Source organism: Chthoniobacter sp., assembly GCF_040003245.1.
GTDB lineage: Bacteria > Verrucomicrobiota > Verrucomicrobiia > Chthoniobacterales > Chthoniobacteraceae > Chthoniobacter.
This window is the reverse complement of the sequence record NZ_JBDUCX010000007.1, coordinates 1-55967: the sequence shown is the minus strand read 5'-3', so window position 1 is coordinate 55967 and position 55967 is coordinate 1. Positions and strand designations below refer to the sequence as shown.

At 62.4% G+C, this 55967-nt stretch carries 38 protein-coding genes and 1 pseudogene; 26 read left to right on the top strand and 13 right to left on the bottom strand.

What is annotated here, in order from left to right:
* Nucleotides 1-154: 154 nt before the first annotated feature.
* Nucleotides 155-1363 carry an outer membrane protein assembly factor BamD gene (bamD, locus tag ABJF10_RS01955; RefSeq protein WP_348542829.1) on the bottom strand — a complete coding sequence of 403 codons (1209 nt, stop codon included), beginning with the start codon at nt 1361-1363 and terminating at the stop codon, nt 155-157.
* Between the two features lie 108 nt (nt 1364-1471).
* The gene (locus ABJF10_RS01950; protein WP_348542828.1) at nt 1472-2323 is read right to left on the bottom strand and encodes a hypothetical protein; all 852 of its coding nucleotides are present in this window, start codon (nt 2321-2323) and stop codon (nt 1472-1474) included.
* A 181-nt stretch (nt 2324-2504) separates the two neighbouring features.
* Between ABJF10_RS01950 and ABJF10_RS01945 the strand changes: the two genes are divergently transcribed.
* Nucleotides 2505-3236 carry a TerC family protein gene (locus tag ABJF10_RS01945; protein WP_348542827.1) on the top strand — a complete coding sequence of 244 codons (732 nt, stop codon included), beginning with the start codon at nt 2505-2507 and terminating at the stop codon, nt 3234-3236.
* On the opposite strand, the gene ABJF10_RS01940 is transcribed toward ABJF10_RS01945, so the two are convergent.
* Nucleotides 3233-3979 carry a hypothetical protein gene (locus ABJF10_RS01940; protein ID WP_348542826.1) on the bottom strand — a complete coding sequence of 249 codons (747 nt, stop codon included), beginning with the start codon at nt 3977-3979 and terminating at the stop codon, nt 3233-3235. The two genes, ABJF10_RS01945 and ABJF10_RS01940, sit on opposite strands and share 4 nt — an antisense overlap.
* Nucleotides 3980-4167: 188 nt before the next feature.
* On the opposite strand from ABJF10_RS01940, the gene ABJF10_RS01935 reads away from it, so the two are divergent.
* The 3 genes from ABJF10_RS01935 to ABJF10_RS01925 all read left to right on the top strand — a co-directional run bounded on the left by ABJF10_RS01935 (nt 4168) and on the right by ABJF10_RS01925 (nt 7581).
* Entirely contained in the window at nt 4168-4566 is a 399-nt protein-coding gene (locus ABJF10_RS01935; RefSeq protein ID WP_348542825.1) for a hypothetical protein, read from the top strand.
* A gap of 277 nt (nt 4567-4843) precedes the next feature.
* Entirely contained in the window at nt 4844-5239 is a 396-nt protein-coding gene (locus ABJF10_RS01930; RefSeq protein WP_348542824.1) for a BlaI/MecI/CopY family transcriptional regulator, read from the top strand.
* Nucleotides 5240-5241: 2 nt separating this feature from the next.
* Nucleotides 5242-7581, top strand: a complete 2340-nt coding sequence (locus tag ABJF10_RS01925) for a M56 family metallopeptidase (protein WP_348542823.1) — start codon at nt 5242-5244, stop codon at nt 7579-7581.
* Between the two features lie 121 nt (nt 7582-7702).
* Here ABJF10_RS01925 and ABJF10_RS01920 read toward each other — a convergent pair whose 3' ends face one another.
* The gene (locus tag ABJF10_RS01920; RefSeq protein WP_348542822.1) at nt 7703-9766 is read right to left on the bottom strand and encodes a BamA/TamA family outer membrane protein; all 2064 of its coding nucleotides are present in this window, start codon (nt 9764-9766) and stop codon (nt 7703-7705) included.
* A gap of 6 nt (nt 9767-9772) precedes the next feature.
* The gene (locus ABJF10_RS01915; protein WP_348542821.1) at nt 9773-13747 is read right to left on the bottom strand and encodes a translocation/assembly module TamB domain-containing protein; all 3975 of its coding nucleotides are present in this window, start codon (nt 13745-13747) and stop codon (nt 9773-9775) included.
* 86 nt (nt 13748-13833) lie between these two features.
* Between ABJF10_RS01915 and ABJF10_RS01910 the strand changes: the two genes are divergently transcribed.
* The 9 genes from ABJF10_RS01910 (at nt 13834) to ABJF10_RS01870 (ending at nt 24474) form a co-directional block, all read left to right on the top strand.
* Nucleotides 13834-14763, top strand: coding sequence for a YihY/virulence factor BrkB family protein (locus tag ABJF10_RS01910; protein WP_348542820.1), 930 nt, complete (start codon nt 13834-13836; stop codon nt 14761-14763).
* Between the two features lie 2 nt (nt 14764-14765).
* Nucleotides 14766-16586, top strand: coding sequence for an ABC transporter transmembrane domain-containing protein (locus tag ABJF10_RS01905; RefSeq protein WP_348542819.1), 1821 nt, complete (start codon nt 14766-14768; stop codon nt 16584-16586).
* 70 nt (nt 16587-16656) lie between these two features.
* Complete coding sequence (locus ABJF10_RS01900; RefSeq protein ID WP_348542818.1) at nt 16657-17436, top strand: glycoside hydrolase family 16 protein; 780 nt, start codon at nt 16657-16659, stop codon at nt 17434-17436.
* A gap of 59 nt (nt 17437-17495) precedes the next feature.
* On the top strand, nt 17496-19265 hold the full coding sequence (locus ABJF10_RS01895; RefSeq protein ID WP_348542817.1) for a GMC family oxidoreductase: 1770 nt from the start codon (nt 17496-17498) through the stop codon (nt 19263-19265).
* A gap of 108 nt (nt 19266-19373) precedes the next feature.
* Complete coding sequence (locus ABJF10_RS01890) at nt 19374-19982, top strand: gluconate 2-dehydrogenase subunit 3 family protein (RefSeq protein WP_348542816.1); 609 nt, start codon at nt 19374-19376, stop codon at nt 19980-19982.
* A gap of 15 nt (nt 19983-19997) precedes the next feature.
* On the top strand, nt 19998-21383 hold the full coding sequence (locus tag ABJF10_RS01885) for an enolase C-terminal domain-like protein (protein WP_348542815.1): 1386 nt from the start codon (nt 19998-20000) through the stop codon (nt 21381-21383).
* A gap of 7 nt (nt 21384-21390) precedes the next feature.
* Complete coding sequence (locus ABJF10_RS01880) at nt 21391-22836, top strand: hypothetical protein (RefSeq protein ID WP_348542814.1); 1446 nt, start codon at nt 21391-21393, stop codon at nt 22834-22836.
* An 83-nt stretch (nt 22837-22919) separates the two neighbouring features.
* Nucleotides 22920-23387 carry a Fur family transcriptional regulator gene (locus tag ABJF10_RS01875; RefSeq protein ID WP_348542813.1) on the top strand — a complete coding sequence of 156 codons (468 nt, stop codon included), beginning with the start codon at nt 22920-22922 and terminating at the stop codon, nt 23385-23387.
* A gap of 4 nt (nt 23388-23391) precedes the next feature.
* Nucleotides 23392-24474, top strand: a complete 1083-nt coding sequence (locus ABJF10_RS01870) for a serine hydrolase domain-containing protein (protein ID WP_348542812.1) — start codon at nt 23392-23394, stop codon at nt 24472-24474.
* A 96-nt stretch (nt 24475-24570) separates the two neighbouring features.
* Here ABJF10_RS01870 and ABJF10_RS01865 read toward each other — a convergent pair whose 3' ends face one another.
* From ABJF10_RS01865 to ABJF10_RS01850, 4 genes are all read right to left on the bottom strand, one after another.
* On the bottom strand, nt 24571-25590 hold the full coding sequence (locus ABJF10_RS01865; protein ID WP_348542811.1) for a hypothetical protein: 1020 nt from the start codon (nt 25588-25590) through the stop codon (nt 24571-24573).
* A complete protein-coding gene (locus tag ABJF10_RS01860) occupies nt 25587-26714 on the bottom strand; it encodes a hypothetical protein (RefSeq protein ID WP_348542810.1) in 1128 nt (375 codons plus the stop codon). Before ABJF10_RS01860 ends, ABJF10_RS01865 begins: the two co-directional genes overlap by 4 nt.
* The gene (locus tag ABJF10_RS01855; RefSeq protein WP_348542809.1) at nt 26711-28027 is read right to left on the bottom strand and encodes an amino acid permease; all 1317 of its coding nucleotides are present in this window, start codon (nt 28025-28027) and stop codon (nt 26711-26713) included. The genes ABJF10_RS01860 and ABJF10_RS01855 overlap by 4 nt, the downstream gene beginning before the upstream one ends.
* A 143-nt stretch (nt 28028-28170) precedes the next feature.
* Nucleotides 28171-28989, bottom strand: coding sequence for a hypothetical protein (locus tag ABJF10_RS01850; protein ID WP_348542808.1), 819 nt, complete (start codon nt 28987-28989; stop codon nt 28171-28173).
* Between the two features lie 700 nt (nt 28990-29689).
* Between ABJF10_RS01850 and ABJF10_RS01845 the strand changes: the two genes are divergently transcribed.
* From ABJF10_RS01845 to ABJF10_RS01820, 6 genes are all read left to right on the top strand, one after another.
* Nucleotides 29690-30436: an IS1 family transposase gene (locus ABJF10_RS01845; protein WP_348542807.1), complete on the top strand. Its 747-nt coding sequence runs from the start codon at nt 29690-29692 to the stop codon at nt 30434-30436.
* A 29-nt stretch (nt 30437-30465) separates the two neighbouring features.
* Nucleotides 30466-30720, top strand: a complete 255-nt coding sequence (locus tag ABJF10_RS01840; RefSeq protein WP_348542806.1) for a hypothetical protein — start codon at nt 30466-30468, stop codon at nt 30718-30720.
* Nucleotides 30717-30947 (top strand): hypothetical protein, encoded by a 231-nt coding sequence (locus tag ABJF10_RS01835; protein ID WP_348542805.1) that lies wholly within the window; start codon nt 30717-30719, stop codon nt 30945-30947. Before ABJF10_RS01840 ends, ABJF10_RS01835 begins: the two co-directional genes overlap by 4 nt.
* Before the next feature lie 579 nt (nt 30948-31526).
* Complete coding sequence (locus ABJF10_RS01830) at nt 31527-32762, top strand: hypothetical protein (RefSeq protein ID WP_348542804.1); 1236 nt, start codon at nt 31527-31529, stop codon at nt 32760-32762.
* A gap of 224 nt (nt 32763-32986) precedes the next feature.
* Nucleotides 32987-36112, top strand: coding sequence for a CHASE domain-containing protein (locus ABJF10_RS01825; RefSeq protein WP_348542803.1), 3126 nt, complete (start codon nt 32987-32989; stop codon nt 36110-36112).
* A gap of 32 nt (nt 36113-36144) precedes the next feature.
* Nucleotides 36145-37278, top strand: a complete 1134-nt coding sequence (locus ABJF10_RS01820; RefSeq protein WP_348542802.1) for a response regulator — start codon at nt 36145-36147, stop codon at nt 37276-37278.
* A gap of 104 nt (nt 37279-37382) precedes the next feature.
* Here the strand turns inward: ABJF10_RS01820 and ABJF10_RS01815 are convergent, their stop codons facing one another.
* Both ABJF10_RS01815 and ABJF10_RS01810 read right to left on the bottom strand, forming a co-directional pair.
* Complete coding sequence (locus tag ABJF10_RS01815) at nt 37383-37763, bottom strand: rhodanese-like domain-containing protein (protein ID WP_348542801.1); 381 nt, start codon at nt 37761-37763, stop codon at nt 37383-37385.
* Nucleotides 37764-37931: 168 nt separating this feature from the next.
* On the bottom strand, nt 37932-38519 hold the full coding sequence (locus tag ABJF10_RS01810) for a DUF1080 domain-containing protein (RefSeq protein ID WP_348542800.1): 588 nt from the start codon (nt 38517-38519) through the stop codon (nt 37932-37934).
* Between the two features lie 113 nt (nt 38520-38632).
* On the opposite strand from ABJF10_RS01810, the gene ABJF10_RS01805 reads away from it, so the two are divergent.
* Nucleotides 38633-39637, top strand: coding sequence for a cobalamin-independent methionine synthase II family protein (locus tag ABJF10_RS01805; RefSeq protein WP_348542799.1), 1005 nt, complete (start codon nt 38633-38635; stop codon nt 39635-39637).
* Nucleotides 39638-39642: 5 nt separating this feature from the next.
* On the opposite strand, the gene ABJF10_RS01800 is transcribed toward ABJF10_RS01805, so the two are convergent.
* Nucleotides 39643-40563, bottom strand: coding sequence for a LysR family transcriptional regulator (locus tag ABJF10_RS01800; RefSeq protein WP_348542798.1), 921 nt, complete (start codon nt 40561-40563; stop codon nt 39643-39645).
* A 116-nt stretch (nt 40564-40679) separates the two neighbouring features.
* Here ABJF10_RS01800 and ABJF10_RS01795 point away from each other — a divergent pair, with 116 nt between their 5' ends.
* Together ABJF10_RS01795 and ABJF10_RS01790 are read left to right on the top strand one after the other, a co-directional pair.
* Nucleotides 40680-41426, top strand: coding sequence for an SDR family oxidoreductase (locus ABJF10_RS01795; protein ID WP_348542797.1), 747 nt, complete (start codon nt 40680-40682; stop codon nt 41424-41426).
* Between the two features lie 149 nt (nt 41427-41575).
* Nucleotides 41576-41904, top strand: a pseudogene (locus ABJF10_RS01790) (cupin domain-containing protein).
* Nucleotides 41905-41959: 55 nt separating this feature from the next.
* Here ABJF10_RS01790 and ABJF10_RS01785 read toward each other — a convergent pair.
* Nucleotides 41960-45154, bottom strand: a complete 3195-nt coding sequence (locus ABJF10_RS01785; RefSeq protein WP_348542796.1) for a DUF4838 domain-containing protein — start codon at nt 45152-45154, stop codon at nt 41960-41962.
* A 138-nt stretch (nt 45155-45292) separates the two neighbouring features.
* Here ABJF10_RS01785 and ABJF10_RS01780 point away from each other — a divergent pair, with 138 nt between their 5' ends.
* From ABJF10_RS01780 to ABJF10_RS01765, 4 genes are all read left to right on the top strand, one after another.
* Nucleotides 45293-46036: a DnaJ domain-containing protein gene (locus tag ABJF10_RS01780; protein WP_348542795.1), complete on the top strand. Its 744-nt coding sequence runs from the start codon at nt 45293-45295 to the stop codon at nt 46034-46036.
* Between the two features lie 14 nt (nt 46037-46050).
* On the top strand, nt 46051-47511 hold the full coding sequence (locus tag ABJF10_RS01775; protein WP_348542794.1) for a protein adenylyltransferase SelO: 1461 nt from the start codon (nt 46051-46053) through the stop codon (nt 47509-47511).
* Nucleotides 47512-47670: 159 nt separating this feature from the next.
* A complete protein-coding gene (locus ABJF10_RS01770; RefSeq protein ID WP_348542793.1) occupies nt 47671-49410 on the top strand; it encodes a hypothetical protein in 1740 nt (579 codons plus the stop codon).
* Nucleotides 49411-49494: 84 nt separating this feature from the next.
* A partial coding sequence (locus ABJF10_RS01765; RefSeq protein WP_348542792.1) for a sigma-70 family RNA polymerase sigma factor occupies nt 49495-55967 on the top strand: 6473 nt, incomplete at its 3' end.

The window sequence follows — 55967 nt, the reverse complement described above, 5'->3', positions numbered from 1 at the left end:
TCGACGCGCGGTTCCAGCGTGTCAGTGCGGAAAGTCGGGATGGCGATCTTGTGAATGTCCGCCATGAATTTCGGCTGCACGGGGCCGAGCTTGTAGCCGGCGCAACCGCTCAAGAGCAGGCCCAGAGCCGCGAGGGGGAGAAGAAGAGCGAATCTCATTGGAGCTTGGGTGTGTCCTGGCCGGGGAGCGGTGGTTCGACGGCGGGCACGGGTCCGAGGCTGTCCGGCGAAGTGCGGAGCTTCGGCTTGGCGGGGCCGGTCTGGATCTTTTCCTTGATCTCGGCGACGGGCGGTCCCACGTAATCCGGCCGCGACACGGTATCCACTTTGGCCTGCAACTTCCGGCGTTCCTGAGCGCGCGCGCCCGTCTCGGTGCGTTCCGGTCCGGCCCGCAAGGCGTCCTCGCCGTAGAGACCCTTCAGCGCCTCGATGCGGCCCTTGGCGTAATCGGCGTCAGGCGTCCCCGGCTGCCCGGTGATCACGTCATTATAGTAGATGACGGCCGCCTTGAACTTCTTCGTCTTGTCGTAAAATTTCGCGATCTCAAGGGTGTTCTTGTTGATGCCCCCTTCGAGGGTCTTGATGTTCTCTTTGGCTTGCGCCGCCTTCTCGCTATTCGGGTAGCGGGCCATGAAATCTTCGAACGCCTCGCGCGCCTTCTTGTTGGTCGCGGGATCGTAGGAACCTTCGCGCGCCTCCCGGGCGCGGACGTAACCCACCTGGTAGAGCGCATCGGCGGCGACGGGATCGTTCGGATATTTGGTGTAGACCAATTGATAGGCCTCGATGGCCTTGGGATAGTCGCCGAGTTTCTCCAGCGCCGAGCCGGCGTTGAACTGCGCCAGCGGCGCCAGCTTGCTGAACGGCGCATTCTTCACGATGCCCTCGAACATGGCCTGCGCCCGGGCCGGGCCGTAGGTGCCCACCGGTACGCCGAGGACCTTGTGCTTCTCGCCCTCGAGAAAAAGCTTGGCGATCTTGAACATCGAATCACAGACGGCATCGAAATCTTCGCCCTGCGGATACTTCGTCAGGTAGTAGCTGTAGGCGTCGTAGGCCTTGTTGTTGTCCCCGTGTTTTTCGAGCAACTGGCCGACCTTGCGCTGGGCCTTGGGAGCGAGAAAGGATTGCCCGTAGCGTTTGACCAGGGCCTTGTAGGCCTTGTAAGCGCCGGAATCGTCGCCGTTCTCCTGCATCTTCTCCGCCTTCTTCATCTGCTCGGCGGCGTTGCCGGCCACGGCGGTGTCGTCGCCTTCGACCGTCCAACCTTCATCGGAGCGATAAACAACGGCGGCGTCCACCCGGCTCAGCGGCACGAGCAGAGACAGCAGCGTGAGGGCAAGGATGGGCGCAGTTTTCGACATGAGGCGCGCACGCTAAGCAAGTGAGGCGGAGGCGTCAAGCGATCAGCCAGCCGCGAGCTTTGGCAGCAGGGTGTTTACTCTGTTGGGGGAAGGAGAGGTGCATGCGGGTCAGCCGAAGAAAAGGGACGTGAGGCGGCTGAGGAATGGGCGCAGCTCTGACGGACTGTTGTTTTGCCATTCGGAGAAATGCTGTGTGAGGGACTTGCCTTGCTGGTGGGTGCCGAGATTGAGATAACAGGCGGTGGCCCAACCGGCGGGGTCGGCCTCGAAGAGCGGAAGCATCTGGCGCGCGATGATCACATCCTTTTCACGCAGGCAGGCGTTCTCGCGGAGCGCGGTTTCATTTTGCCGGAACCAGGTGAGGAACGTAGTCTCGGCGGGAAGCTGGTGCTCGGGCCGGGCGAGGCGGTCGCTGGTGTACTTAGCGATCGTCGGGGCGTAGGTGCGCCAGACTTCGTAGGGCGCGTTCTGCTGCCAGGTGACGGCCAGACGACGCAGGACGAAGAGCGAACTCGCTTCGCACAGGCTCTCCTCGAACCAGAGATTGGCGTGGCGGGGTGGATGCCAGCCGCGCAGGGCGATGGTGCTGTGCTGGGCGAGCGCGTGGCAGAATTCGTGGCCGAACTGAAAGATCATCTGCGCCCAGCGCGCGTCCTCGATGTTCAGGCCGATGCGGACGCGCCCGCGCCAGTCGTGCACGAAATCGGTCTGCGGAAAATTCGGGCGATGATAGACACGGATGGGCTTGATGCGCTGGCCGGGGCAGTGCTGCCAGAGTTCGTTGGCCGTGGAGAGCAGCACGGCGCGGATGTCCGCCGGCGCCGCTTTTCCCCAGCCGCCATTTTCCACGATGATCTCGAGCGTCGCGCTGTCGGCGATGGCGTGGGCGGCGCGGGGCAGGGCGACGCTGGCGGCGGCGAGGCTGGCGAGAAAACGGCGGCGGGAAAGGGGCGAGGTCATCTTGAGCTGGGTGCAGTCTTTACCACAAAGGCACGAAGACACGAAAGGGGTTGAGAAGATGGTGTGCCGGTGTGGTGGGCGGATGCGACTTCCTCCCTTCGTGCCTTGGTGCCTTCGTGGTGAACATATCCGTGTCGATTTGGCTTTACCGTCGCGGGCGGCGCGCCTTTTTTACCGGCCGATGTCGCTTACCGACCCCAATCTCTGGATCAGTCTCGTGACGCTCACCGTGCTCGAGATCGTACTCGGCATCGATAACATCATCTTCATCTCGATCCTTGCGGGGAAGCTGCCCGCGGCGCAGCAAGGCAAGGCGCGGACGATCGGCCTGTTGCTCGCGCTGATCACGCGGGTGCTGCTCCTGTGCTCGATCTTCTGGCTCACGCGGCTGACGGCGGCGCTGTTCGCGATCGGCGGGCACGGCGTTTCGGGCAAGGACCTGGTGATGATCGCCGGCGGCGTATTCCTGCTCTGGAAGAGTGTGCATGAGATTCACAACACGGTGGAAGAGGAAGAGCACGATCCGTCCACAAAGGGACGGGCGACGCTCAGTTCGGTCGTCGCGCAGATCGTGGTGATCGATATCGTCTTCTCGCTCGACTCGGTCATCACCGCGGTGGGTCTGGCGCAGCATATCGAGGTGATGATCGCCGCGGTCGTGCTGGCCATGGGCGTGATGCTCGTGGCCGCGAAGCCGATCAGCGATTTTGTGAACCAGCACCCGACGATCAAGATGCTCGCCCTGTCGTTCCTGCTGCTCGTGGGCGTGGTGCTCATTGCCGACGGTTGCGGACAGCACGTTGAAAAGGGCTACATCTACTTCGCCATGGCGTTCTCCTTCGGCGTGGAAATGCTGAACATCCGCATGCGCAAGAAGAAGAAGAAGAAGGCGAAGACGACGACGGCTGGCTAGGCGGCGCGCTCGTGTGGTTCCATGTCTGGTGCGCAGGGCCGGATGATGCACGGGCTGGGCGTTGGTGATTTCGGGCTGCGGTGAGTCTCCGGCCGGCGTGCCCCGGCGATTTTCTCCTCAGCGCTCCAGTCCTGCCACGGGCGGGCAGACTTCGATTTGGCCTCGGGCTGGCTCCGGCCTTTCATGCTGGGGCGCTGCTTTTCGCTATGCTCGATCTCCCGGCGCTCGCGCTGGAGTTCCGCTTTGGCGCGCTGCAATTCCAGGCGTTCGCGTTCCAGTTGCAATTGCTCGTCGCGCTGCTCGGCGCGGCGCATCTTCATGAGGTCGTCGCAGAACTGGCGTTGCTTGCGCCAGGCGGCGTCGCCCTTCAGCGACTCGATTTCGCGGGTGGAGACGGCCAGGCGGGAGGTCATCCAGAGAGAGAAGACTTCGCTCATCGGCATGCGGTCCTTTTCCATGGCCTTCATATCCCCGGCTCTCTCGTGCAGGTGTTCGGCGAAGGCGACCGCCTCCTGATAGCGGAGCCAATCCTGATAACCGCCGTTTCTCCACTGGGAGAGGTTGTGCTCGCTGACGAGGTGGCCGTCAAACTCGACCTCGACGAGAGCCTGGACCTCCGGCAGGTCGTTGAGCCAGGGGACAAGGGACCTGGCGGTGGCGCCCCTTTCGAGGCGCTGGTTGATTTCTTCGCGGATCGGCTTGGGAAGCCGGGCGATTTTGCCGCAGCGGTTGGGATTACTCATGGGTGCGAATGGGTGCGATTTCTCTGTAGTGGGGAGTGCGGGGAAACCGAGAGACGAGAGCCCAGTGCGGCCCCAAATTCGGGCGGCGGCGGGCACTGCTCAATTGGACTATTGTTGAGCACTATTGATTTCATATTGATCTTATATGAACGCTCAATATAGCGGAGTCAAACAGAATTTGTCACGAGATGGCATTTCCCAGCGGCTACGAGCTGTTGCGTGAGCATTTTGGCGATTTGACGGGTTGGTCGGAGGCGACTTTTTATTTCTGCGCGCATCCGACGACGTTCGCCTCGGAGTTCACCCGCATTCTCGATGAGCGGAGACCATATATTATTCTCCGTGTCGAATACCGCGGCGCCGCGCTCTTTTCAGCTCATTCGTCAGCCGGCTTGTGTTTCACGATTTATCCCGTGCGCCGCGAGTTCAAGCGCGTTGCTCGCGGCGGGCTCGCCGCTGGCCTGCTCGATGCTATGCAACAGTTCATCCGCCTCGTGCCGACGTACCCCAATTACTACAACCGAATGGATGCGACTTTTGATTCCGCGGCAGGCTCCTGCGCCACGGAGCGGCTTTACGAACTGTAACCGATCGAAAGCCTCCGCAACACCTGACTCTGAACGGACGGCATCTTTCTCAACGCCGCTGATCTGTTTGATGCAACCCTTTCAGGGTTGGACGCGTTGTGTGGAGTGGACCCAAGGTAGCTCGTGCCTCGCAACCTTGGGCTGGATGATGAAACGCCGTTGGCGTTTTCAGCGACGTGAGTGTTTTACGAGCAGTCGCGTGAATGTTTTTCGAGATGCTGAAAAATCAGCATTTCCTGTTGATCGCCGGCAGAGATGCTGATATTTCAGCATCTCGATGAGACCGGATCCCGCTTCGTTTTCCAACCTCAGCCGCCGGGAGCGCCAGATCATGGAGGTGGTGTATGCGCAGGGGTCGATGAGTGCGCAGGAGGTGCTGGAAAAAATGCCTTCGCCGCCGAGTTATTCCGCGGTGCGTGCGGCGCTCAGTTTGCTGGAGAAGAAAGGATTGCTCCGCCATGTGCGGCGGGGGATGCGTTACTTTTTTGAGCCGACGGTTCCGGCGGACAATGCGCGCGTGCCGGCGCTGCGGCGGATGATGGAGACGTTTTTCAACAATTCGGCGGAGAGCGTGGTGGCCACGCTGATCCATAGCGAAGCACTCAAGGTGACGGATGAAGAACTGGACCGGCTGGAGAAGATGATCCGGTCCGCCAAGAAAAAACGGCAATGAACATGATGTCTTACCTGGATTCTGCGATGGGGATGCGCCTGGCGATAGCGGGCCTCCTGGCACCGGCGGTCGCCTTTTTGCTGGCGGGCCTCCTCGCGCTGCTGTGCCGACGGGCCTCGGCAGCGCTGCGGCATCTGGTCTGGCTGCTGGCTTTCGTGTCGATGGCGATCTGGCTGCCGCTGGCGCTCTTTCACGTCCAGGTAGGAGTGCCGATCTTGTCACCAACTCCGCCGCGGCCGGGTGCGGCGGCGGTGTTGCCCGTTTTGCCATGGCAGGAGGAACCGGAGCGGCCAGCGCCCGCATTCGATCACCAGATGCCGGAGTACATGGTCACGATACCGCTACCGAAACCGGCGCCGGTGGCGCGGCGGGCGACCGGGATCTCGGTGCCGCGTGTTGATGCGGCCGAACGGCGTTCGCTGCCTTGGGGAGCGCTGATGCCGGTGGTTTGGATCGGCGGAGTGGCCATTTTTACTTTCCAATGGCAGGCGGGAATCCTGCATCTGCGCCGCGTCATCGCGCATTCTCGAAAGGTGGAGGATGGATCGCTACGCGTCCTCTGGCTGGGACTGTGTTCCATGAATGGGATGCGCCGGACGGTGCGGCTGTCGAGCTCGGCGAATGTTTCCGTTCCGCTGGTGACGGGTTTGTTGCGGCCTCAGGTGATCCTGCCGGAGGCGGCGTTGACCTGGCCGTTGCCGATGCTCCGTGCGGCGCTCATCCATGAACTGGCGCACATCCGGCGGAACGATCTGTTTTCCTCCGCCTTCGCCCGGCTGGTTACGGTCCTTTATTGGTTCCATCCGCTCGCCTGGCGCGGTCTTCGCGCGCTCCAAAATGAAGCCGAGATGGCGGCGGACGATTGCGTGGTCTTGCTGGAGGCGCAGCCCGTGATATATGCCGAAAGCTTGGTCGCGCTGGTGCGCACGTTTCACGAAAGCGGGCCGTTGCCCGTCGCGGCCATTGGCATGCTACGCCGGGCCAGCATCGAGGCCCGGGTCGAACGGATACTGGATCCCAATCGACGTCGTCGGGCGCCTCGCCGAGTGATTCGCCTGGCCGCCTTGACCGGCGCTGTCTTGCTCACCGGTGGGCTCGTTATCCTTCGCCCGGTCGTCGCGGTGACCCCGTCGCCGTTGGCCGATCCGGCAGCGCTGCTGGCCGCGCCGCCTCTGCCCTTCGCTCCGGTCTCGTTTAGTCTGGAGGACGCGGGCGGTGCGCGCCTCGTCGCGAAAGCTCCGCCGCTGTTGGTGCCAGGAGAGAAGCACCGGCTCGAATTCGGAGCGCAGTTTAACTATAAAATCGAAGCGACGGAGATCGAGTATTATGGAGTGCGTCTGGATTTTCCTCTCGGCCCCGTGCGCATCGACTACGGCGTCCCGCTCCCGCAGACCGGGACGCCCGATGGGCCGTTCAATCACAATGGAGACTTCCCCGGCCCGGGCTATCGCGAGCAGAAGCCCTTGCCCACCGGCCCGGCGATCTCGGCGGCGGAAGGCGAGGAAGTGAGCAGCGATCTGCAAAAAGCGATTGTCGAGGGCTGCGTATCGTCGCTGCGCGGGGTGGCTTCGATCCGCTTCACGATGAAGACGGAGACGACCTACGCGGGAGCCTACCTCCTGCGCAACCCGCATCAGGTTCAATACGACCATCGGGTCACCGTTTACGAAGGGCTGATGGCCGGTGAACGCTTCCGCGTTTCCTCGAATATTACCCAGGCCGATGGCCAGCGCTTCCCGGAGGTGGTGCAAGCGTACGATGGGCAAGAGTCGCACTTGCTGAGCAAAGACCGGCACCCGTGGCTGTCGATCCGACGGTCCTACCGGTTCGATTCGGACACGGCCTTCGATCTCGGCACGGCGGTGTTCCTGCCCTACGCCTTTTTCTATCTCACCACCGAGGACGAATTCGTGCCGAATCTCTCCATGCGGCGGCTCACGGACCGGGCCGCGTGGGCGGCTGCTTTCCGGAAGGCGCGCGTCGTCGAGCGCAACGAAACCGCGGGCCTCATCCAACTCAAATTCGTACTCGGTGAGGGTGGCACGTATTACCTCGTCACGTTTTCGACGGACGACGGCTATTACCCGATCAGCTTCGAGAAGTATGGGCCCGGCGGCCTGGCGCAGCGCTATCTCGTGGAGCAATTCCGGGTCATCGGAGTTTCCGGCGGTCCGGGGTACCGCTATGCGCAAAAAGCGAAATTCGAAACATTCCTGCACGGCTGGCAGCGCAACATCATCACCATCGACACCACCGCGCTGACCGTGAACGAGGAGACCAAGGCGGACGAATTCTCACTGAATACCGGGCTGGCGGAGAACATCATCGACGAGGACAAATAGGCGATGATTAAGCAGCGTTACTCCCTGGTGTAGGGCGCGTGTCCCCACGCGCCGAGGGAAGAGCAAGGTTTGACTGCCAATCCGGCGCGTGGGGACACGCGCCCTACACCCACGATCGGATTTAGAACGCGAAGCCGAAGCTGAAGTTCACGGCGCCGAAAGGCTCGCCGTCGCGGCGGTTGGGGTTCACACCGTAGTCGAGACGCACCGGCCCGATGGGGAGCTTGTAACGCAGGCCGACGCCGACGCCGTAGCGCAGGTCGCTGCTGCCGGGGACGTCGTCGTTTTTCAAGCTGCCGGCATCGATAAAGGTCGCGCCGTTGAGGGCGCCGAACAGCGGGAAGGTGTACTCGATGTTGAAGACGGTGAAGATATTCCCGCCGATGGGATTGCCGTGGTCCTTCGGGCCGAGGTCGCGCTCGGAAAAGCTGCGCACGGTGTTGCTGCCGCCGTTAAAAAAGCGGGAGTCGATCGGGATGCGATCGATATCCGCCGAGATGAAGCCGCCGCGCGCACCGAACGCGAGCATGGTCTTGCCGAGGGGCAGGTAGTAGGAAAACCGGGCGATGCTTTGCGAATAGGTTTCGCCATCGACAGCGAAGACGGAAAACGAAGAATTGAAGACAAAGCCGCGCGCGGGATTGATGGGGTCGTTGCGGAAGTCGGAATTCTGGGTGAGGCCGACGCTGACGGTGGTGTATTCGAGCGGGCCGAGCAGCGTCTCGTCGATGCCGTTGGCGGTCACCGTCTTGTTGGCCGCTTCGGCGAAGACGCCGAGCTCGAGATGCGGCATGAATTTGCGGGTTACGTCGGTGCGGACGCCAAGGCCATTTTTCGAATAACCCTTTTCATCGCGGGCCTCGGAATAGATGCGGCTGCGCAAGGCGAACCGCGAATCGAGCAGCCAAGGATCGGTGTAGAGTAATTCGCCCTTGATCCCGCGCTGCGAATAATCCGCGGAGAAAGTGATGGGGCGTCCAGAGCCGAAGAGATCGCGATCCGCGAGACGCACGCCGATGGAGATGCCTTCGTAGCTGCCGGCGCCGATGGTGAAACCGACTTCCTTGGATTTGGCTTCGTTGGCGGTGAGATTGATCGTGAGGTCGTTGGCGGGGGTAGGATCGAGCGAGACGCGCAGGTTGTCGAAAAGTCCGGTGCGCAGCATTTCGCGGAAAGTCTCGTCGAGCTTCGCGGGATCGTAGACCTGGCCATTCAGGCTGGTGAAACGCTTCGGCAGGAAATCGGCGTGGAGCCGGGGGCGGTCCGTTTCATTTTTTACCGTGACGCTGCCAAAGCGGAACAGGCCCTTGGGCAAGACATGAAAGGCCATCGGCACGCGCCCGCCGTGGGCAGTGGCGGAATCGGCGCTTACAGTAACTTCCGCGTGATAGTAGCCGTGCGCCTTGTAGAAGGATTGCAGATTGCGCTGCATGACCGCGGCGAGGCCCGGCGCGAACGGCCCCGTGGTCGATTCGCCGAGCGCGGTGATGAGCTGATCGCGCGGGTAAAGCGTCTCGCCGGTGAAGGTGACTTCGCCCACGGCCAGGGCCGCTCCCTCGTTGATGCTCACGGTCACGTCGGCTTCCTTGCCATCGGGCGAGAGCTGCACTTTCGAGGAGTCGATGGCCACATTCAGGTAGCCTTTCGAAAGGTACAGGCCGCGCACGCGATCGACGCCGGCGGAGATCTCGGCGGAAGTGAAGGGAAACTTGGCGGGCTGGCGCGCCAGTTGGTCCGGCGTGGCGCCGATCATGTAGTCGTAGAGCGTGGCCTCATCCACGACGTGGTTGCCGGTGAAGATGAGCTTGTGCAGCGCGGAGTGCGGACCCTCGTTGATCTTGATGAGCAATTTGTCGCCGTGTATTTCGTAGTCGACGGCGACCTTTGAATAGCCCGCCTTGCGGTAGAAGGAGCCGATGTAGAAAGCGAGGTCGTCTGCCTTGGCCGGGGTCACGCCTTTTTCCATGATGTCACGGATTTCCTCGGTTTGCGGCGCGCGGATTTCCTGCTCGGTGAAAGCCTGCTCGCCGGTGATCTCGATCTTGTTGGTCGCCGCGTTCTGCACCGTTTCCGCCAGCAGCCCGGCTCCGGGGAGCATGTGTTGCAGGCCGCCGCCCTCCTGCGCGGAAGCGACCACCGCCCCGCAGGCGAGGAGCAAAGCTGGGAGGCGGGTACGAAGTTTCACGGTGGGTCAGCGGAAACGAATGAGGTATTTCAGCCGTCCTGTGAAGCCTTCATCGGTGGCCAGGTCGCCGATGAGATAGAATTGATTGGTGAGCCGGACGCGGCTGGTGATCTGCTGGCCGCCGGTGCGGTTGTCGAGCGCGCCCATTTCCATGGAGAAGCGATCGAGGAAATTGCCGGTGTCCTGTTTCTTGTCGACCGCGGGTGCTTTGCCCCGGAGGAAGATTTTCCGATAGAGCTCCTGGACGGCGAGCATGGCCGCCTTGCTGGCGAGGACATCGGCGTTGCCGGCCAGTTCGCCGGTGGTGACGCCGGTGGCGAGGAGCGAGACGATGTCGGAATACTGCAGTGGCGGCTCGCTGCTGAGCTGCATCTGCGGGTCGGACGCCTTGCCGTAAATATAGGCGTGCACAAGGTAGTCGCGCGCCTGGGAATCGGCCTGGATATCCAGGGAGGGCTGGAACGGTGCGTCTTTGTTGAAATAGACGAAGCCGCGGGAAATACTGAGCGTGCTGAAGGGGAGCGAGGCCTTGAATTCCTCGATGTGAACGGCGCCCTCGAGGTAGGGCGCGAGGCCGGTGCCGGCGAGCTTGAGATCGATGGCGGCCGCGCCGTCGGCGAGGTTGCCGCGGATGAGGAAGGAGTCGCCCGGTTTCGTCTTGATCGCGAGGTCGAACTTCCAGTCACGCAACGGCGGCTGCGGGAAGGAGACGCCGGCGTCCATGGCGCGCGCGGTCTTCGGTGCCGGCTTGGCCCTGCCCGGCAGTGCGATGGGCAGGATGTCGATCTCCTTGAAGAAGCGCGAGTGGGTGGCGTAGACCGTGCCGCTCACGTTCGCCGCGGCGAGCGGGCCTTCGACCTTCACATCCGCATCGGCGCGCACAGTGATGGAATCGTTGCGCATGACGAGCACTTCGTCGGCTTGCAGGCGCAAGTCGAAGGTCGGCTCGGTGAGCTTGGCGAGTTTGATCGCGCCGCCGAGCTTGAATTTGCCGCCGCCCAGCTCGCCCTCGAAGGTATTGAAACGCAGGGTGTCTTCGCTGAAGGCGAGCTGCGCCTTGAACGCGCCGAGCGCCGGCACGCTCTCGTTGTCGAAGCGCGCGCCCTTGAGATCGAGCGCCGCGGAACCGCTCAGCACGGGCTTCTCCACGGTGCCGGCCACGTGGACGTCGATGCCGATGGTGCCATCGATGCGGCGCACTTGCGGGGTCAGTTTGGGCACGATGGCGAGCGAGGAAGGTGGCAGCGTGACCTGCAATTCGAGCGGCAGGGTCGGATCGATCTTCGCGTTCTTGACCGTGGATTCCAAGTCGAGCGGAACGTGGCCCTTGATGGTCAGCGGCTGGATCTGCGGCTGCTTTGCGGTCGCGGCGAGGGTCAGCTCGTTATTGGAATAGTGCAGGTCGAGATCGAGATCGGCCGGATCGAGCGCGGCGACGGCCTTGGCCTTGAGCTTGCGGCCTTGGAATTTCAAGTGCCCCAGCGGTTGCAGCACCGTGCCGCCGGCCACGAGATTGACGGTGATGATCCCGCTGGCGGGCGACGCATGGCCGAAGGCGGAGAGCAGCTTTTCCACATCGAGATTGGCGGCGTTGATGTTGGCGGCGATGCGCTCGTCGAGCTGGATGGGCTGCTGCGGATGGTCGAGGTCGACCGGCAGGAAGACGTAGCCGGTGAGGACTGTGAGTGTGCCTTGCGCGAGGTTGATATCTTTCAGCCGCACCTTGCCTTCCTTGAGTTCCAGGTTGCCGGTGAAGCTGGTCGGGCCGGTAACGAATTTCAGGTCGGTGGATTGCGCGAAGCCGGGGCCGTAGAGGCCGCCGAGCTTGATTTCGCTGAGGTCGATTTTGTCGAAGCGGCCTTTCGTCAGCGCGAAATTGAGCTGACCGCTTTGGTCGAGCTTCGGCGCCCACGGAGGCTTGACCGTCGCGGTTTCGCCTTTGCCGGACCAGTCGATGTGCAGGTTGCCGCTCAGCGGCTGCTTGACGTTGAAGGTCGTGAGCAGCGGGCGCAGCGCGGCGAGGTCCTTGATGTCCACGAGGAGCGAGGCTTCGTAGGGGAAAGGCGCGCGGGCGTCGCTTTGGCCGGCAATGGTGATTTGATCGGTGGCGTTGAGCTGCAAGGCGAATTGCTCGATCCTCGCGATGCTATCCTTGATGACGATCGTGCCGGCGAGTGGGCCCGTCTTGAATTCGCCGAGCTGGAAATCGCCGCCCTCGATTTGCACATGGCCGTTGAGTAGCCCGTTTTCCATCTTCACCTGGCCTTCGCTTTGCACGTGGCCGGTCAGGGCATTGTTGCTTACCTTGATCCCGAAATCCTCGAGCTTGGGCACGTGGATGGCAAACTGCGCATCCACGGGCGCGGTCGCTACATCGTGAAGATCCGGCGGGATGCGATAGTTGCCTTTGGCGGTGACGGAATTTTCCGCTCGATGGATTTCCAGGCTATGCAAGGCGACGAGATCGTTGCGCGTCTCGACGTCGAGTTTGACGGAATCGATGCTGAAATCCTGCACGCGCACGCCGTTGATCTCGGCGGTGAAATGGCTCGACAGATCTTCGAAGGGTGTGGCTGGGGCAGGGGAGAGGCGCTTGCTCGCGGTGAGATGCAGCGTGGTGTTGTCGAGGTTGAGCTTTTGGTTGGAGATCAGCTTCGCGTCGATGGCCAGGTCGGCATTCACCCAGCCTTTGCTCATCTTGATCGAACCGCTGCCGGTGAGAGTCCCGGCGAGCGGATCGGGCAGCATGGCGGTGAATGCGGCGGGGTCCGGCACATTGATCTTCAGCGCGGCGTCCACGTCGCTCATTGGGAAATCATTGACCGAGGCCGGCAGACCAATCGTGGCGGTCAAGACGACCGAGTTTTTGCCCGCAGCGATATTGACGCCGCTCACTTCGGCCTTGCCGTGGTCAAACTGCGCAGCCAGCTCCACGCCATCGATTTTCGTCTGGCCAGCCATGAGCGCTTCAATCCGGACGTCGGTGTGGCCCTTCCAGGTGCGCGGCATTTCGGGTTCGCCATTGAAAAGGATATCCAGTTTCGCCAGCTTCGCGACGGGGGGCTTGGGCGCGCCGAAATAACTGGCCGCAGCCTCCAGCGAAACGTCCGATGCCTGGATGACCAGGGTCGTGGTGTAGCTCTTGTCGAGGTTCTGGCCTTTTTTATCGAGCTGGCTGCCGGAGAGCGCGAGGTGGAACGCGCCCCCGAAGACCGTGGCCTTCACATCCACGCTGCCCATGTGTTGGGCGCGCTGCGAGGCGTCGAAGTTGACCTGGTCGATCACCAGTTCCGGCGCGAGGACGAGATGTTTGATGAAAAAATTGCGCTGCGCGTAGCTCGTCTCGGCGGAGATGTTTTCCCAGAGCGGCACGCCCGGAATATTCAGCCGGGCCACACGCAGGTAGCCCACCACCTGCGGATCGAGAAAGAGATGGAAGCCCTTGACCTCCGTGATGTTTTTTTCCGCACGCACCGTGATGTTGAAATTCTCGATGTGCACGCGGTCGGCGTAGGCCGCCGGCTGGCCGAGCAGGTTGTTCAGGTCCTGGGCGAGCTGGATCTTCTGGGTATGCTCCGGCTCGCTCTTGCTCGGCTGGGCGACGAAATCGAGATCGGCATTGATCACTTCGTAGCTCCGCAGGAACTCACCCACGCCGTGTTGGATCAGCATCGGGATGCTGTAATCGAGACGCACGCGCTCGATATCGATCTTGTTCACGGGGCTCGGCCCTTTACCCGTCGGGACGGCGTGGACGCCCTCCACCACGAGGCTGGTGAAGATGCTGCCGGAGAGATGGACGTCGAGTTTGAGGTTCTGTTTGGCGGCGACCTTGATCAGCAGCAGCCGCACGCCGGTGTGAAAAAGCGGACGGTGAAAGACGGCGACGATGAGCAAAAAGACGCCGAACCACCGGAGAACGCGTCGAAACCAGCCCCGCTTGGTTGGTTTGATGGTGGACGGCTTCTCGGTTTCCGGCATTGGAGCGAAGGCTACCAGTCCATTCGTATGCTGCAAGACGCCCGGGGGTTGGCAGTAGCAAATATTTACGACTACAGTCCGCGCCGATGACTGCTTTCCAACGATTTCTCCGCAATGCCGGGCCGCCCTTTCGGCTCTGGCTGGTGCAGAGATGCCGTATTTTCTGGCGGGCCATCGTCAAATATGACGAGACCGACGGGGAGCAGCGGGCGGCCTCCTTCGCTTACTACGCGTTCTTCGCCATGTTTCCGTTGATGGTGCTGATGATCACCATTGCCACGGATTTCTTCGGCAACCAGACGGAGGCTTCGACCAGGATCATCACTTACATCTCGGAATACCTTCCCCTCGAGTCGCAGGATTCTAGTCTGCTCTTCAATACCGTCAATGGCGTCGTGAAATCGCGCCGCAGCGCCGGCTTGATCGCATTCGCCGTCCTGGCCTGGAGCGCTCTGAAATTCTTCCAGGCCCTGGTGCACGGGGTAAATCGCGCCTGGGGAACGAAGCAATACCCGTGGTGGCGGCTGCCGATCAAAAACCTTTTCATGACGGCGATCCTGGCCAGTGCGCTGCTCCTCGGTATTGTCGTCCCGACGATCCTCACCGCCGTCGAGGATTTCTATTTCATCCATTCCCGCGAGGTTGGGCTCGATTTCGGGTTTCTTTGGTATCTCTTCTACGCCGCCAAGCTGGCGGTCCCCGTCCTGGTCCTCTTTTACGGCATGAGCATGTTTTTCAAATTCGCCCCGCGGCGGCAGACCTCATTCCGTGAGGTTTGGACGGCGGCCCTGCTCGGCACGATCGCGCAGTCGGTCTTGCAGCGGGTCTTCGTGCTCTACACGCACAATGTGGATTACCGGAACCTTTACGGCACCTTCGGCAGCGTCATCGCGTTGCTCCTGTGGATTTATCTCAGCGGCTCGATCATCATCCTCGGGGGCTGCCTCTCGGCGGCGAAATACGAGATCGAGATGAGCCTCACCGACCAGGCGGAGTCCAACCGCCCGCGCGATTGACCGTGCCCACTGAACCCTCTCTCGCCGAGCCTCGGCGCAAGCTGAACTTCGGCGAACTCACCGCGCTGCTGAGCTATATCCGGCCGTGGCGCGGGCGTTTCGCGCTGGCCATCACGGCGCTGACGGTCTCGATGAGCTTCGGGCTGCTCTTTCCGCTGCTCGTCGGGCGCATGATCGACTCCGCGATGCCCACGCCCGCGGCATCGGAGGCCAGTCGGTGGCAACCTGGCGTGAATACCGCAGCCGCGCTCCTCGCGGGCACGCTGGCCATTCAATCAGTGCTCACGTTTTTCTATTCCTACACCTTCAACAGCGTCGGTGAAAACGCCGTCGTGCGCCTGCGGCAGCGCCTCTACGGCACGCTCCTGTCGCTGCCGATGAAATTCTTCGGCGAGCATCGCGTCGGCGAACTGACCAGCCGCCTCTCCAGCGATCTCACGCTGCTCACCGATACCCTGGCCGGCACCGTCCCACAGACACTGCGGCAAATCATGATGCTGCTCGGCGGCGTCATCGCCATCGTGGCCATCTCGCCGCGCCTCTCGTTGGTCATGGTCTCGACCTTCCCCGTCCTCATGCTGGTCGCGGTTTTCCTCGGGCGAAAGGTGCGGCGCGTCTCGCGTGAAGCGCAGGACCGCCTCGCCGAGAGCGCGACGATCGTGGAGGAGACATTGCAAGGCATCGCCAATGTCAAGGCCTTCGCCAACGAAGCCTACGAAGTGCGGCGCTACGGCGCGGGGCTCAACGCCTATCTCGATGCCACGCTGCGCGGCGTGCGGCGGCGCGCGGGGCTCGTGGCCTTCATCATTCTCGGCATCTTCGGCTCGATCACCTTCGTGATGTGGTACGGCGCCACGCTCATGCAAGCGGGCCGCCTTTCGCACGGCCAGCTCACGACTTTCACCCTCTACACGCTTTTCGTCGGCGGCGCGGTGTCGTCGTTCGCGGAAGTCTTCAGCCAGCTCCAGCGCACGCTCGGCGCGCAGGAGCGCGTCCAGGAACTGCTCCGCGAGACGGGTGAACTCGGAGAGGAAGCGATCATCCACGATCCCTCACCCACGCCATCGATCGCCCGCTACCGTGGGGACGTGGAATTCGCCGGCGTCAGCTTCTCCTTCCCCTCGCGACCCGATCTACCAGTCTTGCGCGACCTTACCCTCTCCGCCCGCGCCGGCGAAAAGATCGCCCTAGTCGGCCCCAGCGGAGCGGGGAAATCGACCATCGTTTCCCTGCTTCTTCGCTTCTACGAACCGGACGCCGGGCGCATTCTCATCGACGGCGCCGAGGCGAACACCCTGGCTCTCGGTGCGGTGCGCGGCAACATGGCTATCGTTCCGCAAGAGGTGCTGCTCTTCGGCGGCAGCATTCGTGATAACATCGCCTATGGACGCCCCGGTGCGACCGAGGAGGAAATCCTCGAGGCCTCGCGCCGCGCCCATTGCCACGAGTTCGTCACTCGCTTTCCGGAGGGCTACGGCACGCTCGTCGGCGAACGCGGGGTCAAGCTCAGCGGCGGCCAGCGCCAGCGCATCGCCATCGCCCGCGCGTTGCTCAAGGACCCTGCGATTCTCATCCTCGACGAAGCCACGAGCTCGCTGGACAGCGAGAGCGAAGCGCTCATCCAGGAAGCGCTCGCCGAGCTGCTCATCGGGCGCACGTCTTTCATCATCGCCCATCGGCTCAGCACCGTCCGCCGCTGCGACCGCATCTGCGTGATCGAGCAGGGCACCTTGACCGAGAGCGGCACGCACGCAGAGCTGATGGAGCATCCCGATGGCACCTACCGGCGGCTGGCCGAGCGGCAATTTGCGGCGGCACCGTGAATTAGGTAACCCTCGCCGTGCGGAGTTCATTCCTGTTTTCCTACTTTCCTGATTCCTTATCCTTTTCCTGATGCGTTCCGCCTTGCTCGTTCTCTTCGCTCTCGTGGCGGTCGTCTGCGCCGAACCGGCGCCGATCAAACCCGAGGACCTTGGCTATCATCTGGCGTGGTCCGATGAGTTCGATGGAACGAACCTCGACCTGACGAAGTGGCAGACGAACTACGCGCCAAAGGTGCACCCGCTCGGTTGCAACGGCGAGCTCCAGGCCTACGCCCCGGAAAACGCGATCGTGCGCGATGGCAAGTTGCGGCTGCGCGCCGACCACTCGCCGCGGGAGGGCATGGCCTACACCTCCGGCATGGTCGCGTCGCACGACAAATTCTCCCAGCACTACGGTTGGTTTGAAACGCGCGTGAAACTGCCGCACGGGCGCGGCCTCTGGCCGGCCTTTTGGCTCCTGCCGGAGAGCCGCCAATGGCCGCCGGAGATCGACATCATGGAACACAAAGGCAGCCTGCTGAACCACGTGTGGCTCACCGTGCATCGTCCCCAGCCCAACACCTGGCGCCCAAAATCCGACGGCCAGGAATGGACCGGCCCGGACTTCACGGCGGACTTTCACACTTTCGCCGTCGACTGGCGGCCGGATCGCGTGGCCTGGTTCGTCGATGGCATCGAGCGCCACCAGTCGCGCGCCGACGCGGACTTTGGTCCGATGTATGTCATTCTCAATCTCGCCGTCGGCGGCCAATGGGATGGAAATCCCGACGGGGACACGCCTTTTCCGGCGACCATGGAGATCGACTACGTGCGCGTTTATCGTCTGCCGGACGGCGCCGCGCCCCGCTGATTGGTTGCCGCATTTTCCGCTGGCGGCCCGGCGCACCCTCATGGAAAGTGCGCGTCTCTATGCCCCTGATCACCCCTCGGAAGTCCGCCACGAATTACGACGTAATCGTGGTCGGTTCGGGAGCGGGCGGCGGCATGGCGGCCTATGTGCTCACCAAGGCCGGGCTCAAGGTCCTGATGCTCGAAGCGGGGCGCAATTACGACCCGGTGACCGAGACGCCGATGTTTGAGAATGCCTCCGACGCACCGCTGCGGGGCGCGCCGACGAGCGACAAGCATTTCGGCTTTTTCGACGCCACGGTGAATGGTGGTTGGACCGTTCCCGGCGAGCCTTATGTGATCAAGCGCGAGGGGCAGGACAAGTGGCAGGAAGCGAGCGACTGGCAGGCGAAGGAAAAGAAAGGCGACCGCCAGAATTTCATGTGGTGGCGTCCGCGCATGCTCGGCGGTCGCACGAACCACTGGGGCCGCATCGCGCTGCGCATGGGCTCCTACGATTTCAAGCCGCGCAGCCGCGACGGACTCGGGCTCGACTGGCCCTTCACCTACGAGGAATTCGAGCCGTGGTACGACCAGGCCGAGACTCTGATCGGTGTTTTTGGCTCGAACGAAGGGTTGGAAAACACGCCCAACTCGCGCAACGGCTCGCTCCTTCCGCCGCCCAAGCCACGCGGTTACGAACTGCTCACGAAGAAGGCGTGCCAGGGCCTGGGTATTCCGGTGATTCCGTCGCACCTTGCGATTCTCACCAAGCCGATCAACAATCGCGCCGCCTGCTTCTACGCCACCGACTGTGGTCGCGGCTGCTCGATCAAGGCGAACTTCCAATCGACGACGGTGCTGCTCCCGCCGGCCGTGGAGACCGGCAATCTCGACATCATCACCGACGCCATGGTGCGCGAAGTGACCATTGGCAAGGACGGCAAAGCGACCGGCGTGCTCTACATCGACAAAGAAACCGGCAAGGAAGCCCGCGCCACCGCGCGCGTCGTGGTCGTCGCCGCGGGCGGCTGTGAGAGTGCGCGCATCCTGCTCAACTCGAAATCGAATCTCTTCCCGCACGGCCTCGCCAATAGCTCCGGCAAGGTCGGTCGCTATCTCATGGACTCGGTCGGCAGCAGCCTCAGTGGCCACATCCCGGCGCTGGAAAACTGCCCGCCGCACAACGAGGACGGCGCCAGCGGCATGCACATGTACATGCCGTGGTGGCTCTACCAGCAGCAGAAGGCCGGCAAGATGGATTTTGCCCGTGGCTACCATATTGAGTTCGGCGGCGGACGGAAAATGCCGGGCCTGACCACCGTTCCGAACCCCGCGGTCTACGGCAAAAAACTCAAGGAAGACGCGCGGCGCTATTACGGCGCGAGCATCGGCTTCAGTGGGCGCGGGGAGATGATTCCCAACGACGATTGCTATTGCGAAATCGACCCCGAGAGGAAGGACAAGTACGGCATCCCCGTGCTGCGTTTCCATTGGAAATTCAGCGACCACGAGAAGAAGCAGGCCGTGCACATGCAGAAGACCTTTGTCGGAATCATCGAGGCGCTCGGCGGCAAGGTGAGCGGCAAGCCTGAGTTCGATCCGGAAAAGGCGATCATGCCGGGCGGGTCGATCATCCATGAAGTCGGCACGACGTGCATCGGCGCCGATCCCAAGAACTCGGTGCTCAATCAATGGTGCCAGGCTTGGGACGTGCCCAATCTTTTCGTGACCGACGGTGGCCCCTTCGTGAGCAACGCCGACAAGAACCCCACCCTCACCATTCTCGCCCTCTGCATGCGCACGACGACTCATCTCGCCGAGGAGATGCGCAAGGGAAACATTGGCTAACTTTTGAAGTGCTTAGTGTTCAGTTCTTAGTTCTCAGTATTGAGCCCTCCGCACTTCCTTTACGTTTCTACTCGAACTTACTAAGCACTAAGCACTGAGCACTCTCCTATGATCTCCACCGCCCACTCCCTCTCCCGTCGCGATGCGCTCAAGCGCGTGATCGGCGTCTCGCTCGCGCTGTCCGCCCTCGACCTGTCTTCCTTCGGCGCGGTGCAAGGTATCGGCACCGATCCCAATTTGCACAAAAAGGAAATCCCCTGGCCGCGCGTGCTCACGGCGGAGGAAAAGCGCATCGTCACCGCGCTCGGCGATCTCATCGTCCCGGCGGATGAGTTCGGCCCGGCCGCCAGCGCGGTCGGCGTGCCCGACTTCATCGACGAATGGGTGAGCGCGCCCTACGAACAGCAGCAGAAGGATGGCAAAGTCATCCGCGCCGGACTGTCTTGGATCGACGACGAGGCGAAGAAGCGCTTCAAGAAAGGCTTCGCGGACTGCACGCCTGCCGACCAGACCTCGATCCTCGATGACATCGTGAAGGACAAGACCGACGCGCACAAAAAGGCCTTCGATTTCTTCAAGAACTTCCGGGACAAAGTGACCGGCGGCTATTACTCGACGCCCGAAGGCTGGAAGGCCATCGGCTATGTCGGCAATACGCCGATGGTGGAATTCCCCGGGCCGCCGCCGGAAGTCCTCAAGCACCTCGGGCTCGCTTAGTATTCCCTTCCACCCGTGAGCAAAACAACCGACATCACCGTCCGCGAGGCGGAGCTTTTTCTCCTGCCGGTGCAGACGCGCGTGCCGCTGAAATTCGGCGCGCAGGTCGTGACGCGCGCCTTGTGCGTGCGGGTCCGCGTGGTCGTGGTCGACCGGCACGGGCGCAGTGCCGAGGGCTGGGGCGAGACGCCGCTGAGCGTGGCCTGGGTCTGGCCGTCGACGCTCACTTGGGATGAGCGCGAGAACCGGATGCGTGACTTCACGATTCGCCTCGCCCGGGAACTGGTGAAGGTCGGTGAATTCGGGCACCCGATGGAACTCGGGCACTGTTTTCAGGAACATCATCTCGAAAAAATCCGCATCGAAATGAACCACGGCCATAGCGAGGACATGCCGCATCTCGCGGCGCTCGTCTGCCACTCGCTGTTCGACCTCGCGATCTACGATGCCTTCGGCAATCTGCACGGCCGCCCGGTCTTCGAGACTCTCTCCGCTGAATGGATGGAAGGCGACCTCGCGCGCTACCTCGATCCGTCGCTGACTTTCGCCGACAGATGGCCCGCGGATTTCCTTACCTCGCGCCGCGATCGTCTCCCGGTGTGGCATCTCGTGGGCGGTCTCGATCCGGTGGAGCCCGAGGAATTGACCGGTTCGGAGCCGCAGGATGGTTACCCAATTTTGTTGCGTGACTGGATCCGCGCCGATGGATTGCGCTGTCTCAAGATCAAGCTGCGCGGCAACGATGCCCCTTGGGACTACGCGCGCATCGTGAAGATCGGCCAGATGTCCATCGAGGAAGGCGTCACCTGGCTGACCGCGGATTTCAATTGCACCGTCACCGATCCCGCCTACGTCACGGAAATCCTCGACCGTCTGCTCGTCGAGGAACCGCGCATCTACGGCATGCTGCTCTACATCGAGCAGCCGTTCCCCTACGATCTCGAGGCGAACCGCATCGACGTCCGCGCGGTGAGCGCGCGCAAGCCCCTGTTCCTCGACGAGAGCGCGCACGACTGGCGCTTCGTGCGCCTCGGGCGCGAACTCGGCTGGACGGGCGTCGCACTCAAGACCTGCAAGACCCTCACCGGCGCGCTGCTCAGCATGTGCTGGGCGAAGGCGCATGGCATGACGCTCATGGTGCAGGACCTGACCAATCCGATGTTCGCGCAGATCCCCCACGTCCTGCTCGCCGCGCACGCCGGCACGATCATGGGCGTCGAGAGCAACGGCATGCAATTCTACCCCGAGGCTTCGCTCACCGAGGCGCGCGTCCACCCGGGCCTCTATCGCCGCCGTGATGGCATCCTCGACTTGAGCACGCTGCAAGGATCGGGCTTCGGCTATCGCGTCGAGGAAATCGGCCGTCAGCTCCCCAACGCCGCCGCGCATTTTGCGTCGTGATCCGCCAATGAGGATCGCCGTCCGCGAATTCGGCTTCTTCATTCGCAACCTGTCGCTGCGTGTGCCGTTCCGCTACGGCATTGCGACGATGACGCGGACGCCGCATTTCGTCGTGCGGCTGGTCGTCGAAATCGATGGCATCCCGCAGCACGGATTCGCCGCCGATAATCTTCCGCCGAAGTGGTTCACCAAGAACCCCGACGCCGCCTATGCGGACGAAATCGCGGACATCATCGCCGTCGCCCGCCACGCCGCGGAGACCGCCTGCACGCGGCCGCCCGCCGGCACGGTCTTCGAATTCTGGCAGGAAATCGCCCATGCCCAGGACGCCTGGGCGCAATCCCGCCAAATCCCCCCGCTGCTCGCCGGCTTCGGCGTCTCCCTCGTGGAGCGGGCGGTGATCGACGCCTTCTGCCGCGCCACGCACACCACTTTCGCCGAAGCCATTCGCGCGAACACCTTCGGCATCGACCTCGCCGTCATTCACCCCGAGCTGGCGGGTCTTGCTCCCGTGGACCTTTTGCCGCCGGCACCACGGAGGTCCGTCATCGTCCGCCACACCGTGGGCATGGCCGATCCGCTCGTCGACGGCGAAGAGCACGATCATCCCGACGACGGTCTGCCGCTCTCGCTGGAAGCTTTCATCCGCACGCACGGTCTCACCCATTTCAAAATCAAGCTGGGTGGCAATATCGACCAGGATCGCGAGCGGCTCCATCGCCTCGCGGGCGTCATCGAAAAACACACGCCCGAGTATTTCTTCACGCTCGATGGCAATGAAAACTACCGCGCCGTCGCTCCGTTCCGGGAGCTCTGGGAAGGCTTCTGCGCCGATCCGTCGATCGCCCGTTTTCTCCAGCACCTCATCTTCGTCGAGCAGCCCTTCCACCGCGCGGTGGCGCTCTCGGATGCCACCACGGCCGAATTGCGCGCGTGGACGAATCGCCCGCCGATCATCATCGATGAATCAGACGCCGACTGTTCCGCCCTGCCCACCGCCCTCGCCGGAGGCTACGCCGGAACGAGCCACAAAAACTGCAAAGGCGTCTTCCACGGCCTCGCCAGCGCCTGCCTCATCGCGCAACGCCGCCGCCTGCACCCGCAAACGCCGCTGCACATCAGCGCTGAGGATTTGACCAATCTCGGCCCGATTGCACTCCTCCAGGATCTCGCGGTCGTGGCCACCTTGGGAATCACGCACGCCGAGCGCAACGGCCATCACTACTTCGCCGGCCTCAGCCAGTTCCCGGAAAGCGTGCGGCGCGAGACGCTACGTCACCATGGGGATTTGTATGAATCCCACGTGGGGAGCTACCCAATCGTTGCGGTGAAGAAAGGCGCACTGGAGATCGGCAGCCTGGTCGATGCCCCTTTCGGTGTCGCCTTCGAGCCGGATCTCACTGGGTTCACACCCGTCGAGACGTGGCGTTTCGAGTCGCTCGAAGCCATGTAAATTACCGCATCGGAACTGGGGATTGGCGCTCCATCGCTTCCATGGGTTGAATTTTTGCGCGCCTTCGCTATTACAATGGCGAGATGCCGCACACCCACTCCAAGGCCGACGCCCAATTTGATGCCGCGCTGGAATTGCTGCGCGCCAATCACCAGCGCGTTACCGAACCTCGCAAGGCAATCATCGGCATCCTCACCAAGGAGCACGGACCCTTCACCGCGGAGGAAGTCCACAAGCGGATGAAGAAGGGCAGTTGCGACCTCGTCACCGTCTATCGCAGCCTCGCCGCGATGGAGGAAAGCAGCGTCGTGCGGCGCTGCGATTTCGGCGACGGCGCCTATCGCTACGAGATCAATACCGGTGACCATCACCACCATCATATCGTCTGCCGCGCGTGCCACACTGCGCAGACACTCGACGTCTGCGTCGCCGATGGCCTGGAGCGCATCGCCCGCCAGTTGGGTTATTCCAAGGTGACTCACCTGCTGGAAATTTTCGGCGTCTGCCCGCACTGCCAGACCGAACAGGACAAGCAACCGCGCCAGGACTGATGCCATGAACGCTCCGCAGATCATGGATTCCACATCGCCTCTTTCCCGCCGCGCTGTGCTGCGCGCCGGGGGCCTCGCGATGATTGGAACCTTGCTCGCGCGGCCCGGCTCGCTGCTGGCCAGCGCCGGTGGGACCGATGGCCTGAAGGCCGCGGCCCAGTATTCGGCGGCGCATTCCGGTTTGTCCTTCCTCGCGATGAAGGACGGTCGCGTGCTCTACGAGAATTACCCGAATGGCCACGGCGCGAACGAGGCCCACAAGATCTACAGCGGCACGAAAGGCTTTTGGATTCTCACTGCGCTGAAAGCCGTCGAGGAAGGAATCATCGATCTCGACGACCGCGTCGCCAACACGTTGCCCGAATGGAATGCCGAAGCAGGGAAGTCGCGGGTCACCCTGCGGCAGTTGCTCAGCTTTTCCAGCGGACTCGACGCCGCCAACAACCTGCACGGCGACGGCTTCGCGAATCGCGACGCCATCGCCATCCACACGCCGCTCGTCGCGCAACCGGGTTCGGCCTTTATCTACGGCCCCGCGCCGTTGCAGGTCTTTCACGAGGTCTTGAAGCGCAAGCTGGCCGGCCATGGGGAAACGCCCACGCAGTATCTCGAGCGCAAAGTTTTGCGCCCGCTCGGCCTCGGCCCGCAGCGCTATCTGGCGGACAAGGCGGGCAATCCGCTGCTCGCCACCGGTTTCATGATGAGCGCCCGCCAGTGGTCGCGCATGGGCCAGCTCATTCTCAACGGCGGCAGCCCCGTGGTGTCACCGCACACGCTGTCCATGTGCTTCCGCGGCTCGTCGGCCAATTGCGCCTTTGGCATGGGCTTCTGGAACAACGCGATGGCGGGTGATTCCGCCGGCCGCGAGCTCGACGTAGAGGACATGCTCGAGCCGAAATGGAACCGCCAAAACTGGCGCAACGTCTGCATCTGCCAGGCCGCGCCGTCCGACCTCGTGGCCTCCGTCGGTTCCGGTTACCAGCGCCTCTTCGTCATCCCGTCCCTGCACATGATCATCGTGCGGCAGGGGCAGTTCGGGCGCTTTTCCGACGCCGAGTTCCTGCGCCTCGCGCTCGGCCGGGCGTAAGGTCTTCGTGCCGGGGCTCCATTGGCTCCATTGCGGAAAACCGCTTATTAATGGCCGAAAATGTGCATTCTTTCCGGTCCGCTTTCCCGGAAAGAATTACTTCGGCGTCGCTTCGATCAGCAGCCCCTTCGGCACCTGCCACGCATAACCGAACGCAAATCCCAAATCTCCCGCCTTCGATTTCTGATAAGCGGCCGCGAGATCGGGCTGGTTGTTATGCGAGAAAAGGCCGATCGGGCCATCATACACGCCGTAGAGTTTCACATTCCACCGACGCTGATCGAACGCGCGATAGGGGATGCCGGAATCGTCCTGGACGATCAACGAGCTGTTCGCCAGGAGGAAGTTGCGGATCTTGGAGAAGCTCTCCTCGTGCATCAGGTAACTCGCTGACTTGAGCAGGCTCGCACCCGGGCCCTGCTTCTTGCAGAACGCCAGAAACGAATCGTTGCCGCCGCCATTGGATAGGTCTGTCTTGAAGTAGTACAAGGTCTGGGCCTTGCCCGAGGGGCTGTGAAAATTGATCTGCACGCTCGATCCGTTGAGGTTCACCGAATTGATGAAGCAGCCCGATTTCTCGAGGAAGACATAGAGCAGGGGCAGCGTGCCGCCGATGTAGCCGCGGGTCAGGTCCACGCGCATGTCCTTGGTGATGAAATAGTGCGTGGTCAGCATCGTATCGAGCGACTTGCGCACGTTGCTCAGGTCGGAGGCCACGTTGCCGGTCGCCATCTTCGAGATATCCGGCACGGACCCGACAGGCTCGGTGCCGCACAGAATGTAAGTCGAGGCGTTCGGGAAAAAGGTGCGCGCGTAGAGGTAATCCGGCCCGCTGAACATGTAATAGACCGTGCCGGAAACGCGCGAGATCTCGGCGTTGCCGCTGGCCCAGGAGCGCACGTGCGTGAGTTGGCGTTCGTCCATCTTCGCCCATTTCTTGTTCAGCTCCGCGGAATAGTTCGTCCACCACGATTCCTTTTGCAGTCCCTCCAGCCCGGGATCTTTCGCCGGCACACCGGCCACAAATTTTGCGAGATCATCGACCGTCGGCGCGCTCTGCGCGGCGAACGCGCCGAGGACGGAGGCCAGGACGGTGAACAGCAGGATGGGTTTCATGGTGTGGGTGTGGTGGCGGGCTTGGTGGTGGGTGATGAAGGGTCGACCTTGGGAGCTCGGGCGGTGGCGAGGATGAGCGAAGACTGGCTCGGATGCCAGCGATAGCCGAAGCCGAAGGGCAAGGCCGGCGGATGGCTGGTCTTGTAGATGGCGGCGAGATCGGGCTGGGTGTTCTTCTTGAACATGTCGATCGGGCCCGGATAGCTGCCGAAATAGCGCAGCGCCCATTTCGTCGAATTGTAATCCTTGATCGGAATGCCGGAGTCGTCCTGGACGATCATGCTGCAGTGGGTGAGCAGGAAATCGCGCGCCGTGGTAAAATTCCCCGAGTGCGGGAGGTACGAAGCCGCTTTCAAAAGGCCGCGTCCGGTCCCGAGGCTTTCGCAGAACTTGACGTAACCCGGCTGGCTCTTGATGCCTTCATTGGAGAGGTCCGTCTCGAAATAGTAGAGCGTCTGCTGTGCGCCGCTCGGGCCGAAGAAAACGATCTTCACCCCGGGCGTCGCTGCCTTGGTCGTGGAGACTGCGCCGGCCTTGTCGAGCCACACGAGTTCGACCGTGTCGATTTTGCAGCCCGCGCGCTCGAGGAACACATAGAGGATCGGCAGGGTGCCGCTGAGCGCATTCTGGCGCAGATCCACCTTCATGTCCTTGGTGATGAAGAAGGAAAAGCTCAGCACGGAGTTGAGCGATTTGCGCAGGTTGGCGAGACCGCTGGAGAGCGCGCCGGCCTGCAAGTGCTGCACGTCGGGAATGGTCCCCACCGGTTCGAGCCCGGCGAGAACGTAGCTCGAGGCGTTGGGAAAAAAGACCTGCGCGTAGAGAATGTCCGGCCCGCTGAACATGTAGAACATTGGCCCCTTGTCGGTGGCGGCGTCGGCGATGAATTCCGTGCTCCACGCGCGGATCTTCGTGAGCTGACGGGCGTCGAGTTCCTTCCACGCCTTGTCGAATTCCGTGGCGTGATCGACCCACGCCTGGTTGCGACAAAGCACGTCGAGAGGGGTATCGCGCACGGGCAGGCCGGCGAGAAAGCGGGCGGTGGTGTCCGGGGTGACGGTGTCCTGTGCGAGGGCGCACGCGGTGAGGACGAAGGTAACGAGAAGAGCCAGGGAGGGCTTCATGCGGCAGGGGCGGCGGGCGTGGGTGTCGGGTTTTTCGGGGAAAGATAATAGACGATCAGTCCAGAGGCGATCGTCGCGAGGCCGAGCAGCGAGGGATCGCGCGTCGATTTGTCCTCCAGCATGTGCCACAGCATCCAGCCGCTGACCGCGAGAAAAATGAGCGGCGTAACGGGATAGCCCCAGGCCTTGTAGGGCCGCGGCAGATTGGGCTGGCGCCAGCGCAAGACAAAGAGCCCGGCCACCGTCAGTGCCGAGCTCAGGGCGAGGGCGAATTGCACGTAATTCACCACCGTATTGAAAGACGCGCTCAAGAGCAGGAACGTGGCGACCAGCGCCTGCAACACGATCGCCGCCACGGGAATGCCGCGGGAATTCTTGCGGGCCAGCCAGCTCAGGGCGCGCAAGTCTTCGCCCATCGCCATCGTCACCCGCGGCCCGATCCACATCATGGAACTCACCGTGGAAATCAGGCCGATGCAGATGAAAATGGCCATCACCGTGCCGCCGGCTTCCCCGAACAAATGCTTCCCGGCAATGAGCGCGACCTGTTCCTTGCCGACCATCTCCGGGATGGGAGTCGAGCGCAGAAAGACCGCATTCACCGCCAGGTAAAGACCCATCACGAACAGCGTGCCGAGCCCCACCGACCACGGAATGGTGCGGGCCGGATCGCGCACCTCGCCCACGATGTAGGTCGAGGCATTCCAGCCGGAATACGAATACATGACGTAGTAGAGGCTGATCGCAAACGACGCGCTGGTGATCAATGTGCCGTCCCCGTGGGCCGGCAGGAAAGAGATCGGCTGCACCGTCTTTATACAAAAGCCGGCAATGATGATGGCCACGATCAGGGTGATCTTCAGGATGGTCGAGCCGTCCTGGAAGAAGCTGCCCAGCTTCACGTCGCGCAGCAGGACGATGGTGGTGAGCCACACGAGCAGGAGCGAAAGCGCCCGCGCATTGCAGCCCGGCCAGATATCGTGGAGATACGTGCCGAAGGGCATCGCGGCGATGGCCACCGGCGCGGCGAAGCCCACCGTGGCGGAAAGCCAGCCGGCCAGAAACCCGACCGACGGATGGTAGATGATGCCGAGGAAAATGTATTCGCCGCCGGACCGCGGCAGCGCCGCGCCGAGCTCGGCATAGGAGACCGCCCCGCACAGCGCGCAGACGCCGCCGACGAACCACAGCGCCATGATGGAGAACCCCGTGCCCAGGCCGCCGACCTGGAAACCGAGGCTCGTAAATATGCCGGTCCCCACCATGTTCGCGATGACGATACAAGTGGCGGTGAGCAGCGAGATGGATTTCACCGCGGAAGAAGTAGCGCCCGAATTCACAGAGGTGCGGAAGGACTAGGGAAAGTGCTTATAGAAGTCAAACAGTGTGAGCAAGGGGTAGTGCCCTAATTTGAATTGTTCCACACGGCGGAGGCCACGCGAATCGCGCCGAAATGTTATTCTTGTGGCTTAGGGATCAGTCCGGCCTCTGCCAGAAGCTGAAGCGCGGGGGACTTCTGGGCGCGCACGAATTGGCGCTTGGAGAACTCCACAAAGTCAGCCAGCGCATCGAAATCATCAACCGTCAGCTCTTGGCCGGTAAAAACGAGCGTGGCTTGGTTGGCCCCAAGCGGGATAGTGTATTGAGCGAGCATTTTGTGATGGTCCGGTAAATGAGTGGCAGCGGGCGCATCGATTGGCTGCGCTGGTGGATTAGATCGCTTTTCAGCTTCAATGGTTTCAGCAGGCGTAATATTCGAGGCAGGAGGAGAATTTTTAGGGTCTTTCTCCTCGGCGACCATACTAGCGTCCCCGAGCTTTGCAAATTCCACGTTCTGTTTAAACGAGTCAGCCACATTGGAAGCCGCCAATGGCGTGAATCCGTTTTGCACCAAATGGCTCATGATAACCTTCTCCTCGCAGCGATTGAATCCCTTTTCCAAGAGCTCCGAAAACACCTTAGGGTGCAACGCTGCATTTCGACGCGCCTCCATCTCCTGCTGGTCATTCATTGGGTGGATCAGTCGGACGGCCAGGTCCGATACATTAAGGCTTTCACCGCGCTTCGCATCTATCAACCCATACTGATTGAGGGTGGCAAGCGTGGTGAGGGCAGCGCCGTTCAAACCGGCATATCCAAGTTGGCGGGCAGCATTGTCCCTCCCAATAGCGGCTTTGTGAGCCGCCGAATGCAGCTTTGCAGCGAGTTCAATAGCCTCTGAAAGCGGCATTTGGGGGCAAGATGGGCTACGGCCCTTTTTAATATTTTCGCTCATGCGTGAATCATTCCCACTTATTACGTCACGCGTCAACTCCGAATCGGAATGATTAAACGCGAAAGATAACGGCGAAAATAGTTGACGAGTGAGTTAGATTGATAGAATGGTGTGGCGTTGCTGAGAAATCGGTAGCAAAAACCCCGGCCCTCGTGAGAGGGCCGGGGCTAAAGACCAAGACCTAGATGACCGAAGGTTTCGATTCCAACCCGCTCTCCAACAGCGGGGCTGTCGAAGCCGAGAAGCTTCCAAAACTTCCGATCAGGCATCCAGGCATGGGGCTAATCTGGTGATGCACAGGCGGCTTTACATCGATCTGTCGAGGGTTCAATCCCCTCTAGCTCCACCAAATTTACGTAGTACGAATATCATGGCCCGCCGCTTTGAGCAACTGATTTCTAGCCCACTGCGTAGGCCCCTCCCCGGCGGTCTTTGCGGCGTCAACAACGCTCTTGCGCTCACTCTTAGACAATCGCAGTGCAAAGCTCTTACGAACTTCATCCTTTGGTAATTTTGGGCGTCCCGCTTTCGGCATAAAATAAACGTGATACGAAAATAAATCTTGCGCAGCTCACAATATTAACGTATCACGTTAATTGCAACACCGAACTTTCTTATGGCCAACATCCTTCCGATCGAAAAACAAATCACGGTCATCGGCGCTCTCGCCGAAGGCCAGAGCATTCGGGCGATTGAGCGGTTGACCGGCATCCATCAGGATACGATCTGCCGTCTCGGCGTGCGCGTGGGGAATGCTGGCGCTCGCGTCATGGATGAGCAAATGCGCGGGTTGACCTGCAAGACGATTCAGATGGATGAGATTTGGGGATTCATCGGCAAGAAGCAGAAGAATCTCCGCAAGGGTGATGAGGCGCGCGGCTTGGGTGACGTCTGGACGTTCGTTTCAATCGACGCCGAGACGCGCATGGTGCCGAACTACTTTGTCGGCAAGCGTGATTCTTACAGCGCCAATACTTTCGTGTCCGATCTTGCCGAGCGCATCGACAGCGAGCGCGTGCAAATCTCCACCGATGCTCTCGCCGCCTACGTTGACGCGATTGAGCGCGGTTTCGGAAGCGATGCCGACTACGGCCAGATTGTAAAAACCTTTGGTAATGCCGACATCGAAGGCCAGCGCCGGTATTCCCCCGCTGAAATTGTCCGCATCCGCAAGGGCGTAGTGAGCGGTCGCCCCGAATGGAAGCACATTTCCACCAGCTACATTGAGCGCCAGAACCTCACCATGCGGATGCACATGCGCCGCCTGACCCGGTTGACCAATGCGTTTTCCAAAAAGCTTGAGAACTTCAAAGCTGCGGTCGGGCTGCACTTCGCGTATTACAACTTCGTGCGCTTCCACAAAACTCTCCGCATGACGCCAGCGATGGCGGGCGGCGTGACCAATCACGCCTGGACTATCCGCGATCTCGTGGAGGCCGCGCAGTGAGCGCGGATGCGGAGGCTATAGCGTTGGCCGTGGAGAAGGCTGCCGAGTGCCCCGCCAAGCACCTTGAGACAGTGGCCGTGGTGGACACGTTTCGAGGCCAGACCATGTGGGAGGGCGCTGTGGAGGTATTCGAGCTTGTAGGCCATCCCAAGGCGCGCCGCGCCTATGGCTGGATTGACGGCAAAGGCAAAGACCGGCGATTCACTGCCGTACTGGAGATTCCGCCGGTCAAGGACGCACTGACCGCCGTGCGCGCGGCCATCGTCAGCCAAGCGAAGAAATGAAGCCACGCCATTTTATTCCGGCCCTCTTCTTTTCCCTGCTGATCGCCTACCCACTTTCCCTTGGCCCCCTGACGTGGTTGCACGGCAAGAGACACGGACACGATGAACCGCCGCGATGGATGACCACCATCTATGCCCCGTTGGGGCCGGTCCTCGGCCACTCTCAACCGCTCATTCGCGCCTACATCTGGTACTTGTCGAAATGGACGCCGATAGAGGCCCAATGATTATGTGGAACATTCCTGAGATTTCAAATTAGGGCACTACCGAGCAAGGAAACGGAGCCCGGAGCCATTTCCTTACATTTTTCGTATTTTTCAGAGGCGTAACCGCGGAATCTCGGGCTGAATCGATGCTGCCGGCACTGTTCACGAATTTTGCGCGGCGATGAGGGGTGTAGGGCGGGTCTCCTCACGCGCCGGGGAGAGTCCGAATTATCGAGGAGGCGGGCAACATACGACGGCAGGGGCAGGCCAAAGGCCTGCAACAAGCCAGCCCATGGCAGAGCGAGCTTGGCGAGCGTCGCCCTGGGAACCGCAGCCCACGAACGACGAGCCCTGAAAGGGCGAAACAGAAGTCTGCGCGGTAGCCGACCGATCAAGCGATTGTGGCGCCCACGTTGGGGCTGGGCGCTTACTCGATGCGAGACCCAGGGCGACGCTCGTGCCTCGCTTTGCCCTGGGCTGGCTCGTGGCCGGGCCTTTGGCCCTCTGGCTCGCCTCTCACCCGGAATTATACCGCGCATGAGACGCCACTCAGCCGCTGCTTGTTTTCCCCTCGGCCAGCGACATAGTCCCGGCACCCCCATGCCCCGTCGATTGCTCCTCATTTGCCTCTTTTTGCTGGGCGCCTGCGTGGCTCCGGCGAAGGAGCCCGCCTTTGACCAGTCGCCGCACGATTACTGGCAGCGGCCCTTGGGCGACCGCTTCACGAAGCTCAAGGAAGACATCGAAGCGGGGCGTCTCGTGCTCGATGGAAGTGGCGGGGAGAAGGCCTTTTTGCTCAACCTGCTCCGCACGCTGGACGTGCCCGCAACTTCCCAGATGCTGGTTTTTTCCACGACCAGCCTGCAACTGCGCCTCATCACGCCGGCCAATCCGCGCGCCCTCTTTTTCAACGAGGACGTCTACGTCGGCTACATCCCCGGCGGGCGCATCGAGATCGTCTCGCTCGACCCAGCCTTGGGCGGCATCTTCTACATCTTCGATATCCCGCGGGGCGCCGAGTCGATCCGCCCCGAACGCTCGAATCGTTGCATGAATTGCCATGCCGCCGAGGACACGGGCAACGTCCCGGCGCTGGTCATCAAGTCGGTCATTCCGGGCATTCGCGGGGGCAGCCTCGATTCCTACCGGCACGGCGAAACCGGGCATGGGGTGCCTTTCGCCGAACGCTTCGGCGGGTGGTATCTTACCGGGGCGCAAAACTTCGCCCCGCACCTGGCCAACGTCATGGGCCAGCTTTCGCCGGAAGGGCTCACGAAGTATCCGCTGGAGCCCGGCACCCGTTTCGATTACGCGCGCTATCCGGTGGCGACCAGCGATGTCCTCCCGCAACTGCTGCACGAGCACCAGATCGGCTTTGTGAACCGCGCGATCACCGCGACGTATCACACGCGGGCGCTGCTGGAAAAAGGGTCGCTGGACGATGCGGCCATCACCGAACTGAATGCCCAGGCGCGTGAGTTCACCCGCTATCTGCTTTTCGCCGACGAAGTGCCCTTGCCGCCGGGCGGGGTGCGGGGGGAACCGGCCTTCAAGGCGGATTTCGGGCGCACCCGCCACGCTGATCCCCAAGGCGCGGCGCTCAAGGACTTCGACCTCCAGACGCGGCTGTTTCGTTACCGGTGCAGCTACATGATCTACGGCGCGGCCTTTTCCGGGTTGCCGCCGGAATTCAAGCAACGCGTCTATCGCCGCCTCGGCGAGGCTCTCGACGTCGCGCGGCCCGATGCCGAGTACGCCTACCTCCCGCCAGTGGAGAAACAGGTCGTCCGCGGCATCCTGCGAGCGACGCTCCCGGATTTACCGGCAGGCTGGTAGCCCGCCGCATGGAAGGCACGACTTCCGGGGAAGGGAATGCTGCAAAAGACTGTGAAAAGAACGCCCGCGAATCACTCGAATGACACGAATGAGAAAGATTTCATTCGTGTGATCCGTGTGATTCGCCGGCCAAAGTTCCCAATTGACCGACTTATTTCGCAGCCTCTATTCGCCCACAGCGGCATGAAATCTGTTCGAGATAGTCACCTAGTATGAACCGGGACATGCCCCAGCGATCGACTGCTTCGCGCCCGAGTTGGGTGCCCTATGGGATTCTGGCCGTCGCCCTGCTCCTGACGCTGATCGGCGCCCGGGGGATGGCGCGGCTCGAGCAGGCGAAAGAAAAGGCCCGGTTCGAGAATGCCGCCGAGCGCACGCAGCAACAATTCCAGCAAGTGATCAATGGAAACCTAATTCTGCTCGATGGCTTGCGCGGGCTGGCCGCCGCCAAACTCGGAATGGGGCCGGAGCAATTCCAAGCCTATGTGGATGCGCTGCAACTACGACAGCACTACCCCGGCGTGCAAGGCATGGGATTCGCCTGGGGCATGACCCAGGAGGGCAAAGCGGCGAACATCGAGAAGGCGAGGAAGGACAATCCCACCTTTCACATCTGGCCCGATTCCGACCGCAACGAGTTCGTTCCGATCCTTTATCTGGCCCCGGCGGATGCCCGAAACACCGCCGCGCTGGGCTACGATCTTTATTCCGATCCGACCAATCGGCCGGCCATGGAGCACGCCGCCGCCACGGGGCAAACGACGGCTTCGCCCGTTTTCGCGGCCAGTTCGCCAGCCGCCGGGAAAAAGTGGACCGGCTTCCTCCTCCTCGCGCCCGCCTACTATACCGGGCATGTCCCCCCCATCGCTGCAGAGCGGATGTCGCAACTCTACGGCTTGGTCTTCTGTTCCTTCGATCTCGAGGATTTCTTCCAGGTGTTTTCCGCGGCCCGCGCGGCGCCGGAAATCACTTTCCAGATTTTTGACGGTCGGGAGGCGGATGCCGCGCACCTCCTCTATGACTCCCGGCCTCCGGACGCTCGCGGGCCCGGGAAATACCCCGTCTTGAGCCGCACTCTGGCCGTGGCCGACCGGACCTGGACAGTCGCGTTTTCCAAGCACCAGGAGTTCATCAAGGGGTCGGGCTACGCTCTCCATCCGTTCATCGTGCTCTGCGGAACGGTGGTCAGTTTTTTGCTCTTCGGTTTGGCGTTGGCCCAGGCCAAAGGCCGCACCGCTGCGGAAGAGCACGCGGAAGTGCAGCGCCTGGCGGAAGCCCGGTTCCGCCGTTTGGTCGAACAATCCCTCGTGGGCATTTACGTCATCCAGGACGACCGATTTGCCTACGGCAATCCCAAGATGGCGGAGATCCTCGGCTGCACGCTGGAGGAACTCAGCTCCCAGCCCGTGTTTGATTTCATCGCGGAAGACAGTCGCGCGCTGGTGAAGGAGAACCTCGAAAAACGTCTACAGGGCGAAGCCGAGAGCATTCACTATATGCTCCATGGGTTGCGCAAAGACGGCAGGGTGGTCGATCTCGAAGCCCACGGCGGCCGGACCGAATACAATGGCCGGCCTGCCATTCTCGGCTGCCTCATGGACATCACGGAGCGGAAGCAGGCGGAGCAAAAGCTGCGGGCGCAACTCAGCCGGCTCGATCTGCTCAGCCGCACGACGCGCGCCATCGCCGAACGGCAGGATCTGGCCAGCATTCTTCAGGTCGTCATCCGCAGCCTGGAAGATCACCTGCCCGTGGATTTTTGCTGTGTCGGTCTTTATTCCGACGCCGACAAAACGCTGACCGTGACGGGAGTCGGTGAGCACAGCGCAGCGCTCGCGATGGAACTGGCCATGACGGAACAGGCGCGCATCGACATTGACCAGAATGGCTTGTCCCGCTGCGTGCGCGGTCAATTGGTCTACGAACCGGAACTCAGCCAGATGGCGTTTCCCTTCCCCCAACGCCTGGCCGGCGGCGGGCTGCAGTCCATGGTGGCGGCCCCGTTGCTGGTCGAGAGCAAAGTCTTCGGCGTGCTCATCGCGGCCCGCCGGGCGGCGCAGGGTTTCAGCAGCGGGGAGTGTGAGTTCCTGCGGCAGTTGAGTGAGCACGTCGCGCTCGCCTCGCACCAGGCGCAGCTCTATCGGGAATTGCAGCAGGCCTACGACGAATTGCGCCAGACGCAGCAGGTGGTGATGCAACAGGAACGCTTGCGCGCGCTCGGCGAGATGGCCAGCGGCATCGCCCACGATATCAACAACGCCATCTCCCCGGTGGTGCTCTATACGGAATCGTTGCTGGAGAAGGAGCCGAACCTCAGCGAGCGGGCGCGCGACAATCTGCAAACCATCCGGCAGTCCATCCAAGGCGTGGCGGAGACGGTGGCCCGCATGCGGGAGTTTTCCCGCCCCCGGGAACCGCAGTTGACGCTGGTGCCGGTGGATTTGAATCGACTCGTGCCACAAGTCGTGGACCTCACCCGCGCCCGCTGGAGTGTCGTGCCGCAAGAGCAGGGGATCGTGATTGCATTGCGGACCGAGCTGGCCGGGGAGTTGCCGGCCGTGATGGGGGCGGAGAGCGAAATCCGGGATGCGCTCACCAATCTCATCTTCAACGCCGTGGATGCCATGCCCGGCGGCGGAACGCTGACCTTGCGCACCGGAACGGCGGAGGAAGCGTCGGGTCCGGTGGGGTTCCTGCAACGGGTTTACGTGGAGGCGGCCGACACGGGCGCTGGCATGGATGAGGACACCCGGCGTCGCTGTCTGGAGCCGTTCTTTACCACGAAAGGCGAGCGGGGCACGGGCCTCGGCCTGGCCATGGTCTACGGAATGGCGAAACGGCACGGGGGAGATGTGCGGATCGAAAGTGCGATCGGCCAGGGGACCACGGTGCGCTTGAGTTTTCCGGTCCCCAGCGAGGCTTCTGCCGAAATAGTCCATTCTTCTGGGATCAGTGTGGTGCCTTCGCGGCTGCGCATCCTGGTCGTGGACGACGATCCAGTGGTTTTGCATTCGCTCCGCCAGACGTTGGAATCCGATGGCCACGTGGTCGTGACGGCGAACGATGGCCAGAAAGGCCTCGATGCGTTTCGCCAGGCGCAGGAGAGCGGGGAATCGTTCGCGGTGGTGATTACGGACCTGGGCATGCCGCGCGTGGATGGGCGCCAGGTCGCCAGCGAAATCAAGGCTGGGTCGCCATCCACCCCGGTGATTCTGCATACCGGCTGGGGCGAGCGGCTGGTGGCGGAAGGTCAGGTTTCGCCGCATGTGGACTATGTCCTCAGCAAGCCGCCCAAGCTGCACGAACTGCGCGCGGCTCTCGCGCATTGCTGTCCGCCCGCGAAGGCTTGAGTCGCGTCGGGAATAAGACGACAACGATGTCCATGGCAGCTCCCCCAACGGCTCGGATCCTCATCGTGGATGATGAAGCACCCCAAATGAAGGCGCTTTGTGAGACGTTGCGGGATCATGATTACGAGACGGTGGGATTTACCACGGGCCAGGCCGCTCTGGTGGCTTTGCGGGAAACGAAGTTCGATTTGCTCCTCACCGATTTGATGATGCCCGGGATGGACGGCATCGCGCTGCTGCGGGCGGCGCGGGAAACGGATCCCCATCTGGTAGGCATCCTGATGACCGGCGCGGGCAGCATCGCCACGGCCGTGGAGGCGATGAAGGCGGGAGCGCTCGACTATATTCTCAAGCCTTTCGAGCTGAGAGTGATTTTGCCGGTGCTCTCCCGCGCGCTGGCTATGCGCCGGCTCCGGCTGGAAAACGCCGAGTTGGAAAAACGGGTGCGCGAACGCACCGCCGAACTGGAGGTGGCGAACAAGGAACTGGAGGCGTTCTCCTATTCCGTTTCCCACGACTTGCGCGCCCCGCTGCGGGCCATCGACGGCTTTTCGAGTATCCTCGACCGGGATTTCCGACATGGCATGCCGGACGAAGCGGGCCGCCTTTTGGATAGGGTGACGACGAGCGCGCGTCGCATGGGCCAGTTGATCGACGATCTTCTGCGCTTTTCACGGCTCGGCCGGCAGGCGCTGGCCAGGCGCCCCGTGAATACTTCCAACCTCGTGCAGGCCGTTCTGCAAGATCTGCGCAAACTCCAGGGCGACCGGAATATCGAAGTGGATGTGGGGGATCTGCCGGAATGCGTCGGCGATCCGTCCTTACTTCAACAGGTGTTTTACAACTTGCTAGCCAATGCCTTCAAATACACCTCCCGAAAAAAGGAGGCGAAAGTAAATGTCGGCCATCGGATGGAAAACGGCGAAGGCGTCTTTTTTATTCAGGACAATGGGGCGGGATTCGACATGCAATACGTCGACAAGCTCTTCGGCGTCTTTCAGCGGCTGCACCGGGACGAGCAGTTCGAGGGCACGGGCGTGGGCTTGTCCATCGTGCAACGTATTGTCCATCGCCACGGAGGGCGCGTCTGGGCGGAAGGCGAACTGGACTGCGGGGCGACCTTCTCCTTTACGCTCCCGCCCCCGGATTTGCCCGCATCGCCCTGAACGGCCTTCCAACACTGTAACCGTCGGTGAGTGGTAGTTTTCTGGAATAAAAAAAGCGCCTCCCACTCATCGCAGGAGGCGCTTGGAATGAGAACGGTCGAGGCTTACTTCTCGAGCGGCGCACCGGCATCCTTCCAACCGGAGATGCCGGCGGAGAGGTGCTTGATGTTGGTGTAGCCGAGTTCCTTGGCCACCTTGGCGGCAGCCGAGTAGGCGTTGCAGGTCGGGCCGCCGCAATAGGCGACGACGAGCGCGCTCTTGTCGGAGGGCAGCTTGCCGGCGAGGGCGGCTTTCTGCGACTGGAAGTCGATGGCGCCCGGGATGTGGCCGGAAGCGAACGAGTCGGAGCCGTTGGCATCGATCAGGGTGACCTTCTTGTCCGCGATGGCGGACTTGAGTTCCGTGATGCTGATGTCGGGATATTCGCCGGCATGGAGTGCGACGGCACCGAAGACAACGGCGAGGAGGGTGAGGAATTTCTTCATGTGGTGGATGGTTTTGGTTTTGGATGTGTCCGCCTCCACCGCAGGAAGGCGGCGAAGCGACCCGCGAGCCTTCCCCATCCGGATGCAGGAGCCCCGGAAGGCGAAGAAACCCACGAATTTGGTTACGGACGTTGCAACGCTATGGATGACCCGAAGTTTCGCAACTTCTTAGTTTCCCGCGGGCAGCTCCTTGATGCGGATGTGCCGGTATTCCATCTGGTCACGGTCGGCTTCGAGGCCGATGGGGCCGGTTGGGGGGAGCTTGAGCGCCTCTTCCAGCACTTCGCCGTTGCAGGTGCAATGGGCGACGTTGTCCTTCACCACCACCTCGATTTCGTTCCATTCCTGTGGCTTGTACTTGGTGAGGGTCTTGTAGGGGCCGGCCACCAGGTAGTCGCGGCACTGGAGCTGGGGCTTGCGTAGAAAGATGCCGCTATCCGCGTTCACTACCGCGCGGAATTCGATGCGCAGGATGAAATCCTTCGGGAACTCCTGCGCCGTCCAGAACTGGCGCAAGCGTGGGCCCTTGGCGGCGTCATGCGGGTGGACGGTGAGAATACCGTCCTTGCCGGAATAGCGGCCATCCGTTGCCTCGGTCTTGCCGTCGAGGACATTGGCCGGCTCGTCCAGATAATGCCAGCCGGTGAGGTCCTTGCCGTTGAACAGACTCACAAAGCCCGCTTCGGGCTTCCAGTCGTCGGCGAGCAGAGCAAGAGGGAAGAGCAGGATGGCAAAGAGCGGGGGGAGGAATTTCATGGGGAGGGAGTTTTGTGAGGGCGGGTGGGGAGAGGCAAGGGGAAAGGATGAAGGGACAGGGTGCTGCGCGATTTTTTCTTCCGCCTTCATCCTTCCGCCTTCATCCTTTCCCCATGTCTTCCCCCCGCATTCGCACGACGACCGTCGGCTCGTATCCGCTGCCCGAGTGGCTGGCGGCGCTGCCCAGTGAACAGGCCCGGCTCGATGCCACGCGCGTCATCTTTGGCATTCAACACCAGGCCGGGATCGATCTCCCGACGGATGGCGAGCTCTACCGCTTCGACACCAATCACCCGGATACCAATGGGATGATCGACTACTTCGTGCGTCCGCTGGGCGGGATCAACGCGGCGGTTGGGGTCACGGCCTGGCGGCGCTTTTCCGGCACGGCCAATATGGGCTTCCGCCGCAAGCCGGCGGGGGTGGTCACCGGCCCGGTCACGGAGGGCTCGCTGAATCTCTTTGCGGATTGCGCCCTCGCGGCCTCGGTTGCGCCAGGGCCGTTCAAGTTCACCGTCACCAGCCCCTACATGCTCGCGCGGACGCTGCTCGATGAGCACTACCACAATTTCGAGCGCCTCACCCTTGCGCTGGCCGACCTCCTCGCCGAGCAGGTGCGCGAACTGCCCTGCGCCTGCGTGCAAGTCGACGAGGCGAATGTCACCGGCAACCCCGAGGACGCCGATCTCGCCGCGGAGGCGATCAATCGCGTGCTCGACGCCGTGCCGGTCGAGCGCGCCGTGCACTTCTGCTTCGGCAACTACGGCGGACAGACCATCCAGAAAGGCGAGTGGAAGAAGCTCACCGGCTTCCTTTCCAAGCTGCACACGAACCATCTTGTTTTGGAAATCGCCCACCGCCCGCCGGACGACCTCGAAGCCCTGCGCGACGTCGACCCGCGCATCAGCCTCGGGATGGGCGTGATCGACGTGAAGGTCAACCACATCGAAACCGCCGACGAAGTCGCGCGCCGCCTCGAAGCCGCCGAGAAAGCCCTCGGCGCCGGTCGCATCGGCTGGGCGCATCCGGATTGCGGTTTCTGGATGCTCAAGCGTAGCGTCGCGGACCGCAAGATGGAGGCCTTGGTCAAGGGACGGGACCTTTACCTCGCGCGGTAGCAATACTACGTGTAGCGCGCCAATTCTTTCGTCATGTAGGCGACGGAGAAGTCGATGAAGGCGCTCACTCGGGCGGGCAAGAGGCGTTGTCCGGCGTAGACAACGTGCAGCGGGACGTCCTTCGCTTTCCACTGCGGGAGCACGCGCACCAGTCGCCGGGCGCGCAGGTCTTCGGCGATGAGCCAATCCGGGAGAACGGCGAGTCCCAGACCGGTGAGGGCGGCTTCGCGGATGCTCGTCAAGCCTTCCGAAATCAGGATAGGCGAGATGCGGAGGGTCTGTTCGGTGTCGCGGCGGGAGAAAAGCGTGACCTCCTTCGAGCTCCAGAATTGAAAGCCGCTGATCGAAACCCAGGGCCAGGATTTCAAGTCGTCCGGCTTTTTGGCGAGGGGATATTTTTTCACCAGCGAAGGCGCCGCGGCGAGATGGAGAACGATGGCGCCGGCGGGCCGGGCCACGACGCTTTCATCGGCAATTTTGCCGGGCAGGATGCCGATGTCGCAACCCTCGCGTAGCATGTGCAACGGACGATTGGTGAGCGCCAGTTCCACCGTGACCTTGGGATGGAGCTGCAAAAAGCTGCTGACCATCGGCGTGACCGTCCATTGGCCCCAGTCGATCGTGGCAAACAAACGCAGGTGGCCGCTCAACTCCATTTGATCCTCGCGCAGACGCAGGTCCGCCTCGTCGGCGTGGGCGAGCAGGTTCCGGGCATCCGTCAGCAAACGCTGGCCGGTCGGGGTGACGCACATCGCGTGGGTATCGCGCCGCAAGAGGGCCACGCCGCTGTGTTCCTCCAATGCGCGCAACTGGCGGCTCAACGTCGGTTGGGAAACCTTCAAGCGCCGCGCGCCCGCGGAAATGCTGCCGCACTCGACGATGCAGACGAAAGCGCGGAGCAGGGAGAGATCCTCGAACGCGGTCATGCAGTTTGTGAATAGCTGATATTGGCAATCGACGGCTACTCGGCAGGCAACGGCCGGCGAATGATGGCGCCGCTATGAATACCAATTCTTCCATCAAAAAAAGCAACGGGAACAGCATGAAAATCGTGGTCATCGGCGGCAGCGGGCTGATCGGCAAAAAGGTCGTAAAGAACCTGCGTCAGCAGGGCTACGAAGTTTTGGCGGCATCCCCGTCCTCGGGCGTCAATACGGTGACGGGCGAGGGATTGTCGGAAGCGCTGGCCGGCGCGCAGGTCGTCGTCGATGTCGCGAATGCTCCGGTGTGGGAGGACAAGGCCGTCCTGGAATTCTTCGAGAAGTCCGGCCGCAACCTTCTGGCCGCGGAAGCCACCGCCGGTGTCGGGCATCACGTGGCGCTGTCGGTCGTCGGCACCGAGCGCCTGCTCGAGAGCGGCTACTTCCGCGCAAAGATGGCCCAGGAAACCCTGATCAAGGCTTCGCCGATTCCCTACACCATCGTCCGCGCCACGCAGTTCTTCGAGTTCGTGGGCGGCATCGCCCAATCCGCGACCGAGGGGCAGACGGTGCGGCTGCCGCCGGCGCTCTACCAGCCGATGGCGTCGGAGGACGTCGCCGCTGCGGTGGCGGAAGCCGCCGTCGCCCAGCCTGTGAACGGCATGATCGAGGTGGCGGGCCCTGAGTCGATCGGCCTGGACGAAAGCGCCCGGATGTACCTGAGCGCAAACCACGACGCGCGGACGGTGACCACGGACGCCAACGCAAAATACTACGGCGTCGCGGTTGACGATCAGAGCCTGAGGCCCGGCGATCACCCGCGCCTCGGCGCGACCCGTTTTGAAGACTGGCTCAAGACCGCGAACTAACACTCCAAAGGAACAAACTCATGAACACAAAAACAGAATTTCCAAGCGCAACCACCCTGGCACCACGCGCCCGCTGGAGGAACGTGACGCTACTCCACCGTATCCTCTTGCTTTCGTGCGCGGTCGTGAGCGCCTCCGCCGCCGAACCGATGGCCCAGGTCAAGACCTTGATGACGAAGCCCCTGCCCAATATCGCGGGCAAGGAAGCCACCATGCTTTTGGTGACTTATCCTCCGGGTCCAAGGACCACGCCCATCGCCACAATGCGAATGCCTTTGTCTATGTGCTCGAGGGCTCGATCGTGATGCAGATGAAAGGGAACCCGAAGGTGACGCTTCATCCGGGGCAGACGTTCTACGAAGGTCCCAAGGGCGTTCATCTGGTGGGGGAAAACGCCAGCAAGACGAGGCCGGCCAAGTTTCTGGTGCTCCTGGTCAAGGACAGGGGTGCGCCGATCTTGGTGCCGGTGAAAAATTAGCCGTTCCGGGAAATCGACCGTGGCGGCGGCGGCGTCGACGCTGCCGGTAGGCGACCTACTTGTTCGCTTCGTCCGCCGCCGCCTTGGCCTTGTCCAGCATGCGGCGATAGGTCTCGTTGTTGACCTTGGACTCATCGATGCGGTTCAACTCGGCGCGCGCTTCGGCGGTTTTGCCCTGGCGGCGCAGGATGTCAGCGATGGCGACGGCCGCGGTACATTGCTTGAAGACGTTCGAGGTGTCATACACTTGGCGATAGGCGGCCATGGCTTTCGTGTCGTCCTGCAGAAGGTCGTGATAGGTCGCGCCCAGCGTAAGGAGGGTTTCTCCCTTGAGGTTTGGATCGGTGAGATACGATGCAGCGAGGAGGAGATCCCGCGCGGCCCGGGCGCCGTCCCTGGCCAGGTACCCAGCCCGGCCACGGGCGGCGGCGGCATCGCCGATTTTCCAGAAGGGCCATTTCGAAATATCTTCGGCTCCAAACTGCTGGATGGCTTGCGCCGCTTTGGATTGATCGAGCAGATTCTGCATCTGCACCGTCTTTTTCACCGCGTCGATGGGAATGCGCGCGGCGAGATCATCCGCGACGGCAAACCTCCCCAGGCGGCCGGCGATGGCGGCGGCCAGTTCGAGCCCGTGCGATTGCTGCAGCGGAGTGGTTTTTCCTGAGGCGGCTGCGGTGTAGGCGGCGAGCGCTTCCTCGCGGTGGCCCGTGCGCGTGAGTTCCGAGGCTTTGCGCATCGCTTCCAGAAAATCATCGTCTGGTGCAGCCGCCTCGAATTGATGCGACAGGCCGTCGTAGAAGGTCGCAAATTTCATGGCGTGGTGAAAATCAGCCGCGCCTGTCGGGGAGAATGCGCTGTATTCCGCGCCATCGTCGCGGAGGCGCTGGCGGCAGATATTGATATGCCAGGGCAGACTGACCGTAGGCTTGTGCCCGATGATCTGGTGCAGCGGATCGTTCTCGTCCTCGGTGATGGGCAGCCGCACTTCGATGTCCCAATGGTCGTCCTCGATATGGGTGGCGATTTCGGCATTGGAATCCCAGGTGAACCACTTGTCCCTCGTCGCGGACCGGTCGAGATCGGTGATCATGCCATTCGGGCTGATGGCGATCTGATAGTAGGAATGGGATTCCGTTTCGATGAGCAGTTCCACGGCGTCGCCATACCAGAGCGAGCTGTCGTCCTTGCGTGTGGCGCCGATAGGGAGTTTCTCGCCGCGTCGCTCTTCGCAGCGGATGCCGAAGTAGAGATCGTGCCCGATCCAAAACGACTTTACGGTCGTGCCGAGGGCAGGCGGCCGGCCGGTTTCCAACTCACGGAGCTTGACGGTGGAAGCGGCCGGGCATTTTGTCCACGCCTCCTCGTCGAGCTTGCCGTCGATGGTGATTTTCCCGCTGGGGTCTTGAACGAGACGCAGCACGGGCACGGGGCCGCGGAGACGGCCGAGTTGCTGCGATTTGTTGCGCAGGCCTTTCAGATAATCATCGAGGAGCGCGAGGCGCTGGGCGTAGACCCCATCCGCTTTCGCTTTGGCCTTCTCAAAAAGGGCCAGGGCGGTGTCGGCCTTGTCTTTCTCCTTTTCCATGGCCTGCCAGTTTCCCTCGCAATAGTCGAAGAAGGCATTCATCTCCGCTTCGGCGGGCCCGCAGAAGAGCCGCACGTATTCGCGAAACATGGCGTCCACATCCGCATTCCTGCCGCCCCAGTACATGCGGGTGGTGAAATAGATCAGGAAGTGATTCAGCCCGGCGCCCTTTTTCTCAAAATCCACCGGCACACTGAGCCAGATGTCCTCGCCCTGCGATGTTCCTTTCGTCGCGTTGATGCTGGCCCCCAAGGTGTGCGGCGTGAATGACGGCAAGTACCAACCGCGATCGGTGAATGGGTAGTTTTCGAAGATCAGGACCGGGTTGTCCGTCTTCGCCTGCCAGCTTTCGCGGAACTTGCGCAGCTCTTCCATTTCCTCGGGCCGGGTGCTGGTGAGTCGGCGGCCGCCCACGATGCCGACGACGACGTTTGGCTCGAGCTTTGGTATCCCCAGCGGCGGCAGCGAATAGATTCCGTAGGCGCAGTTCAGGACTTTTTTGTCCGGGTGTGTCTGGCGCACTTCCCGGGCGACGCGATTCACAAAGCCCCAGATGTAATCCGAGGCGAGTCCGCGATTCTCGCGTTCCGGCGAATCCTTGCCTGTGCAGAGGGGACACTGGCAGATGGCGGTGTAGCCATCGGGAGGCATGATGGACACGACGTCCATTTTGAAATGATCGAATTGGGCGCGCACGTTGCGCACGGTTTCGGCGATGAGTTCTTCGTTCGAGTAGCAGAGGTGGTTGTTGGCCCCCCGCTTGAAAGTTCGCTTTCCGCCCACCTGGGCGAACCAATCGGGATGCTGGGCGAAGACCTCGTCGCGGTCCGTCATCTCCGCCATGCCGTGGGCGATGCTGAAGCCATAGGGATGGCGCACACCGAGCCGCATTGCCCACTGCGCCAGGTCTGCCCCATGAACGCCGAAGGTGATGTTCACCTGGCGGATGGGAAAATCGGGCCGCACGGTTTCGTCGACCTTGGGCAGGGCGATCGTCTTCAGCGACGGCATCACTTCGCCCAGGTTGCCCGGCATGTACCAGCGCGCGCCGAGCTTCATCACGAAACCGCACACCGCGTTGAACGAGCCGCGCTCGTCCTGGCTCCAGAGGTAGAGAGGCGGCCGTTTACCACCCGGCGCCCGCTCGGCGTCGGGCAATCCCGTGGCGGCGGGCACGCCGAAGCGATCTTTGTAAATCAGGCGGTTCGGTAGGCCCCACAAGGCACCGGTCATGTGATCCCATTCCGATTGCGACTGGCCGCTGGTGAGGTCGGCGTTGCCCTTGGCCCATGGCTCGACGGGCGTGAACTCCGTGTCCTCGCCGAGGAGGGCCAGCCAATCGGCCCCGGAGACGATGCGATAAGCCCCGTCCTTCAGCCTGTCGGCCGTGATACCAAGCTGATCGGTGTAATTGCTCCGCCCGACGAACACGTGCACCGCCTGGGTGCTGGGACTGGTGACAATCGGCAGATGCGCACCGCTGATTTTTTCCATGTCGTTCTGCAACTCCTGCGCAGCGAGTCGCACGGTGCGGGTTGGCTTTTCCGCGATCACGATTTCGGAACGCGGCCGGCCGTCTTCCACGAGGAAAACATCGGCGGCGCGCAGCGCCGAAAGCGATGTCAGCAGCAGCGTGGCGAGAACTCGTAGCGTGTGATTCATTTCGGGGGATGGCAGATGCGCTGACGAAATAGTAAATCTGCGGCACTCACGCCTGCTTAGTGAACAAAAAGCGAGGTCGCGAACAGGACGCTTTTGATTCGCCAAGTGTCGAGGGGGGCGGGATATAGTCACCCGGCTTTGACACCTCCGGATACTGATCACTACGCGACTCTCGGCCTCGATCGTCGCTGCACGCTCGCGCAAATTCGCGCTGCCTATCGGTTGCTCGCCAAGCGGCACCATCCCGACGTCAATGGAGGATCCGCACAAGCCACCGAACGCGCCAAGGCCCTCAACGCCGCGCACGATGTCCTGTCCGATCCGGCGCGGCGCCGGGCGTATGACCGGGAACTCGCGGAGCGTGAGGCGGTGACACGGTCGCCCGTCGGCGCGCAAAAGATCGAGCGCAATATTTCCCAGGACGCGAATTTGCGGATCGAAGACTTCCTGCGCGGAACGACCCTGAGCGTGCGGGTGAACGATCCGGCGAATCCAGATGGCCCGGAGATCTACAGCCTCCTCGTTCCGCCCGAGACCGCGCCGGGGACCCGTTTTCGGCTGCCGCGCAGCGGAGCTTTCGCGGGCGGATTCGTTCAGGTGCGCGTCAAGGCGCTGCCCGGTTTCCGTTTCAAGGCGCGGGGATCGGACCTGCGCTGCGATCTGCGCATCCAGGCGCGCCGCGCGGAGCAAGGCGGCACCGAAATGATGGCGGGTCCTACGGGTGCGCCGCTCCGGGTATCCATCCCTGCTGGCATCGGTCGCGGCGCCGTTTTGCGCATTCCCGGGGAGGGCCTGCCCAAGCCGCGCGGCGGTCGAGGCGATTTGCTGGTGCGGATCATGTATCGTCCCGAGGTCCGCATCTCGCGATCCATGGGGCGCTGAGCCCGCATCACTTCATGACAGACCCGATCCGTAACTTACCCTCGCCAGCAGGCTGGAATCTCGACTCCTCGTATGGCCGGCTGCCGACGGCGTTTTACGCCCGGGCCGCCCCGACGCCGGTGAGCGAGCCCAGGATGGCGGTCCTGAATCGTCCGCTGGCGGAATCGCTGGGGCTGGATGCGGACCAGATCGATGACCCGGCCATCTTCGCCGGCAACACGCTGCCGCCCGGCGTGCAACCGCTGGCGCAGGCTTATGCCGGGCATCAGTACGGGAACTTCACCATGCTGGGAGATGGCCGGGCAATTCTCCTCGGTGAGCAGGTGACTCCCGAGGGCGGACTCTTCGACATCCAGCTCAAGGGTTCGGGACCGACACCGTTCTCGCGACGCGGTGATGGCCGGGCGGCGCTCGGACCGATGCTGCGGGAATACATCATCAGCGAGGCCATGCATGCGCTGGGCATTCCGACGACCCGCAGCCTCGCGGTCGTGACGACGGGAGAGCCGGTATTCCGCGAGACACCACTGCCGGGCGCCGTGCTCACGCGGGTCGCGTCGAGTCACATCCGGGTGGGGACGTTTCAATACGCGGCCGCCCGTGGAGAAAAGATGCTGCTCCAAGCCCTCGCGGATTACACGTTGCACCGTCACTACCCGGAAGCCGCGGCGGCCCAACATCCCTGCTTCGCCGTGCTCGAAGCGGCGATCGCCCGGCAGGCGGCGCTCCTCGCGCGCTGGCAGCTCGTGGGCTTCGTCCACGGCGTGATGAATACCGACAACATGGCGCTCTCCGGCGAGACGATCGATTACGGCCCGTGCGCCTTCATGGATGCCTATGACCCAGCCACGGTCTTCAGCTCCATCGACCGCTACGGGCGCTACGCTTACGGTCAGCAGCCGGAAATCGCGCAGTGGAATCTGGCCCGGCTGGCCGAGGCCCTCCTGCCACTGCTGCCCGGAGACGAACCGCAGGCGGTCGAGATGGCCAATGGGGCGATCGAAGGTTTCGAGATTCACTTCCAGCGCCACTGGCTCGCGGGCATGAGATCCAAGCTCGGCCTTTTCAACGAGGAGAGTGATGACGCCGCCTTGATCCAGTCGCTGCTCGGCTGGATGCAGCAGACGAAGGCGGACTTTACGAATACCTTCCGCGGCCTGGGCGATGCTTCCTCGTCCGCCCTTTTTCCGGACGCCGCCGGGAACGAATGGCACCAGCGCTGGCAAAGCCGATTGAGCCGGCAGCCGCAGTCGGCAGGGGAAGCGGCCGAACTGATGCGGCGCCACAATCCCGCCATCATACCGCGCAATCACAAGGTCGAGGAAGCGCTGGCGGCAGCGGTCGAAAAAGGTGACTTGGGGGTGATGCAGCGACTGCTGGCCGCCCTGGCGCAGCCCTACGATGCAGCCCCACGGCAGGCCGAATACCGTCTGCCGTCTGGCTCGGGGTCCTACCGGACATTTTGCGGCACGTAAGGGAGTGTGCAGAGCATCGGAAATCGGACAATCCGCCGCCGGAAGACAGCAGCGGATGGGCTCCAGTCGGGCCGTGGACTCACGCCGGAAGCAGACTGGCGCAAGCATTTTCCGGGCGTGCCAGTCGCACCGCCCGCACCTGCCGCTCCTGCTCCCGTGGTGACCGCGCCGACGGTGAACAAGAGCCAGATCACGACACCAACCGTGAACACTCCGGTCAACGCCACGCCTGCGACCAAAGCCGCGGTGGCAAACCAGGCCGGCGCACTTCAGCAAGCCGCCGGGGTCGCTCTGCGCGAGAACAATGCCGCAGTTGACCAGGCGACCCGAGAGAACGCTCAGGGCGTTTCGGCGCAAAAGTCCGACGTTGCGAAGGCAACGCCGAATATCGCTGCGGGTAATCAGGCCGTTGTCTCGAACGATCGCGCGGCCGAGAAGGTGATGCCATCCCTCGGCGACACGCGCCGCAATGCGTTCGGCGGAACGGAGACCTTGATGCCTTCGCAGAGCGGCCCGCGCTGGGTCGGGTCGACCACGGGCGCGCCTCCCGCTACCAACTTTCGCCCGGGCGACTCGGGCACGAACTCGCTGGCCGATCACGTGCAGGTGCATGCGAAGCCGCTCGCCGCTCCGGTCACTGGACCCGGCGGCAATAAGTCGACCGACGCGGCCAACCTCGCCGCGAACAAGGCAATGTATACGCCTGGCGGAATGAGTGCTGGAGGCTCGAAGGCCGATCCGCTCCAGTCGGAATCGATTCAGCACGCGCTCGACAACGCCGCCGGCACTGACCCGGAAAAGATCGCGAGTGCAGCAGGGACGGGCAAAACGGTGCAGACGGCTTTCGGCCCCGTTGCATCCCGAGATGCTTCGCAAGATCATCAAAATGCTGAAATGGCAAAGGCGCAGGCGACTCCCGGGATTCCTGGCATTCCCGAGACGCAAGGCGCGAGCAACGTGGCGAAAGTGAATCCACCGGTTCCCGCGAGCCCCGCGACTACGCCTCCGACTGGTGCTGATATCGGGAATGCGGCTCAGGTCGCCGCGCAAGGCACTGGAGCGGCCATCCGCGGGGTTGGCGATAGCGTTGGAGGCGGTCTAAGCGCGGTGGCTCAAGGTGCGCGCACGGCGTTCGGGAGCATGGTCGATACCGCAAAAAGTGCCGTGGGAGCCGTTGCGCAAGGCGCGAGCAACGTGGCTGATGACCTTCTGAAAAAGGGGCGCACAGCTTTCGGTGATTTGGTTCAGCCGTTGAAGGACGCGATCTCCACGCGGGCGGATGCAGGCAACGACACGCCGAATCTGGCCGGCGGATACATGCCAAATTCCACCACTTGGGATGCTACGGGCGAGAGCGGAAACGACAGAGCTGGTGACGCAGCTTTGGTGTCCAACATGAAGGCCGCGATGATTGCTCAGAAGAACGACAACGCCAGTGCGGTCGCTGAAGAGCGAGGCAATATGAGAGCTGCGGGATTCGGCAACGAGCAGGTCACCTCGCCCCTGCGAGCCACCGAAGTCTTGAACCTGCAGAGTGGCGCTCAAACGGTGCTGCCGGGCGATCGCATGCCCGGCGATCGAACGGCTTTTGGCGTTCCAAATTACGCCTCTGGAATCAAGCCTGCGATGGCGCGCGAAAAGGCTGCAATCCAGCACGGAGTTGGCGGGGCGCGACCGGGCGACAAGCCAGAGGCGGTGCAATTTCCAGGCATCGGGCCAGCCGTCATCAATAGCGGTGAAAAAGTGGTGCAAACTGCCGCCGGGCAGCCAGCCGTTTTGAATCGGGACATGATGAAGAAGGGCCGCAGCGCTTTTGGCGACTTGAATCAGCCGCTCAAGCGCGCTGTGAAGAGCCAGCCAAAGCGGGCAGACCTCGTGCATACGTCGCGCTGGAATTGAGCACTTGAAATTATGACCCCTGCGTATCAGGCCGTGAGCATTGGTTCTGTTTATTGAGATGGGCTGCCTAAGTTATTTTTACCCATGAGCCAAATGTCGAACGGCTTCAACGATGAAGAGGACGACAGCGAGCGCTTGCCGCTGGCTTCGGAGGACCGCGGTTCGGAGAGTCTCGAGAGTCCTGCTTTTCAGCAGGCCAAAGCCGACACGACCGTAGCGGACGCAGCGGCAGCCTCGGAAGCGATCGAGCCGGCGACCGATTCGGGCGGTACCGCGGCCGAGACTGAGACAAGTGCGCCCGCGGAGGAATCGACGCCAGCGGAAACCAGCCCGGCCGCTGAAACTCCAGCCGCGCCCCAAGCCTCTCCGCGCCCGGTAAAGCAGCGCGTTGGCAGCCTGTCCGATCTTCTCCCGGCGTCGCCCTACCCCGAGGGTTACGCGCCGCGCAACGAATACGCGGCGCAGTTCGCGGCCGATGAGGAACGCCGGGCCCGGGACAATGAGGCATCGGCGCATCGCCTCGCCCGTGAGATCAATACCTCGGACCCGTATCAGGCTGAGGACGACGGTCGCTGGGTGCGTCGCACTGCCGATCCGCTCACCGGCGACATTCACGAGGTCGATTTGCTTGCGTCCGGTCAAGGCAAGGTCGACCACGCGACCGGCAACATCCTCGTCAAGACGAGCGCCGGGCCCGTGGTCATCGGGCAAGATCCGCAGGTCACCGCTCTAGCTCAGCTTTTGCAGCAACGCCGGCTGATGAGGAGCGACGCTGACCAGTTTAAGACGAGCATCGCCACCACGAAGGCGAACATGAACGAGATCGACGCGCAGATGCAGGCGTTCGGTCCGTTGCCGGATGCCTTGCAGAAGCGGATGACCAGCGCCCAAGCAAACGCGTCGCTCAATCCGAACGACGATAAGTATAAAGAGAAGCTGGTCGAAGCGCAGCAGGCTCTCAGCACCTGGCGCGCGGCGAATCCGAATTATGAGTTTCTGGATCGTCAACGCGATCAATTGGACGCGTCTGTGCGGCAGCAAACCCAGTCGTTTCAAGACAGCCAGCGGACTCTCAATGAGAACCTCGCGAACATGGCGTACGTTCGGGCCGTCGGCCATCTGCCGCCGGCGAACGCGGCGATTTCCACGGCTGCGGACGATGTTCCACTGGCGAAGATTCAGAGCCGCGCGGCTGAGATCATCGCCGGGCAGCAAGGCTTGTCGAACGTAGATGCGATGGCGCAAGCGACGCGCGAGGCGCAGCAGGCCGGTGCGAAGACCATCGGCGGAGTCGACGTCGGCGCCACGTTGAAGAACCTAGCTCCTGCTGCTCCGCCACCGGCGACGGAGAAGCCGCAAGGATTCTGGAGCGCCCTCGGCTCAACGTTGTGGCATGGCTGGAAATCTCCCGAGGCCGCCGGTCCAGTTCCAGGAGCGGACATGAGCCCGGATCAACTGCGGCAAGCCGTGACGTCGGGCGCATTGACCCGAGAACAAGCGGCCGCGGCGATCAACACGCAGACCGCCAAGGCGCAATCTGCCGCCGACGTGCGCGACAATGGGGTGAATCCTTTCCTTGATTTCGGGACGCGATTGCTGGCGGCGAATTCCCAGACTCTCAATCGAGCGGCCGAGGGCGTGAGCCGCGTGCTTGCGCAAAATCCAACCGCTGTCGGCTTTCTCGCGCCCGCACTCGGCGCCTTGCCGAAAGACGTTCCGAAGAAGGTTCTCGATTCTTCAACGGACTGGTTCAAGCAGAATGCCGACGGGATGAAGGCACTGGCGTCCGGTAAATGGGGCACGGTCAACCCGGCCTACAATAACTCGGTCGAAGGCGCCGTTGCCGAAGGCCTCGGAACAGTGCTCGCGACAATCCCGGCGACGACGCTGGCTACGCTGGCAGCGCCCGAGGCTGCGGCGGCAGGGACTGTGACGCTTCTCGCCAAGGCCGGGCAGATCGCGCTGCACTCCATTCCGATCGCGGTGCAGTTCGCCTCGTCGGCATCGGCAGACGCCTTCGATGAAGCCAAGCAGCAAGGGAAGAGCGACGACCAGGCGACACACGAGGGCGGCATGGCCGCGCTGAGCACGCTCAAGGCATTGCCGCTCTACATGGCGGGCGGCGCCGGCGCGACTGCGATTGAGAACGCGGTGCTACCGAAGGTGGTCAATCCGCTCACGCGTTTCGCGAGCCATCTCTTCCTGAACGGGGCGATGAACATGGCCGCATCCGCAACGCTACGAGGCATGGAAGGCGGGCAACTCGCCCCGGACGCGCGCGGCATCGCACAAGACATGGCGTTCGCGCTGCATGGCGCAGTGAGCACGGCCCATCAACAGTCCGGCCTGAACGCCTACGTTCCCGTTGCGCGGAACATCGTCAGCGGAACCGATGCGGATTTCGCGACTTATTCCAAGATCGCGGCGGATGAGAGCGTGCCTGCTGAGGCGCGTCAGAAAGCCGGTGAGTGGGCCCAACAGATGCAAGCCAACGCTTCGAAGTTCCTCGACCAGATGGGGCTTTCAGGTGGCGCCACGAAGGGAACGCCGGCGGCGGCGAAAGATGCGACCGCGGCCGTTGCCAAGGCGGACGACCTCCGCGCGAAAGTGGCCACGGCTCAGGGCGCCGGAGACGCGGCAGCGACCGCCAAGAACCTCGATGCGCTGAAAGCAGCGGAGGACGACGCGCACAAGAATTCCCAGGCGATGATGCTGGCCATTCCGACAGAGACGCGAAAAGCCATCGCCAAGGCGGTCAGCCCCGACATTGATTTCGACGCAGCCGAGGAAGGTCTCGCCGCCAGTCATATCCAGCATTTTGGGCTGATGAGTATCGGCGAGGGGGTTCGCGATGCCTATCTCACGCCCGATCGCGAAGGGGCCATTGAACGCGTGGCGAACTCGGCGGGTGCCGACGATAAGGTGGCCCGGGATTACACGAACCAGATGATCGGACTTCGCGCGGTCAAGGATCTGGAGAGCGTTCTCACGGGCGGTTCGATTGCCGCCTCGAAGGCAGCGGCTTTGGAGAACGCCGGGCTGTTGCACACGACCACGGAGCCCGACGGTTCGAGCAAGATGCGCGTCACTGAAGACGCTCTGCCGCTTCTCTCCCAATCGCTGCAAAAGGCGACGGCGATCCACAGCGACAAGCTGGCTTTGACGCAAACCGCCGGCAATCCTGCGGACGCGCTGGCCCAACACGTGAAGATCGGCATGGGCCGCATGGGGCAGACTGCCGACGCTCTCGTGCAGAAGGCGAATGCTCCGAATCCGGATCGGAGCTTCCGGGTGCGTGTCGTGAGCCGCGGCGACAATGCGGGTGCACAGCAGCTCGACACGATCGACATTTCCGCTCCCGATGCTGGCGAAGCCGAGAAACGAGCACGGGCTCAAGTCGAGAGCACAGGCCGACTGGTCAAGGTCGCCCGTGCACAGGAATTGAAGGCTGCGACGTCAACGGCGAAGGCATCCCAAGGTGAGGAGCCAGCCAGCACCACAGGGCAAACAGCGCCATCAGAACCAATGCCCCAACTGCAAGGGGAAGAAAATCCTCAGGTCGCTGGCGCATTCGGAGAGCAGACCGCGCCTAAGGACCAAGGTCAACATCGCGCCCTCGACGCCGACGAGATGACGGGTGCCGTGCGCCGCGTCTACGGCCTGAATCAAAAGCTCTTCGCCGAAGTCGGTATCAGCGCGCCCGAGATCGACCCCGACTCTGGCCGTGCGATCTATTTTGACCCGAACACGAGCAAACTGATCATCAACCCCAAGTTGCTCGCGGAGGAATCGGCCAACCTGGCGAAACGTGGATTCAGCACTGCGGACTGGGTCGCCAACAGCGTCCGCGAGGAATTCCTGCACGGTGTGCAAATCGAAGCCGAGCGCCGGGCCGGCCGCGAGTGGCAGCAGACTTACTCGGACCTGTGGAACGACCCGGACCTTGACCCGGCGCTGAAGGAAGGTGCCGGCAAGGCCTATCTCAATTTTGACCAGCTCTCCGATGCCCAGAAAGGCGCGGAGGCAATGCGCATGGTCCTCGACGGGCGCTGGAAGGGGACGATCACGGAGCGCGTCTTTCGCGCGGTTCAATCCTTCGTCGACTATCTCCGCGGCCTCGAGCCATCGGCGCAAAAGAGTCAGATATTCCGCGACGTGCTCAGCCGGGCCGAGAAGGTGCTTTCCGAGGCGCAAGAGCGTGCGGCCAAACCTGCAGAAGCCGTGGAGGGCGCGGATACCACCGGGGGGACGGTATCCGCGCCGGAGGCTGCTGAAGAAAAGAAAGGCAGCACGCAGGTCACGTTGCCGCCAGCCGAGGCGAAGCCATTCCAAGAGTTCGCTGCGTCAATTCCGGATAGCGATGTTTACCGCGATCCAGAAAAACCAGAGAAGGACGGGCGCGAATTCGAGCCTCACGTCACTGCGCTCTACGGCCTGACTGGCGAGGGAGATACCACAAACGCAGTTCGAGAGGCGATCAAAGGCCATGATCCAATCACGCTGACTCTCGGCAAGATCAGCAAATTCAGCAACGCCGACTCGCCATACGACGTTCTGAAGATCGACGTCACAAGTCCGCAGCTTCACGCGCTGAACAAGACGCTCCGCAAGCTCCCGCACAAGAACGATTACCCAGACTACCATCCGCATTTGACGCTGGCCTACGTGAACAAGGGTGCGGCGGATGAATACGTCGGGGACGCGCGCTTTGAGGGAAAGACGATCACGATCCCAAGCCTCACCCATTCGAGCGCTGATCGAGTGAAGACAGATATTCGGTTGACGCCGGATGCTGAGAACCGTCCTGTCTCCAGTGATGAGCGAGAGCCTGCCAATGCTGAGACTGCTTCCGAGCCCGACTGGTCCGTTGACGGGGGCGGCGAAGTATCGGGCGAACATGGCGCGGACGAATCCGGAAGCCTACCGGCAGGAGATGGAGAGGAAGGCCGCAGTGATGGCGATAGCGAGCATCGACGCGATGCTGAAACACAACAGCCGGCAATTGCGGGACAAGCACCTGTCGAGGATCATGGGGGAACGGGCGAGGCTGGTGGGGAAGATGTTTCACCACATGAAGGCGATCGGGCGCTTGATGAATATCGACGTGAATTAGCCGAAGGGGCGATGCCGTCGACAGCCCGCGTGTCGCTCTACGATGCGGTGCGCCAACTGGGTGGGCTGCCATCCCAGTCTCACAAGCTCTGGGGCCATTATGGCGAGGAGCTTTCTCGCGTTCTCGACGCCTTTCGCGGCCACAACAAGCGGCGCGAAGCCGCGAACCTGCCACGGCTGAAGAACCGCACCCTATTCAAGGAAAGCGCCAAATCTCCCGACGACCTGGCGCAACGACTCGGATTCGACGATCCGAACGAATTGCTGGCGGCGCTCGAGTCGGAACTGACCACCGGCAAAACGCACTGGATCAATCCTGAGGCACGGCGCCGGGAGGGCATGGCGAGTGATGATGAACTGGCCGCATCAAAGACGAAAGACACCGGCACGATGGACCTTGGCCTTGGTGGCGATGAACCGGGCGGGCCTTCGCTCGATACCGTCAAACTGTCCAAGGAGGCCACGCCCCGCGAGAAGGTGTTGGCCGATCAATGGAGCCGACTGACCGCGAAGATGCGCGACGGCGGCACACTGACGCCACAGGAGCAGAATGTTTACATGGTCGCAGAGAAGGAACTCGGGCAGAAATATCTCGTCAACCTGGACGATACCGGCCTCCAGCGGAGGGCCGGTGGGGAAGAAGCCCAAAAACAGCGCGAACAGGCTGCGGCGATCAAGGCTGGCCAGAGTAAACGACTCACTGGAGGGGCCGGTGAGGATCAGACCGATATTTTCAGCGGACGGCCAGAGGACAAGCAGGGGAACGGGATGCTGTTCGCGAGCGGCACGCGTTCCGAGGAGGCGGACCGGGATGCCGCCAAGAGTCCGCAGGATCGCGCGATTGCGAACGTCGGCCTTGCGCTCCACATCGCCAACGAATACCGCAACATCCCTGGCGTGGAATTCGGCGACGTGGCCGGCGAGGCAAAGCACGCGCTGATCGACGCGGCGCGCGGCTACCCGGCGGACGCCAGCGTTTCGTTTGCGGACTACGCAGGCCGGGCCATTCGCAATCGACTGAATGATCTTTACGGCAAGGAGAGTCGATACGCCGCGCACAACGAGACGACTCTCGATGAGCCGAAGGAGGGCGAGGACGGTCATGAGACCGCAGCGACACGAATCCCCGGCGCTGATGCTGCGAGCGTTACCCGCCCCATTGACCGGACCGAGACCAACAAGGCGCTGATGGATGCGGTCCAATCGCTGGCGCCGCGGCCGCGCGAAGTTTTGATGGCTCGTCTGCGCGGCAAGAGTCTTGAAGAGATTGGACGCGACTACCTTGGCGGCGTGAGCAAGGAGGCGGCGCGCAAGACCGTAAATGCCATCATGGCACGAGTGAAGGCGAACCTCGCGGATATGGGCCTGACGCGTGTTGAATCCGATGGAGTACTCGCGGCGAGCACCACGGATCAGACGAAAGCCGTCCACGAAGATTTCCAACG

Coding starts and splice junctions, on each gene's coding strand:
- ABJF10_RS01910 (WP_348542820.1), top strand. CDS start 13,834: ATGACTGCTTTCCAACGATTTCTCCGCAATGCCGGGCCGCCCTTTCGG.
- ABJF10_RS01930 (WP_348542824.1), top strand. CDS start 4,844: ATGAGACCGGATCCCGCTTCGTTTTCCAACCTCAGCCGCCGGGAGCGC.
- ABJF10_RS01800 (WP_348542798.1), bottom strand. CDS start 40,563: ATGACCGCGTTCGAGGATCTCTCCCTGCTCCGCGCTTTCGTCTGCATC.
- ABJF10_RS01805 (WP_348542799.1), top strand. CDS start 38,633: ATGTCTTCCCCCCGCATTCGCACGACGACCGTCGGCTCGTATCCGCTG.
- ABJF10_RS01815 (WP_348542801.1), bottom strand. CDS start 37,763: ATGAAGAAATTCCTCACCCTCCTCGCCGTTGTCTTCGGTGCCGTCGCA.
- ABJF10_RS01850 (WP_348542808.1), bottom strand. CDS start 28,989: ATGAGCGAAAATATTAAAAAGGGCCGTAGCCCATCTTGCCCCCAAATG.
- ABJF10_RS01940 (WP_348542826.1), bottom strand. CDS start 3,979: ATGAGTAATCCCAACCGCTGCGGCAAAATCGCCCGGCTTCCCAAGCCG.
- ABJF10_RS01950 (WP_348542828.1), bottom strand. CDS start 2,323: ATGACCTCGCCCCTTTCCCGCCGCCGTTTTCTCGCCAGCCTCGCCGCC.
- ABJF10_RS01880 (WP_348542814.1), top strand. CDS start 21,391: ATGAGGATCGCCGTCCGCGAATTCGGCTTCTTCATTCGCAACCTGTCG.
- bamD (WP_348542829.1), bottom strand. CDS start 1,363: ATGTCGAAAACTGCGCCCATCCTTGCCCTCACGCTGCTGTCTCTGCTC.
- ABJF10_RS01775 (WP_348542794.1), top strand. CDS start 46,051: ATGACAGACCCGATCCGTAACTTACCCTCGCCAGCAGGCTGGAATCTC.
- ABJF10_RS01945 (WP_348542827.1), top strand. CDS start 2,505: ATGTCGCTTACCGACCCCAATCTCTGGATCAGTCTCGTGACGCTCACC.
- ABJF10_RS01900 (WP_348542818.1), top strand. CDS start 16,657: ATGCGTTCCGCCTTGCTCGTTCTCTTCGCTCTCGTGGCGGTCGTCTGC.
- ABJF10_RS01795 (WP_348542797.1), top strand. CDS start 40,680: ATGAAAATCGTGGTCATCGGCGGCAGCGGGCTGATCGGCAAAAAGGTC.
- ABJF10_RS01870 (WP_348542812.1), top strand. CDS start 23,392: ATGAACGCTCCGCAGATCATGGATTCCACATCGCCTCTTTCCCGCCGC.
- ABJF10_RS01860 (WP_348542810.1), bottom strand. CDS start 26,714: ATGAAGCCCTCCCTGGCTCTTCTCGTTACCTTCGTCCTCACCGCGTGC.
- ABJF10_RS01925 (WP_348542823.1), top strand. CDS start 5,242: ATGATGTCTTACCTGGATTCTGCGATGGGGATGCGCCTGGCGATAGCG.
- ABJF10_RS01865 (WP_348542811.1), bottom strand. CDS start 25,590: ATGAAACCCATCCTGCTGTTCACCGTCCTGGCCTCCGTCCTCGGCGCG.
- ABJF10_RS01890 (WP_348542816.1), top strand. CDS start 19,374: ATGATCTCCACCGCCCACTCCCTCTCCCGTCGCGATGCGCTCAAGCGC.
- ABJF10_RS01915 (WP_348542821.1), bottom strand. CDS start 13,747: ATGCCGGAAACCGAGAAGCCGTCCACCATCAAACCAACCAAGCGGGGC.
- ABJF10_RS01895 (WP_348542817.1), top strand. CDS start 17,496: ATGCCCCTGATCACCCCTCGGAAGTCCGCCACGAATTACGACGTAATC.
- ABJF10_RS01875 (WP_348542813.1), top strand. CDS start 22,920: ATGCCGCACACCCACTCCAAGGCCGACGCCCAATTTGATGCCGCGCTG.
- ABJF10_RS01935 (WP_348542825.1), top strand. CDS start 4,168: ATGGCATTTCCCAGCGGCTACGAGCTGTTGCGTGAGCATTTTGGCGAT.
- ABJF10_RS01810 (WP_348542800.1), bottom strand. CDS start 38,519: ATGAAATTCCTCCCCCCGCTCTTTGCCATCCTGCTCTTCCCTCTTGCT.
- ABJF10_RS01820 (WP_348542802.1), top strand. CDS start 36,145: ATGGCAGCTCCCCCAACGGCTCGGATCCTCATCGTGGATGATGAAGCA.
- ABJF10_RS01835 (WP_348542805.1), top strand. CDS start 30,717: ATGAAGCCACGCCATTTTATTCCGGCCCTCTTCTTTTCCCTGCTGATC.
- ABJF10_RS01785 (WP_348542796.1), bottom strand. CDS start 45,154: ATGAATCACACGCTACGAGTTCTCGCCACGCTGCTGCTGACATCGCTT.
- ABJF10_RS01825 (WP_348542803.1), top strand. CDS start 32,987: ATGCCCCAGCGATCGACTGCTTCGCGCCCGAGTTGGGTGCCCTATGGG.
- ABJF10_RS01830 (WP_348542804.1), top strand. CDS start 31,527: ATGCCCCGTCGATTGCTCCTCATTTGCCTCTTTTTGCTGGGCGCCTGC.